The 53,941-nt window shown below is 66.2% G+C and carries 63 protein-coding genes and 1 tRNA gene (2 of these 64 running past the window's edge); 50 read left to right on the forward strand and 14 right to left on the reverse strand.

Annotation, left to right across the window (positions count from 1 at the left end; all coding sequences use genetic code 11):
• From rpoB to TSB10P1A_RS03325, 36 genes are all read left to right on the forward strand, one after another.
• On the forward strand, positions 1-922 hold the final stretch of the coding sequence (gene rpoB / locus TSB10P1A_RS03150; RefSeq protein ID WP_186386444.1) for a DNA-directed RNA polymerase subunit beta. The gene continues 3,221 nt to the left of window position 1, outside the view; 922 of the gene's 4,143 nt are visible here — the last part of the coding sequence; the start codon falls outside the window, past its left edge; the stop codon is at positions 920-922.
• A gap of 104 nt (positions 923-1,026) precedes the next feature.
• Positions 1,027-5,226, forward strand: coding sequence for a DNA-directed RNA polymerase subunit beta' (gene rpoC, locus TSB10P1A_RS03155; protein ID WP_186386445.1), 4,200 nt, complete (start codon positions 1,027-1,029; stop codon positions 5,224-5,226).
• Between the two features lie 119 nt (positions 5,227-5,345).
• A complete protein-coding gene (locus TSB10P1A_RS03160; RefSeq protein WP_186386446.1) occupies positions 5,346-5,645 on the forward strand; it encodes a regulator in 300 nt (99 codons plus the stop codon).
• A gap of 741 nt (positions 5,646-6,386) precedes the next feature.
• Entirely contained in the window at positions 6,387-6,857 is a 471-nt protein-coding gene (gene rpsG, locus TSB10P1A_RS03165) for a 30S ribosomal protein S7 (protein WP_186386447.1), read from the forward strand.
• 23 nt (positions 6,858-6,880) lie between these two features.
• The gene (fusA, locus tag TSB10P1A_RS03170) at positions 6,881-8,956 is read left to right on the forward strand and encodes an elongation factor G (RefSeq protein WP_186386448.1); all 2,076 of its coding nucleotides are present in this window, start codon (positions 6,881-6,883) and stop codon (positions 8,954-8,956) included.
• A 49-nt stretch (positions 8,957-9,005) separates the two neighbouring features.
• Positions 9,006-10,181, forward strand: a complete 1,176-nt coding sequence (tuf, locus tag TSB10P1A_RS03175) for an elongation factor Tu (RefSeq protein WP_186386438.1) — start codon at positions 9,006-9,008, stop codon at positions 10,179-10,181.
• Positions 10,182-10,234: 53 nt separating this feature from the next.
• Positions 10,235-10,543, forward strand: a complete 309-nt coding sequence (rpsJ, locus tag TSB10P1A_RS03180) for a 30S ribosomal protein S10 (protein WP_067216522.1) — start codon at positions 10,235-10,237, stop codon at positions 10,541-10,543.
• Positions 10,544-10,566: 23 nt separating this feature from the next.
• Positions 10,567-11,280 carry a 50S ribosomal protein L3 gene (gene rplC, locus TSB10P1A_RS03185; protein WP_186386449.1) on the forward strand — a complete coding sequence of 238 codons (714 nt, stop codon included), beginning with the start codon at positions 10,567-10,569 and terminating at the stop codon, positions 11,278-11,280.
• Complete coding sequence (gene rplD / locus TSB10P1A_RS03190) at positions 11,280-11,900, forward strand: 50S ribosomal protein L4 (RefSeq protein WP_186386450.1); 621 nt, start codon at positions 11,280-11,282, stop codon at positions 11,898-11,900. Before rplC ends, rplD begins: the two co-directional genes overlap by 1 nt.
• The gene (locus TSB10P1A_RS03195) at positions 11,897-12,190 is read left to right on the forward strand and encodes a 50S ribosomal protein L23 (protein ID WP_186386451.1); all 294 of its coding nucleotides are present in this window, start codon (positions 11,897-11,899) and stop codon (positions 12,188-12,190) included. The genes rplD and TSB10P1A_RS03195 overlap by 4 nt, the downstream gene beginning before the upstream one ends.
• A 16-nt stretch (positions 12,191-12,206) precedes the next feature.
• Positions 12,207-13,040: a 50S ribosomal protein L2 gene (gene rplB / locus TSB10P1A_RS03200; RefSeq protein WP_186386452.1), complete on the forward strand. Its 834-nt coding sequence runs from the start codon at positions 12,207-12,209 to the stop codon at positions 13,038-13,040.
• A 12-nt stretch (positions 13,041-13,052) separates the two neighbouring features.
• Complete coding sequence (gene rpsS, locus TSB10P1A_RS03205; RefSeq protein ID WP_067216510.1) at positions 13,053-13,331, forward strand: 30S ribosomal protein S19; 279 nt, start codon at positions 13,053-13,055, stop codon at positions 13,329-13,331.
• A 2-nt stretch (positions 13,332-13,333) separates the two neighbouring features.
• Entirely contained in the window at positions 13,334-13,714 is a 381-nt protein-coding gene (rplV, locus tag TSB10P1A_RS03210; RefSeq protein ID WP_186386453.1) for a 50S ribosomal protein L22, read from the forward strand.
• Complete coding sequence (gene rpsC, locus TSB10P1A_RS03215; protein ID WP_186386454.1) at positions 13,714-14,436, forward strand: 30S ribosomal protein S3; 723 nt, start codon at positions 13,714-13,716, stop codon at positions 14,434-14,436. Before rplV ends, rpsC begins: the two co-directional genes overlap by 1 nt.
• A 45-nt stretch (positions 14,437-14,481) precedes the next feature.
• Entirely contained in the window at positions 14,482-14,895 is a 414-nt protein-coding gene (rplP, locus tag TSB10P1A_RS03220) for a 50S ribosomal protein L16 (protein ID WP_067216503.1), read from the forward strand.
• A gap of 23 nt (positions 14,896-14,918) precedes the next feature.
• Complete coding sequence (gene rpmC, locus TSB10P1A_RS03225) at positions 14,919-15,119, forward strand: 50S ribosomal protein L29 (protein WP_067216501.1); 201 nt, start codon at positions 14,919-14,921, stop codon at positions 15,117-15,119.
• 10 nt (positions 15,120-15,129) lie between these two features.
• A complete protein-coding gene (gene rpsQ / locus TSB10P1A_RS03230) occupies positions 15,130-15,372 on the forward strand; it encodes a 30S ribosomal protein S17 (protein ID WP_067216498.1) in 243 nt (80 codons plus the stop codon).
• A 56-nt stretch (positions 15,373-15,428) separates the two neighbouring features.
• Complete coding sequence (gene rplN / locus TSB10P1A_RS03235) at positions 15,429-15,797, forward strand: 50S ribosomal protein L14 (RefSeq protein ID WP_067216497.1); 369 nt, start codon at positions 15,429-15,431, stop codon at positions 15,795-15,797.
• Positions 15,797-16,114 carry a 50S ribosomal protein L24 gene (gene rplX / locus TSB10P1A_RS03240; protein WP_067216494.1) on the forward strand — a complete coding sequence of 106 codons (318 nt, stop codon included), beginning with the start codon at positions 15,797-15,799 and terminating at the stop codon, positions 16,112-16,114. Before rplN ends, rplX begins: the two co-directional genes overlap by 1 nt.
• Positions 16,107-16,664: a 50S ribosomal protein L5 gene (gene rplE / locus TSB10P1A_RS03245; protein WP_186386455.1), complete on the forward strand. Its 558-nt coding sequence runs from the start codon at positions 16,107-16,109 to the stop codon at positions 16,662-16,664. The genes rplX and rplE overlap by 8 nt, the downstream gene beginning before the upstream one ends.
• A 23-nt stretch (positions 16,665-16,687) precedes the next feature.
• Positions 16,688-16,993 (forward strand): 30S ribosomal protein S14, encoded by a 306-nt coding sequence (gene rpsN, locus TSB10P1A_RS03250; RefSeq protein WP_186386456.1) that lies wholly within the window; start codon positions 16,688-16,690, stop codon positions 16,991-16,993.
• A 12-nt stretch (positions 16,994-17,005) separates the two neighbouring features.
• Positions 17,006-17,404, forward strand: a complete 399-nt coding sequence (gene rpsH / locus TSB10P1A_RS03255; RefSeq protein WP_186386457.1) for a 30S ribosomal protein S8 — start codon at positions 17,006-17,008, stop codon at positions 17,402-17,404.
• A gap of 44 nt (positions 17,405-17,448) precedes the next feature.
• Complete coding sequence (gene rplF, locus TSB10P1A_RS03260) at positions 17,449-17,982, forward strand: 50S ribosomal protein L6 (protein ID WP_186386458.1); 534 nt, start codon at positions 17,449-17,451, stop codon at positions 17,980-17,982.
• 11 nt (positions 17,983-17,993) lie between these two features.
• Positions 17,994-18,356 carry a 50S ribosomal protein L18 gene (rplR, locus tag TSB10P1A_RS03265; protein ID WP_186386459.1) on the forward strand — a complete coding sequence of 121 codons (363 nt, stop codon included), beginning with the start codon at positions 17,994-17,996 and terminating at the stop codon, positions 18,354-18,356.
• A gap of 40 nt (positions 18,357-18,396) precedes the next feature.
• Positions 18,397-18,969, forward strand: coding sequence for a 30S ribosomal protein S5 (gene rpsE / locus TSB10P1A_RS03270; protein WP_067216481.1), 573 nt, complete (start codon positions 18,397-18,399; stop codon positions 18,967-18,969).
• 42 nt (positions 18,970-19,011) lie between these two features.
• Positions 19,012-19,203, forward strand: coding sequence for a 50S ribosomal protein L30 (gene rpmD / locus TSB10P1A_RS03275; RefSeq protein ID WP_067216479.1), 192 nt, complete (start codon positions 19,012-19,014; stop codon positions 19,201-19,203).
• 20 nt (positions 19,204-19,223) lie between these two features.
• Positions 19,224-19,694 carry a 50S ribosomal protein L15 gene (gene rplO / locus TSB10P1A_RS03280; protein ID WP_186386460.1) on the forward strand — a complete coding sequence of 157 codons (471 nt, stop codon included), beginning with the start codon at positions 19,224-19,226 and terminating at the stop codon, positions 19,692-19,694.
• A gap of 49 nt (positions 19,695-19,743) precedes the next feature.
• Positions 19,744-21,078 (forward strand): preprotein translocase subunit SecY, encoded by a 1,335-nt coding sequence (secY, locus tag TSB10P1A_RS03285; RefSeq protein WP_186386461.1) that lies wholly within the window; start codon positions 19,744-19,746, stop codon positions 21,076-21,078.
• Positions 21,075-21,671: an adenylate kinase gene (locus TSB10P1A_RS03290; RefSeq protein ID WP_186386462.1), complete on the forward strand. Its 597-nt coding sequence runs from the start codon at positions 21,075-21,077 to the stop codon at positions 21,669-21,671. Before secY ends, TSB10P1A_RS03290 begins: the two co-directional genes overlap by 4 nt.
• A gap of 158 nt (positions 21,672-21,829) precedes the next feature.
• The gene (gene rpsM / locus TSB10P1A_RS03295) at positions 21,830-22,198 is read left to right on the forward strand and encodes a 30S ribosomal protein S13 (RefSeq protein WP_186386463.1); all 369 of its coding nucleotides are present in this window, start codon (positions 21,830-21,832) and stop codon (positions 22,196-22,198) included.
• 71 nt (positions 22,199-22,269) lie between these two features.
• On the forward strand, positions 22,270-22,659 hold the full coding sequence (gene rpsK, locus TSB10P1A_RS03300; protein WP_067216467.1) for a 30S ribosomal protein S11: 390 nt from the start codon (positions 22,270-22,272) through the stop codon (positions 22,657-22,659).
• A 79-nt stretch (positions 22,660-22,738) separates the two neighbouring features.
• The gene (locus TSB10P1A_RS03305; protein ID WP_186386464.1) at positions 22,739-23,761 is read left to right on the forward strand and encodes a DNA-directed RNA polymerase subunit alpha; all 1,023 of its coding nucleotides are present in this window, start codon (positions 22,739-22,741) and stop codon (positions 23,759-23,761) included.
• Positions 23,762-23,839: 78 nt separating this feature from the next.
• The gene (rplQ, locus tag TSB10P1A_RS03310) at positions 23,840-24,265 is read left to right on the forward strand and encodes a 50S ribosomal protein L17 (protein ID WP_186386465.1); all 426 of its coding nucleotides are present in this window, start codon (positions 23,840-23,842) and stop codon (positions 24,263-24,265) included.
• 148 nt (positions 24,266-24,413) lie between these two features.
• Positions 24,414-25,850: a DegQ family serine endoprotease gene (locus TSB10P1A_RS03315; RefSeq protein WP_186386466.1), complete on the forward strand. Its 1,437-nt coding sequence runs from the start codon at positions 24,414-24,416 to the stop codon at positions 25,848-25,850.
• Between the two features lie 27 nt (positions 25,851-25,877).
• Positions 25,878-27,191, forward strand: coding sequence for a replication-associated recombination protein A (locus TSB10P1A_RS03320; RefSeq protein WP_186386467.1), 1,314 nt, complete (start codon positions 25,878-25,880; stop codon positions 27,189-27,191).
• A 65-nt stretch (positions 27,192-27,256) separates the two neighbouring features.
• Positions 27,257-29,734: a patatin-like protein gene (locus TSB10P1A_RS03325; RefSeq protein WP_186386468.1), complete on the forward strand. Its 2,478-nt coding sequence runs from the start codon at positions 27,257-27,259 to the stop codon at positions 29,732-29,734.
• On the opposite strand, the gene folB is transcribed toward TSB10P1A_RS03325, so the two are convergent.
• Positions 29,709-30,077: a dihydroneopterin aldolase gene (gene folB, locus TSB10P1A_RS03330; RefSeq protein WP_186386469.1), complete on the reverse strand. Its 369-nt coding sequence runs from the start codon at positions 30,075-30,077 to the stop codon at positions 29,709-29,711. The genes TSB10P1A_RS03325 and folB overlap by 26 nt on opposite strands.
• 154 nt (positions 30,078-30,231) lie before the next feature.
• On the reverse strand, positions 30,232-30,942 hold the full coding sequence (lipB, locus tag TSB10P1A_RS03335) for a lipoyl(octanoyl) transferase LipB (protein ID WP_186386470.1): 711 nt from the start codon (positions 30,940-30,942) through the stop codon (positions 30,232-30,234).
• Positions 30,943-31,065: 123 nt separating this feature from the next.
• On the opposite strand from lipB, the gene TSB10P1A_RS03340 reads away from it, so the two are divergent.
• From TSB10P1A_RS03340 to TSB10P1A_RS03375, 8 genes are all read left to right on the forward strand, one after another.
• Positions 31,066-31,332: a FliM/FliN family flagellar motor switch protein gene (locus TSB10P1A_RS03340; RefSeq protein ID WP_186386471.1), complete on the forward strand. Its 267-nt coding sequence runs from the start codon at positions 31,066-31,068 to the stop codon at positions 31,330-31,332.
• A gap of 125 nt (positions 31,333-31,457) precedes the next feature.
• Positions 31,458-31,544: transfer RNA gene (locus TSB10P1A_RS03345), tRNA-Leu, on the forward strand.
• Positions 31,545-31,789: 245 nt separating this feature from the next.
• Positions 31,790-33,202, forward strand: a complete 1,413-nt coding sequence (mgtE, locus tag TSB10P1A_RS03350) for a magnesium transporter (RefSeq protein WP_186386472.1) — start codon at positions 31,790-31,792, stop codon at positions 33,200-33,202.
• A 38-nt stretch (positions 33,203-33,240) separates the two neighbouring features.
• Positions 33,241-33,669: a VOC family protein gene (locus TSB10P1A_RS03355; RefSeq protein WP_186386473.1), complete on the forward strand. Its 429-nt coding sequence runs from the start codon at positions 33,241-33,243 to the stop codon at positions 33,667-33,669.
• 273 nt (positions 33,670-33,942) lie between these two features.
• Positions 33,943-34,329: a fluoride efflux transporter CrcB gene (crcB, locus tag TSB10P1A_RS03360; protein WP_186386474.1), complete on the forward strand. Its 387-nt coding sequence runs from the start codon at positions 33,943-33,945 to the stop codon at positions 34,327-34,329.
• 162 nt (positions 34,330-34,491) lie between these two features.
• The gene (locus tag TSB10P1A_RS03365) at positions 34,492-35,502 is read left to right on the forward strand and encodes an RluA family pseudouridine synthase (RefSeq protein ID WP_186386475.1); all 1,011 of its coding nucleotides are present in this window, start codon (positions 34,492-34,494) and stop codon (positions 35,500-35,502) included.
• 3 nt (positions 35,503-35,505) lie between these two features.
• Complete coding sequence (locus TSB10P1A_RS03370) at positions 35,506-36,201, forward strand: HAD-IA family hydrolase (protein WP_186386523.1); 696 nt, start codon at positions 35,506-35,508, stop codon at positions 36,199-36,201.
• The gene (locus TSB10P1A_RS03375) at positions 36,201-36,995 is read left to right on the forward strand and encodes an ATP12 family chaperone protein (RefSeq protein WP_186386476.1); all 795 of its coding nucleotides are present in this window, start codon (positions 36,201-36,203) and stop codon (positions 36,993-36,995) included. Before TSB10P1A_RS03370 ends, TSB10P1A_RS03375 begins: the two co-directional genes overlap by 1 nt.
• A 90-nt stretch (positions 36,996-37,085) precedes the next feature.
• Here the strand turns inward: TSB10P1A_RS03375 and TSB10P1A_RS03380 are convergent, their stop codons facing one another.
• On the reverse strand, positions 37,086-37,481 hold the full coding sequence (locus TSB10P1A_RS03380; RefSeq protein WP_186386477.1) for a hypothetical protein: 396 nt from the start codon (positions 37,479-37,481) through the stop codon (positions 37,086-37,088).
• 73 nt (positions 37,482-37,554) lie between these two features.
• Positions 37,555-38,379 (reverse strand): hypothetical protein, encoded by an 825-nt coding sequence (locus TSB10P1A_RS03385; RefSeq protein ID WP_186386478.1) that lies wholly within the window; start codon positions 38,377-38,379, stop codon positions 37,555-37,557.
• A 252-nt stretch (positions 38,380-38,631) separates the two neighbouring features.
• Here TSB10P1A_RS03385 and TSB10P1A_RS03390 point away from each other — a divergent pair, with 252 nt between their 5' ends.
• Positions 38,632-39,549, forward strand: coding sequence for an endonuclease/exonuclease/phosphatase family protein (locus TSB10P1A_RS03390; RefSeq protein ID WP_186386479.1), 918 nt, complete (start codon positions 38,632-38,634; stop codon positions 39,547-39,549).
• Positions 39,550-39,561: 12 nt separating this feature from the next.
• Here TSB10P1A_RS03390 and TSB10P1A_RS03395 read toward each other — a convergent pair whose 3' ends face one another.
• Positions 39,562-40,218, reverse strand: coding sequence for a TetR/AcrR family transcriptional regulator (locus TSB10P1A_RS03395; RefSeq protein WP_186386480.1), 657 nt, complete (start codon positions 40,216-40,218; stop codon positions 39,562-39,564).
• Between the two features lie 61 nt (positions 40,219-40,279).
• Here TSB10P1A_RS03395 and TSB10P1A_RS03400 point away from each other — a divergent pair, with 61 nt between their 5' ends.
• From TSB10P1A_RS03400 to TSB10P1A_RS03410, 3 genes are read left to right on the forward strand one after another with little or no spacing between them, the layout of a single operon-like run.
• A complete protein-coding gene (locus TSB10P1A_RS03400) occupies positions 40,280-41,524 on the forward strand; it encodes an HlyD family efflux transporter periplasmic adaptor subunit (RefSeq protein ID WP_186386481.1) in 1,245 nt (414 codons plus the stop codon).
• A complete protein-coding gene (devC, locus tag TSB10P1A_RS03405; protein WP_208987001.1) occupies positions 41,521-42,708 on the forward strand; it encodes an ABC transporter permease DevC in 1,188 nt (395 codons plus the stop codon). Before TSB10P1A_RS03400 ends, devC begins: the two co-directional genes overlap by 4 nt.
• Before the next feature lie 2 nt (positions 42,709-42,710).
• On the forward strand, positions 42,711-43,409 hold the full coding sequence (locus tag TSB10P1A_RS03410) for an ATP-binding cassette domain-containing protein (protein WP_186386482.1): 699 nt from the start codon (positions 42,711-42,713) through the stop codon (positions 43,407-43,409).
• A gap of 11 nt (positions 43,410-43,420) precedes the next feature.
• Here TSB10P1A_RS03410 and TSB10P1A_RS03415 read toward each other — a convergent pair whose 3' ends face one another.
• The 5 genes from TSB10P1A_RS03415 to TSB10P1A_RS03435 all read right to left on the reverse strand — a co-directional run bounded on the left by TSB10P1A_RS03415 (position 43,421) and on the right by TSB10P1A_RS03435 (position 48,438).
• Positions 43,421-44,152: a proteasome-type protease gene (locus TSB10P1A_RS03415; RefSeq protein ID WP_186386483.1), complete on the reverse strand. Its 732-nt coding sequence runs from the start codon at positions 44,150-44,152 to the stop codon at positions 43,421-43,423.
• Between the two features lie 120 nt (positions 44,153-44,272).
• Positions 44,273-45,094, reverse strand: coding sequence for a transglutaminase family protein (locus tag TSB10P1A_RS03420; RefSeq protein ID WP_186386484.1), 822 nt, complete (start codon positions 45,092-45,094; stop codon positions 44,273-44,275).
• A 75-nt stretch (positions 45,095-45,169) separates the two neighbouring features.
• Positions 45,170-46,117, reverse strand: a complete 948-nt coding sequence (locus tag TSB10P1A_RS03425) for an alpha-E domain-containing protein (RefSeq protein WP_186386485.1) — start codon at positions 46,115-46,117, stop codon at positions 45,170-45,172.
• 6 nt (positions 46,118-46,123) lie between these two features.
• Complete coding sequence (locus TSB10P1A_RS03430) at positions 46,124-47,545, reverse strand: circularly permuted type 2 ATP-grasp protein (RefSeq protein WP_186386486.1); 1,422 nt, start codon at positions 47,543-47,545, stop codon at positions 46,124-46,126.
• 296 nt (positions 47,546-47,841) lie between these two features.
• Positions 47,842-48,438, reverse strand: coding sequence for a hypothetical protein (locus TSB10P1A_RS03435; protein ID WP_186386487.1), 597 nt, complete (start codon positions 48,436-48,438; stop codon positions 47,842-47,844).
• Positions 48,439-48,527: 89 nt separating this feature from the next.
• Between TSB10P1A_RS03435 and TSB10P1A_RS03440 the strand changes: the two genes are divergently transcribed.
• Complete coding sequence (locus TSB10P1A_RS03440; RefSeq protein WP_186386488.1) at positions 48,528-49,205, forward strand: YafY family protein; 678 nt, start codon at positions 48,528-48,530, stop codon at positions 49,203-49,205.
• On the opposite strand, the gene TSB10P1A_RS03445 is transcribed toward TSB10P1A_RS03440, so the two are convergent.
• From TSB10P1A_RS03445 to TSB10P1A_RS03455, 3 genes are all read right to left on the reverse strand, one after another.
• Positions 49,206-49,544 (reverse strand): hypothetical protein, encoded by a 339-nt coding sequence (locus tag TSB10P1A_RS03445; protein WP_244292944.1) that lies wholly within the window; start codon positions 49,542-49,544, stop codon positions 49,206-49,208.
• A gap of 135 nt (positions 49,545-49,679) precedes the next feature.
• Entirely contained in the window at positions 49,680-50,507 is an 828-nt protein-coding gene (locus tag TSB10P1A_RS03450) for an aldo/keto reductase (protein WP_186386489.1), read from the reverse strand.
• A 145-nt stretch (positions 50,508-50,652) separates the two neighbouring features.
• Entirely contained in the window at positions 50,653-51,270 is a 618-nt protein-coding gene (locus tag TSB10P1A_RS03455) for an ATP-dependent Clp protease proteolytic subunit (protein WP_186386490.1), read from the reverse strand.
• A 316-nt stretch (positions 51,271-51,586) separates the two neighbouring features.
• Here TSB10P1A_RS03455 and TSB10P1A_RS03460 point away from each other — a divergent pair, with 316 nt between their 5' ends.
• On the forward strand, positions 51,587-52,297 hold the full coding sequence (locus TSB10P1A_RS03460) for a DNA helicase (RefSeq protein WP_186386491.1): 711 nt from the start codon (positions 51,587-51,589) through the stop codon (positions 52,295-52,297).
• Between the two features lie 576 nt (positions 52,298-52,873).
• Here the strand turns inward: TSB10P1A_RS03460 and scpA are convergent.
• On the reverse strand, positions 52,874-53,941 hold the final stretch of the coding sequence (gene scpA / locus TSB10P1A_RS03465) for a methylmalonyl-CoA mutase (RefSeq protein ID WP_186386492.1). 1,077 nt of this gene lie beyond the right edge of the window; the window shows 1,068 of its 2,145 coding nt (coding positions 1,078-2,145); its start codon lies off the right edge, out of view; its stop codon occupies positions 52,874-52,876.

A 53,941-nucleotide genomic window follows, 5' to 3' on the forward strand; every position in this document is an offset into this window, starting at 1 on the left:
CGTCGCTGTGAAGCGCAAGATCCAGCCGGGCGACAAGATGGCCGGCCGTCACGGCAACAAGGGCGTGGTGTCGAAGATCAACCCGATCGAGGACATGCCGTTCCTGGCGAACGGCGACCATGTCGACATCGTGCTGAACCCGCTCGGCGTGCCGAGCCGCATGAATGTCGGTCAGATCCTCGAGACGCATCTCGGCTGGGCCTGCGCCGGCATGGGCAAGAAGATCGGCGACCTGTACGAGGAGTACAAGCGGTCGGGCAAGATCGAGGCGCTCAAGGGCGAGATCGTCGAGGTGTTCGGCGACAACCTGAAGGGCGAACCGGTCAAGGATTACGATGACGAGTCCGTCATCCGCCTGGCCGAGCAGCTCAAGACCGGCGTGCCGATCGCGACCCCGGTGTTCGACGGTGCGCGCGAGCCGGATATCGTCCGCATGCTGGAGCAGGCCGGCTACAAGGGGTCGGGCCAGTCGACCCTTTATGACGGCCGCACCGGCGAGGAGTTCGACCGCCAGGTCACGGTGGGCTACATCTATATGCTGAAGCTCCACCACCTGGTCGACGACAAGATCCATGCCCGTTCGATCGGCCCGTACTCGCTCGTGACCCAGCAGCCGCTGGGTGGCAAGGCGCAGTTCGGTGGCCAGCGCTTCGGCGAGATGGAGGTCTGGGCGCTGGAAGCTTACGGCGCCGCCTACACCCTGCAGGAGATGCTGACGGTCAAGTCGGACGACGTCGCCGGCCGTACCAAGGTCTACGAGGCGATCGTGCGCGGCGACGACACGTTCGAGGCAGGCATTCCGGAGAGCTTCAACGTTCTCGTGAAGGAAATGCGCTCGCTCGGACTGAACGTCGAGCTCAGGGAAGACAAGGTACAGTTGCCCGCCGATCCGGGCGTTCCGGCGGTCGATGCGGCGGAGTGATCTCCCGCGTATGACGACCACCGCAGACACACGATGCCGCATTGCCGGAGCGGGGAGCAGGGCACAGGCCCTGCTTCCCTTCCGTGCATTCGAGGAGAGAGCCCATGAATCATGAGGTCATGAACCTGTTCAACCAGCAGGCTCCCGCCCAGACCTTCGACCACATCAAGATCTCGATCGCTAGCCCCGAGAAGATCATGTCGTGGTCCTACGGCGAAATCAAAAAGCCGGAGACGATCAACTACCGCACGTTCAAGCCGGAGCGGGATGGCCTGTTCTGCGCCCGGGTGTTCGGTCCGATCAAGGACTATGAGTGCCTGTGCGGCAAGTACAAGCGGATGAAGTACAAGGGCGTCATCTGCGAGAAGTGCAACGTCGAGGTCACCCTGTCCCGCGTGCGCCGCGAGCGCATGGGCCATATCGAGCTGGCCGCTCCGGTCGCTCATATCTGGTTCCTGAAGTCGCTGCCCTCGCGCATCGGCCTGCTGCTCGACATGACGCTGAAGGATCTCGAGCGCGTCCTGTACTTCGAGTACTACGTGGTTCTGGAGCCGGGCCTGACGCCGCTGAAGCAGAACCAGCTTCTGTCGGAAGAGGACTTCCTGCGCGCCCAGGACGAGTATGGCGAGGACGCCTTCACGGCGATGATCGGCGCGGAAGCGATCCGCGAGATGCTGATGTCGCTCGACCTGGAGAAGGAGCGCGACCAGATCCGCAAGGAGATCGCCGAGGCGACCACCGAGCTGAAGCCGAAGAAGCTCGCCAAGCGTCTCAAGGTCGTGGAGGCCTTCATCGATTCCGGCAACCGTCCGGAGTGGATGATCCTCACCGTGATCCCGGTCATTCCGCCGGACCTGCGTCCCCTGGTGCCGCTGGATGGCGGCCGCTTCGCGACCTCCGACCTCAACGACCTGTACCGCCGCGTCATCAACCGCAACAATCGTCTGCGGCGTCTGATGGAGCTGCGTGCGCCGGACATCATCATCCGCAATGAGAAGCGCATGCTTCAGGAGTCGGTCGATGCGCTGTTCGACAACGGCCGTCGCGGCCGCGTCATCACCGGTGCCAACAAGCGCCCGCTGAAGTCGCTGTCCGACATGCTGAAGGGCAAGCAGGGCCGCTTCCGCCAGAACCTGCTCGGCAAGCGCGTCGACTATTCCGGCCGTTCGGTGATCACCGTCGGTCCGGAGCTGAAGCTCCACCAGTGCGGCCTGCCGAAGAAGATGGCGCTCGAGCTGTTCAAGCCCTTCATCTACTCGCGCCTCGACGCCAAGGGCTTCTCCTCCACGGTGAAGCAGGCGAAGAAGCTGGTGGAGAAGGAGCGTCCGGAAGTCTGGGATATCCTCGACGAGGTGATCCGCGAGCATCCGGTGCTGCTCAACCGCGCGCCGACCCTGCACCGTCTCGGCATCCAGGCCTTCGAGCCGACGCTGATCGAGGGCAAGGCCATCCAGTTGCATCCGCTCGTCTGCGCGGCGTTCAACGCCGACTTCGACGGTGACCAGATGGCCGTGCACGTGCCGCTTTCGCTGGAAGCCCAGCTCGAAGCGCGCACGCTGATGATGTCGACCAACAACATCCTGCACCCGGCCAACGGATCGCCGATCATCGTGCCGTCGCAGGACATCGTTCTCGGCCTCTACTACCTGTCGCTGATTGCCGACGGGGAGCCAGGCGAGGGCATGGTGTTCGGCAATATCGGCGAGCTGCATCATGCGCTCGAGACGAAGGCCGTGACGCTGCACGCGAAGATCCGCGGCCGCGTCCGCGCCGTCGACGCCGAAGGCAACCTGACCAACCGGATCGTGGAGACCACGCCCGGCCGCATGCTGATCGGCGAGCTCCTGCCGCTGCATCACGAGGTGCCCTACGACGTCTGCAACAAGCTGATGACCAAGAAGGACATCAGCCGCATGATCGACGCCGTGTACCGTGCCTGCGGCCAGAAGGAGACGGTGATCTTCTGCGACCGCATCATGGGTCTCGGCTTCAGCCATGCCTGCCGCGCCGGCATCTCGTTCGGCAAGGACGACATGGTCATTCCGGAGACGAAGGCCGGCCTGGTGGACGAGACCGCGGCGCTCGTGAAGGAATACGAGCAGCAGTACAATGACGGCCTGATCACCCAGGGCGAGAAGTACAACAAGGTCGTCGACGCCTGGGCCAAGTGCACCGACCGCGTCGCCGACGAGATGATGAAGCGCATTCAGGCGGTCCAGCGCGACGAAGAGACCGGGCGTCAGAAGCAGATCAATTCGATCTACATGATGTCCCACTCCGGCGCCCGTGGCAGCCCCGCGCAGATGAAGCAGCTTGCCGGCATGCGCGGCCTGATGGCCAAGCCGTCGGGCGAGATCATCGAGACGCCGATCATCTCGAACTTCAAGGAAGGCCTGTCGGTGCTGGAGTACTTCAACTCCACGCACGGTGCCCGTAAGGGTCTGGCCGACACCGCGCTGAAGACGGCGAACTCGGGTTACCTGACCCGTCGTCTCGTCGACGTGGCGCAGGACTCGATCATCCTGGAGACGGATTGCGGTTCGGAGAACGGCATCACCATCCAGGCGATCGTCGATGCCGGCCAGGTCATCGCCTCGCTCGGTCATCGCGTGCTCGGCCGTACCGCGGCCGAGGACGTGCTGAACCATGCGACCGGCGAGGTCATCGTCCCGCGCGGCACCTTGATCGAGGAGAAGGACGTCGAGGCCATCGAGGCCGCCAACGTCCAGATGATCAAGATCCGCTCGGTGCTGACCTGCGAGACCAAGCGCGGCGTCTGCGCGACCTGCTACGGCCGCGACCTGGCGCGTGGCACGCCGGTGAACATGGGCGAGGCTGTCGGCGTCATCGCGGCGCAGTCGATCGGCGAGCCGGGCACCCAGTTGACCATGCGTACCTTCCACATCGGTGGTACGGCGCAGGTGGTGGACCAGTCCTTCATCGAGTCCAACTTCGACGGCACGGTGAAGATCCGCAACCGCAGCGCGGTGCGCGATTCCGACGGAAACCTCGTCGCGATGGCGCGCAACATGGCGGTGGTGATCATCGACGCCGATGGCAACGAGCGTGCGGTGCATCGCATCACCTACGGCTCGAAGCTGCATGTCGACGAGGGCGACGCGGTCAAGCGCGGCCAGCGCATCGCCGAGTGGGATCCCTACACCCGTCCGATCCTTTCCGAGGTCGATGGCGTCGTCGACGCCGAGGACCTGGTCGAGGGCGTGTCGGTGCAGGAAACCACCGACGAGGCGACCGGCATCACCAAGCGCGTCGTCATGGACTGGCGCACATCGCAGCGCGGCAACGACCTGAAGCCGGCGATCGTCATCAAGGACTCCACCGGCTCGATCAAGAAGCTGCCGCGTGGTGGCGACGCCCGGTCGCTGCTGTCCGTCGATGCGATCCTGTCGGTGCAGATCGGCGCCGAGGTTCAGGCTGGTGACGTGCTGGCGCGTATCCCGATGGAGAGCGCCCGAACCAAGGACATCACCGGCGGTCTGCCGCGTGTGGCCGAACTGTTCGAGGCGCGTCGTCCGAAGGATCACGCGATCATCGCGGAACTGGACGGCACCATCCGCTTCGGTCGCGACTACAAGAACAAGCGGCGCATCATCATCGAGCCGCATGACGAGAGCCTGGAGCCGGTCGAGTACCTCATCCCGAAGGGCAAGCACTTCCATCTGCAGGAAGGCGACACCATCGAGAAGGGCGAATACATCCTCGACGGCAACCCGGCACCGCACGACATCCTGGCCATTCGTGGCGTGGAGGCGCTGGCCGCCTACCTCGTCAACGAGATCCAGGAGGTCTACCGGTTGCAGGGCGTGGTGATCAACGACAAGCACATCGAGGTGATCGTTCGCCAGATGCTGCAGAAGATCGAGATCAACGATCCGGGCGACACGGAACTGCTGGCCGGCGAGCATGTCGACCGTCTCGATCTCGACGACATCAACGAGCGGGCGATCGACGATGCGCGCAAGCCCGCCTCCGGCGTGCCGGTTCTGCTCGGCATCACCAAGGCGAGCCTGCAGACCCGCTCGTTCATCTCCGCCGCGTCCTTCCAGGAGACCACCCGCGTCCTCACCGAGGCGGCGGTCAACGGCAAGCAGGACGAGCTGGAGGGCCTGAAGGAGAACGTCATCGTCGGCCGTCTGATCCCGGCCGGCACCGGCGGCATGATGACCCGTATCCGCCAGATCGCGCAGCACCGCGACGATCTGATCCTGGAGGCGCGCAAGGCGTCGTCCACCGCGGATCAGGCGGACGCCATGCTGGAGGATCTGACGGGGGCGGGCGAGTAAGCTCCCTCCTCAGGGATCGACTGAAGGGAAGGGCCGCCATCGTGCGGCCCTTTTCCTTTGGCGATTGACAGAGACACGTGCCGGCAACAGGCCTGCGGACAGGTTCAAGGAGAGGCGAGATGGCGCCACACTATCGCGATCAGGCGGATGCCCCGGCCGTCTACATCATCCTCGGGCATGCGCGGGCGGCCGACATGGGCACGCCGGAAGCGGCAGTTCCCGTCAACATCCTATTGCGGGCGGCGGACGAGGACAGCGCCGTGCGCATCGCCCTGGAGGCGCTGAAGGGGGAGGGGTTCGTGGAGGCCACCCTCGACCAGATCGGCGTCATCCTTGATGAGCCGGATGACCCGACCTTCGAGCAGGCCTATGAGGATGCGCTCGCGGGCGAGGTTGCCGTCATCGCCTATCGAGGTTGAGGTCCGCCGGCGGCGCGGGAGAATCGCCACGGCTCCGCTGTCTCGCCCCCCGGTTCCGGGCGCGAATCCGAACCCTTGGCGACCTGGAGGGTTGAAAAAGGGTAAAGACAGGGTCGCCATGGCGGCGTCGGTCTGCCAGCGGACCTGTCGCTCGCCCGACCCTGGACCGCTGTGCATGAGCCCGGGGCGGCGTTTCGGTCATTTTATTTCGCTACGCGGCGAAATCGGTTTCTTATATGTCTCGATCTTGGGTGTTGGAGACAGGAAATGCGCGGCTGGCCGGGATTGTCCGGGCCTGGCAAATTCTTCCTCAGCGGACTTGACGCAGGGCGGGCCTGACTGTAGGTTCCGCGCATCCCGAAAGCAGGCGGTAAGCGGCTTTTCGTTCGATGCGACACGCGTTGGACACAGGCCGGCTTAAACGCTGCTGGGATTACGAGGCGAAAAAATATCGTAAGCATGACCGCCTGCGGGTGGTCCTCTCGATTGGCGGCGCCTTTCCCGTTCTGCAACGGGAACAGGCGCGATTCCGTATGTGCTACGGGATCTTCGAACGGTTGGACCCTCGGGGCCGGCCGGAGCGGTCGCCCCGCCTTTCCGTTCGCTCAGGCGGACGGGTGAGAAATTCGCGTTGCGCCGAAGGCGGAACGTAACGGAGTTGGGGCCGGAAACGGTTCCCGTAAGCGCAAGAAAGGCCAGCCCCGGGCTGGTTCTTTGAAAGTCAAGGTCTGAGGATCTGCCATGTCACGCCGTCACAAGGCTGAAAAGCGCGAAATCAATCCCGATCCGAAGTTCGGGGACACCGTTGTCACCAAGTTCATGAATTCGATCATGTACCACGGCAAGAAGTCGGCCGCCGAACGGATCGTCTACGGCGCTTTCGAGGTTATCGAGGGCAAGGTTCGTCAGAACCCGGTCGAGGTGTTCCATGCGGCTCTCGACAATGTCATGCCGCAGGTCGAGGTTCGCTCCCGCCGCGTCGGTGGCGCCACCTATCAGGTGCCGGTCGAGGTCCGTGCGGACCGTCGCCAGGCGCTTGCCATTCGCTGGCTGATCTCTGCAGCCCGCAACCGCAACGAGACGACGATGGTCGATCGTCTGTCCGGCGAGTTGCTGGATGCCGCGAACAACCGCGGTTCCGCCGTCAAGAAGCGCGAAGACACGCACCGCATGGCTGAGGCCAACCGCGCGTTCTCGCACTATCGCTGGTAATCCGGACCGGAGAGGCTGACATCATGTCGCGCACTCACAAGATCGAAGACTACCGCAATTTCGGCATCATGGCCCACATCGATGCGGGCAAGACCACGACGACCGAGCGGATTCTCTTCTACACCGGCAAGAGCCACAAGATCGGCGAAGTCCATGACGGCGCCGCCACGATGGACTGGATGGAGCAGGAGCAGGAGCGTGGCATCACGATCACGTCCGCTGCGACGACGGCCTTCTGGAACAACAAGCGGCTGAACATCATCGATACGCCGGGTCACGTCGACTTCACCATCGAGGTCGAGCGCTCCCTGCGTGTGCTCGACGGTGCGGTGGCGCTGCTTGATGCCAATGCCGGTGTCGAGCCGCAGACCGAGACCGTGTGGCGCCAGGCGGACAAGTATCACGTCCCGCGCATGATCTTCGTCAACAAGATGGACAAGCTTGGCGCGGACTTCTACCGCTGCGTCGAGATGATCAAGACGCGCCTTGGTGCCAAGCCGCTCGTCATGCAGCTCCCGGTGGGTGCCGAGAGCGAGTTTGCCGGCGTTGTCGACCTGATCAAGATGAAGGCCCTGATCTGGCGCGACGAGTCGCTCGGCGCCGCCTGGGACGAGATCGACATCCCCGCGGACCTCGCCGACAAGGCGCAGGAGTATCGCGATCTGATGATCGAGACCGCCGTCGAGGCCGACGAGGCCGCGATGGAAGCCTATCTCGAGGGCGAGGAGCCGACGGTCGAGGGTCTGAAGGCGCTCATCCGCAAGGGCACGGTGAACAGCGAGTTCGTTCCGGTGTTCTGCGGTTCGGCCTTCAAGAACAAGGGCGTGCAGCCGTTGCTCGACGGTGTCGTCGACTACCTGCCGAGCCCGGTCGACGTTCCGGCGATCAAGGGTATCGACCCGAAGACCGAGACCGAGACCAATCGCAAGTCGAGCGACGAAGAGCCGCTCTCCATGCTGGCCTTCAAGATCGCCAACGATCCGTTCGTCGGCTCGCTGACCTTCTGCCGCATCTACTCCGGCGTCCTGACCAAGGGCGTGTCTCTCCAGAACACCGTGAAGGAGAAGAAGGAGCGCGTCGGCCGCATGATGCAGATGCACGCGAATTCGCGTGAGGACATCGAGATCGCCTATGCGGGCGACATCGTCGCGATCGCCGGCCTGAAGGACACGACCACGGGCGACACGCTGTGCGACCCGCTGAAGCCGGTCATCCTGGAGCGCATGGAGTTCCCGGATCCGGTCATCGAGATCGCCGTCGAGCCGAAGACCAAGGGCGACCAGGAGAAGATGGGCCTGGCGCTCAACCGTCTGGCCGCCGAGGATCCGTCCTTCCGCGTCAAGACCGACGAGGAGTCCGGCCAGACGATCATCGCCGGCATGGGCGAGCTTCACCTCGACATCATCGTCGATCGCATGAAGCGCGAGTTCAAGGTCGAGGCCAATATCGGCGCGCCGCAGGTGGCCTATCGCGAGACGATCACCCGCCAGGCGGAGATCGACTACACCCACAAGAAGCAGACCGGCGGTACGGGCCAGTTCGCCCGCATCAAGCTGGTGATCGAGCCGAACGAGCCGGGTGCCGGCTACGCGTTCCAGAGCACGATCGTGGGTGGTTCGGTCCCGAAGGAGTACATCCCGGGCGTCACCAAGGGTATCGAGAGCGTCATGTCCTCGGGCCCGCTGGCCGGCTTCCCGATGGTCGACATCAAGGCCACCCTCATCGACGGTGCCTACCATGACGTCGACTCCTCGGTCCTGGCGTTCGAGATCGCGGCGCGTGCCGGTTTCCGTGAGGCCATTCAGAAGGCCGCTCCGAAGCTGCTCGAGCCGATCATGAAGGTCGAGGTGGTGACGCCTGAAGACTATATGGGCGATGTCATCGGCGATCTGAACTCCCGTCGTGGCCAGATCACCGGCACCGAGAATCGCGGTGTCGTCACCGCGGTGAACGCCATGGTGCCGCTGGCCAACATGTTCGGTTACGTCAACAACCTGCGCTCGATGTCGCAGGGACGTGCCCAGTACTCGATGGTGTTCGACCACTACGAGCAGGTTCCGCAGGCTGTCGCGCAGGAAGTTCAGGCCAAGTACGCCTGATTGCCGTCACCGCCACATCAACTGAATAAACAAGGTACGGAGAAATCCGATGGCGAAAGCAAAGTTTGAGCGGACGAAGCCGCACGTGAACATTGGCACGATCGGCCACGTCGACCATGGCAAGACGACGCTGACGGCGGCGATCACGAAGTTTTTCGGCGAGTTCAAGGCGTATGACCAGATCGACGCGGCGCCGGAAGAGCGGGCCCGCGGCATCACGATCTCGACGGCGCATGTCGAGTACGAGACGGAAGCGCGTCACTACGCTCACGTGGACTGCCCGGGTCACGCCGACTACGTGAAGAACATGATCACGGGTGCGGCGCAGATGGACGGCGCGATCCTGGTCTGCTCGGCGGCCGACGGCCCGATGCCGCAGACCCGCGAGCACATCCTGCTGGCCCGTCAGGTCGGCGTTCCGGCTCTGGTCGTGTTCCTGAACAAGGTCGACCAGGTGGACGATGCCGAGCTGCTCGAGCTGGTCGAGATGGAAGTGCGCGAGCTGCTTTCGTCCTACGAGTTCCCGGGCGACGACATTCCGATCGTTGCCGGTTCGGCGCTTGCGGCTCTCGAGGGTCGCGACGAGGCGATCGGCGAGACGAAGATCCGCGAGCTGATGGCTGCGGTCGACGACTACATCCCGACGCCGGAGCGTCCGGTTGACATGCCGTTCCTGATGCCGATCGAGGACGTGTTCTCGATCTCGGGCCGCGGCACGGTTGTGACGGGTCGCGTCGAGCGCGGCATCGTGAAGGTTGGCGAGGAAGTCGAGATCGTCGGCATCCGCGACACCCGGAAGACGACGGTGACGGGCGTCGAGATGTTCCGCAAGCTTCTGGACCAGGGCCAGGCCGGCGACAACATCGGCGCGCTGATCCGCGGCGTTGGCCGTGAGGACGTGGAGCGTGGTCAGGTTCTGTGCAAGCCGGGTTCGGTGACGCCGCACACGAAGTTCAAGGCCGAGGCCTACATCCTGACGAAGGAAGAGGGTGGCCGTCACACGCCGTTCTTCACCAACTACCGTCCGCAGTTCTACTTCCGCACGACGGACGTGACGGGTGTGGTGTCGCTGCCGGAAGGCACGGAGATGGTGATGCCGGGGGACAACGTGTCGGTCGAGGTCGAGCTGATCGTGCCGATCGCGATGGAAGAGGGCCTGCGCTTCGCGATCCGCGAAGGCGGCCGTACCGTCGGCGCCGGCGTCGTCGCCTCCATCATCAAGTAACCAACAAGGCGGAACGGATACCCCGTTCCGCCGTCCCGCTCGGGGATTGAGAGATGAACGGTCAGAACATTCGGATCCGTCTCAAGGCGTTCGACCATCGAGTTCTCGATGCGTCGACCCGCGAGATCGTCAACACGGCGAAGCGGACCGGTGCACAAGTTCGCGGCCCGGTGCCGCTGCCCACGCGGATCGAGAAGTACACCGTGCTTCGTGGTCCGCATATCGACAAGAAAAGCCGTGATCAGTTCGAGATGCGCACTCACAAGCGCCTCCTCGACATCGTTGATCCGACGCCGCAGACCGTGGACGCGCTGATGAAGCTCGACCTCGCGGCCGGTGTCGACGTCGAGATCAAGCTGTAAGGCGCTCACAAGGGGACACGCCGATGCGTTCTGGAGTGATCGCACAGAAGGTGGGTATGACGCGCATCTATAACGATGCGGGTGAGCATGTGCCGGTGACGGTGCTGAAGCTCGAAAACTGTCAGGTCGTTGCCCACCGGACGGAAGAGAAGAATGGCTATGTCGCGCTGCAGGTCGGCGCCGGTCTGGCCAAGGTGAAGAATACGTCGAAGGCCATGCGCGGTCATTTCGCCGTTGCCAGCGTCGAGCCGAAGCGCAAGCTCGCCGAGTTCCGCGTCTCCCAGGAGAACGTGATCGAGGTGGGTGCGGAGATCACGGCCGACCATTTCGTCGAGGGCCAGTTCGTGGACGTCACGGGCACCTCGATCGGCAAGGGCTTCGCCGGTGCCATGAAGCGTCACAACTTCGGTGGTCTGCGCGCCTCGCACGGCGTGTCGATCTCGCACCGTTCGCATGGTTCCGTCGGCCAGTGCCAGGACCCGGGCAAGATCTTCAAGGGTAAGAAGATGGCCGGTCACATGGGCGCCGAGCAGGTGACGACGCAGAACCTGAAGATCGTCCGCACCGATCCGGAGCGCGGCCTGATCATGATCCAGGGCGCGGTCCCGGGTTCGAAGGGCGGCTGGATCGTCGTTCGCGACGCCGTCAAGAAGGCCCTGCCGGATGGCGTGCCGACGCCGGGCGCGTTCCGTGCGTCCGCCGCTGCCGCTGCTGCGGTCGAGAAGGAGAGCGAGTGATGGAACTTGAGGTGAAGACCCTCGACGGGGCCGCCGCCGGTTCGATCACGGTGTCGGACGAGATCTTCGGTCTCGACCCGCGCACCGACCTGATCCACCGCGTCGTGCGCTGGCAGCTTGCCAAGCGCCAGGCCGGTACCCACAAGGCGAAGCAGCGCTCGGAAGTCACTGGCTCGACGAAGAAGTTCGTCCGCCAGAAGGGCTCCGGCGGCGCCCGCCACGGCAACAAGAAGGCTCCGCAGTTCCGCGGTGGCGGCAAGGCGCACGGCCCGGTCGTGCGCAGCCACGCCCACGATCTGCCGAAGAAGATCCGCGCGCTCGGCCTGCGCCATGCCCTGTCCGCGAAGGTGAAGGCCGAAGGCCTGATCATCGTGGAGGCGGCGGCGATCGACGAGGCGAAGACGAAGGCGCTTGTCGCTCGCTTCGCCAAGCTGGGCCTGACCAACGCGCTGTTCATCGACGGCAGCGAGCTGGATCGGAATTTCGGCCTGGCGTCGCGCAACATTCCCGCGATCGACGTGCTGCCGGTCGAGGGCATCAATGTCTACGACATCCTGCGTCGTGAGACGCTGGTGCTGACCAAGTCGGCGGTGACGGCTCTCGAGGAGCGGTTCAAATGACCAACCTGAAGCACTATGACACGGTCGTTTCCCCGGTGATCACCGAGAAGGCGACCTTCGCTTCGGAGCAGAACAAGGTCGTGTTCAACGTCTCTTCGACGGCGACCAAGCCCGAGATCAAGGCAGCCGTCGAGGCGCTGTTCGGCGTCAAGGTCACGGCAGTGAACACCCTCGTCCGCAAGGGCAAGGTGAAGCGCTTCCGCGGTCGTATCGGCCAGCAGTCCGACGTCAAGAAGGCGGTCGTGACGCTTGCCGATGGCCAGTCCATCGACGTCACCACCGGACTCTGAGGGCGGAGAAGGAAAGATGGCACTCAAGACCTTTAATCCGACGTCGCCCGGCCGCCGCCAGTTGGTGATGGTCGACCGCTCGACCCTCTACAAGGGCAAGCCGGTCAAGACGCTCACGGAAGGCCTGTCGAAGACGGGCGGCCGCAACAACATGGGCCGCACGACCTCTCCGAACCGGGGTGGTGGACACAAGCGCCGCTACCGTCTGATCGACTTCAAGCGCACGAAGGCGGACATGTTCGCGACCGTCGAGCGCATCGAGTACGATCCGAACCGGACCGCGTTCATCGCCCTCATCAAGTATGAGGACGGCGAGCTGGCCTACATCCTGGCGCCGCAGCGCCTGGCCGTTGGCGACAAGGTCGTCTCGGGCAAGCTGGTCGACGTGAAGCCGGGCAACGCGATGCCGCTGGCGTCGATCCCGGTCGGCACCATCGTGCACAATGTCGAGATGAAGCCGGGCAAGGGCGGTCAGATCGCCCGCTCCGCCGGCGCCTACGCTCAGATCGTCGGCCGCGACCAAGGTTACACCACGGTCCGCCTGCAGTCGGGCGAGCAGCGCCGCATCCTCGGCACCTGCATGGCCTCGATCGGTGCCGTGTCCAACCCGGATCACGGCAACATCAACCTCGGCAAGGCCGGTCGGTCGCGCTGGATGGGTCGTCGTCCGCATGTGCGCGGTGTCGCCATGAACCCGGTCGATCACCCGCATGGTGGTGGCGAGGGCCGCACCTCGGGTGGCCGTCATCCGGTCACCCCGTGGGGCAAGCCGACCAAGGGCAAGCGCACGCGTCGCAACAAGGCCACGGACAAGTTCATCGTCCGCAGCCGCCACGCGCGCAAGAAGTAAGAGGGGCCTGGAATGGCACGTTCTGTTTGGAAAGGCCCGTTCGTCGACGGCTTTCTGCTGAAGAAGGCAGAGAAGGTCCGCGCCTCGGGTCGCAACGAAGTCATCAAGATGTGGAGCCGGCGCTCGACCATCCTGCCGCAGTTCGTCGGTCTGACCTTCGGCGTCTACAATGGTCAGAAGCACGTTCCGGTTCTGGTGTCCGAGGACATGATCGGTCACAAGTTCGGCGAGTTCTCGCCGACCCGGACCTATTACGGCCACGGCGCTGACAAGAAGGCGAAGAGGAAGTAACGATGGGCAAGCCGAAGGGCGGGCGCGCGCTCGCCGATAACGAGGCGAAGGCGGTCGCCCGGATGCTGCGGGTCTCGCCGCGCAAGCTCAACCTCGTCGCGGCCTCGATCCGCGGCAAGAAGGTTGAAAAGGCGCTCGCCGACCTCACCTTCTCCCGCAAGCGGATCTCCGACGACGTCAAGAAGACGCTGATGTCGGCGATCGCCAATGCCGAGAACAATCACGATCTCGACGTCGACAGCCTTGTCGTCGCCGAGGCCCATGTGGGCAAGGCTTTCGTGATCAAGCGGTTCCAGGCGCGTGCTCGCGGCCGCGTCGGTCGGATCGAGAAGCCGTTTTCGAACCTGACCATCGTCGTCCGCGAAATCGAGGAGACTGTCTGATGGGACAGAAAGTTAATCCGATCGGCCTGCGGCTCGGCATCAACCGCACCTGGGATTCGCGCTGGTACGCGGACAAGGGCGAGTACGGCAAGCTGCTGCACGAGGATTTCCGCATTCGCGAGTATATCCTCAAGGCCCTGAAGCAGGCGGCGGTCTCCAAGGTCGTCGTCGAGCGCCCGCACCGCAAGTGCCGCGTCACGGTCCATTCGGGCCGCCCTGGCGTGATCATCGGCAAGAAGGGCGCCGACATCGAGAAGCTGCGCAAGGCGCTGTCCGAGATGACCTCGTCGGACGTGCACATCAACATCGTTGAGGTGCGCAAGCCCGAGATCGACGCCCAGTTGGTCGCCGACTCGATCTCGCAGCAGCTCGAGCGCCGCGTCGCGTTCCGCCGCGCCATGAAGCGCGCCGTTCAGTCGGCGATGCGCATGGGCGCCCAGGGCATCCGCATCAACTGCGGCGGCCGTCTGGGTGGCGCGGAGATCGCGCGGACCGAGTGGTATCGCGAGGGCCGGGTGCCGCTGCACACGCTGCGCGCGGACATCGACTATGGTGTTTCGACGGCGCATACGGCCTACGGCACCTGCGGCGTCAAGGTCTGGATCTTCAAGGGCGAGATCCTTGAGCACGATCCGATGGCCTCCGAGCGCCGCGCGGTCGAGGGCGACGGGACCAATCAGGGCGGCGGACGCCGCGAGCGCGAGCGCGGCCGCGCCGCCTAACGGCGCCGGTCGGGTCTTGGACAGAAGCAAAGAGCGAGAGAAGAGATGCTGCAACCGAAGCGAACGAAGTTCCGCAAGCAGCACAAGGGCCGGATCCACGGCACCGCCAAGGGCGGTACGGATCTCAACTTCGGCGCCTTCGGCCTCAAGGCCGTCGAGCCGGAGCGGGTGACCGCGCGCCAGATCGAGGCGGCCCGTCGTGCCATGACCCGTCACATGAAGCGTGCGGGCCGTGTTTGGATCAGGATCTTCCCGGACGTGCCGGTTTCGTCGAAGCCGACCGAAGTCCGCATGGGTAAGGGTAAGGGTTCGCCGGACTATTGGGCCTGCAAGGTCAAGCCCGGTCGGATCATGTTCGAAATCGACGGCGTGCCGGAAGATACGGCGCGCGAGGCGATGCGCCTTGCGGCAGCGAAGCTGCCGATCAAGTGCCGCTTCGTCCAGCGTATCGCCGACTGAGGCGCGACCAGGAGACTAGTGCCATGAAGGCGACAGACGTTCGGGCAAAGACCATGGACGAGCTGGGAACGGAGCTCGAGAGCCTGAAGAAGGAGCAGTTCAACCTGCGCTTTCAGCGGGCCACCGGCCAGCTTGAGAACACGGCGCGGGTTCGCCAGGTGCGCCGCGACATCGCCCGCATCCAGACTATCATGCGCGAGAAGCGCGTGGCGACAAGCGCGTAAGGAGATCGAAATGCCGAAACGCGTTCTGCAGGGCGTCGTGGTCAGCGACGCCAACGAAAAGACGGTGACGGTTCGTGTGGAGCGCCGCTTCACGCATCCGCTCTACAAGAAGACCGTTCGTCGCTCGAAGAAGTATCGGGCGCATGACGAGACCAACGCGCACAAGGTCGGGGACACCGTCCTCATCCAGGAATGCGCGCCGATCTCGAAGACCAAAACCTGGACCGTTGTCGAAGGGTCGACCGCGGACTGACGTGACTTCCGGCGTCCGGTGTCGGGCGCGGTGAAAGAAGAATAAGGCGGCCAGTCATGATTCAGATGCAAACAAACCTCGACGTGGCGGACAATTCCGGCGCCCGTCGTGTCATGTGCATCAAGGTGCTCGGCGGCTCGAAGCGGAAATATGCCAGCGTCGGCGACATCATCGTCGTCAGCGTCAAGGAGGCCAATCCGCGCGGCCGCGTCAAGAAGGGCGACGTGATGAAAGCGGTCGTTGTGCGCACGGCGAAGGATATCCGCCGGCCCGACGGCTCCGTGATCCGGTTCGACCGCAATGCGGCCGTGCTGGTCAACAACAACAAGGAACCGATCGGGACCCGTATCTTCGGCCCGGTTCCGCGTGAACTGCGTGCGAAGAACCACATGAAGGTGATCTCGCTCGCGCCGGAGGTTTTGTAATGGCCGCCAAGATCAAGAAGGGCGACACTGTCGTCGTGCTCACCGGCCGTGACAAGGGCAAGACCGGTGAAATTGTCCGCATGCTGCCGGATGAGAACAAGGCTGTGGTGCGTGGCGTGAATGTGGTTCGTCGCCACCAGCGCCAGACCGCCCAGTCGGAAGGTGGCATCGTTTCGAAGGAGCTGCCGGTTCACGTGTCGAACCTGGCGCTTGCCGACCCCAAGGATGGCAAGCCGACGCGCGTCGGGTTCCAGATCAAGGAAGACGGCACCAAGGTGCGCGTGGCCAAGCGTTCGGGGGATCTGATCGATGGCTGAGACCAAGACCGCTCCGCGGCTGAAGACGGAATATCTGGAAAAGATCCGTCCGGCCCTGCAGGAGAAGTTCAACTACAAGAACCCGATGCAGATCCCGACGCTTGAGAAGATCGTTCTCAACATGGGCGTGGGCGAAGCCGTCGCGGACAGCAAGAAGGCGAAGATCGCCGCCGAGGACCTGGCGATGATCGCCGGTCAGAAGCCGGTGATCACCCGCGCTCGCAAGTCCATCGCCACCTTCAAGGTGCGCGAGGGCATGCCGCTCGGCGCCAAGGTCACGCTGCGCGGCGAGCGCATGTACGAGTTCCTGGACCGCCTGATCACCATCGCGCTGCCGCGCGTTCGTGACTTCCGCGGCCTGAACGCGAAGAGCTTCGACGGGCGTGGCAACTATGCCATGGGCATCAAGGAGCACATCGTGTTCCCGGAGATCAATTACGACAAGGTTGACCAGATCTGGGGCCTTGACGTGATCGTGTGCACGTCTGCGGACAATGATGACGAGGCGCGCGAGCTTCTGCGCGCGTTCAACTTCCCGTTCCGTAAGTAAACGGGAAAGAACGAGGACAGACGATGGCGAAGAAGAGCGCGATCGAGAAGAACAAGCGGCGCGAGCGGCTCGTTAAAAAGTATGCCGAGAAGCGCGCGGCGCTGAAGGCTGTGGCGAAGGACGAGAGCCTGTCGCTTGAGGAGCGTTATACGGCGCGCCTCAAGCTGTCGAAGCTCCCGCGCAACTCCGCGGAAATCCGCCTGCGCAACCGGTGTGAAGTCACCGGCCGCCCGCGCGGCTATTACCGCAAGCTGAAGATGTCGCGCGTTGCGCTTCGCGAGCTGGGCTCCAAGGGTTTGGTCCCGGGCCTCGTGAAGTCGAGCTGGTAAGGAGACGGTCCGATGGCGATTTCCGATCCCTTGGGCGATATGCTCACCCGGATCCGCAACGCTCAGATGCGGCGCAAGAGCAAGGTCTCGACGCCCGCTTCGAAGCTGCGCGAACATGTGCTCGACGTTTTGGTCGCGGAAGGGTATATCCGCGGCTATTCGACGGTCGAGTTCGAGGGCGGCAAGTCCGAGCTCGAGATCGAGCTGAAGTATTTCGACGGCGAGCCCGTGATCCGCTCCATCGAGCGTGTCTCCAAGCCGGGCCGGCGGGTGTATTCCTCGGTGAAGAATATCCCGCGCGTCGCGAACGGTCTGGGTGTTTCGATCCTCTCCACGCCGCGTGGCGTGATGGCGGATCACGATGCCCGTGAACAGAATGTGGGTGGCGAGGTTCTCTGCCGCATCTTCTGATGCGGCAGTCTCTGCCCGGCAAGTGAACTGGACAGGTTGGTCATATGTCTCGAATTGGCAAGAAGCCAGTCCCCGTGCCTAGCGGGGTAACGGCAACGATCAACGGTCAGACGGTTGAGGTCAAGGGCCCGAAGGGAGAGCTTTCCTTCGTGCTCAACAGCCTCGTTCTGGCCGAAATGAGTGACGACGGCATCTCGGTGAAGATGCGCGAGGACAGCAAGCCTGCGCGCGCCATGTGGGGCATGTCCCGCACGATGATCGAGAACCTGGTGACGGGCGTCAGCAAGGGGTTCGAGCGGAAGCTCGAGATCACCGGCGTCGGTTACCGTGCCCAGGTGCAGGGCAAGAACCTGCAGCTCGCGCTCGGGTTCTCCCATGACGTGGTCTACGCGATGCCCGAGGGCATCGAGGCCGTTTGCCCGAAGCCGACGGAGATCGTCATCACAGGCATCGACAAGCAGCGCGTTGGCCAGGTTGCGGCGGAAATCCGCAAGTACAGGCCGCCGGAGCCCTACAAGGGCAAGGGCATTCGCTTTGCGGGCGAGTATATCGTCCGTAAGGAAGGCAAGAAGAAGTAACGGACCGGATCATGGCGAAGACAAACAATGGCTTCGAACGTCGCCGCGACCGCGTCCGTCGTTCGATCAAGAAGGTTATGAACGGCCGTCCGCGTCTGTCGGTGCACCGTTCGTCCAAGCAGATCTATGCTCAGATCATCGACGACGTGCAGGGTCACACCCTGGCGTCCGCCTCGACGGTCGAGAAGGATCTTCGTGGCACGCTGAAGACCGGCGGCAACATCTCGGCTGCGGCCGAGGTCGGCAAGCTCATCGCGGAGCGGGCCAAGGCTGCTGGCGTCACCCAGGTCGTGTTCGACCGTGGCGGCTACATGTACCACGGGCGGGTCAAGGCTCTGGCCGAGGCCGCGCGCGAGGGCGGACTGGAATTCTGATCGTCGTCAAGACGCTCACAGACAAACGGAAGCGAATATTATGGCGAGACAGGATACACGGGAGCGCGGTGGCGATCGCGCCGAGCGCGACAGCGAGTTTGTCGACAAGCTCGTGCACATCAACCGCGTCGCCAAGGTCGTGAAGGGCGGACGCCGCTTCGGATTTGCCGCACTCGTCGTGGTCGGCGACCAGAAGGGCCGCGTCGGCTTCGGTCACGGCAAGGCGCGTGAGGTGCCGGAGGCGATCCGCAAGGCGACCGAGGCCGCCAAGCGCTCGATGATCCGCGTGGCTCTGCGCGAAGGCCGCACTCTGCATCATGACGTCAATGGCCGTCATGGTGCCGGCAAGGTCGTGCTGCGTGCGGCTCCGGCCGGTACCGGCATCATCGCCGGCGGTCCGATGCGCGCCGTGTTCGAGACGCTCGGCGTCCAGGACGTGGTGGCGAAGTCGCTCGGCTCGGCGAACCCCTACAACATGGTGCGCGCCACCTTCGAGGCCCTGAAGCAGGAGGACAGCCCGCGCTCGGTCGCTGCCCGCCGCGGCCTCAAGGTTTCGCAGATCCAGTCGCGTCGCCGCGACATCGACGACAGCGTTCCGGCCGCCGAGGCTTGAACCCGGCGATTGCCGACCCCAGCTTGAGAAAGGCTTGGTTCCATGGCGAACGAAAAGACCGTCACGGTCGAGCAGGTGGGTAGCCCGATCCGGCGCCCGAAGGACCAGCGGGCGACGCTCGTCGGTCTTGGTCTGAACAAGATGCACCGCCGCTCGACGCTGAAGGATACCCCGGAAGTGCGCGGCATGATCCGGAAGGTTCAGCACCTCGTGCGCGTCGTCGAAGACGCGTAAGGGATGCGGGGAGACATACGATGAAACTGAATGAACTCCGGGACAATCCGGGTGCCACGAAGGACCGCATGCGCGTCGGTCGTGGTATCGGTTCGGGCAAGGGCAAGACCGGTGGCCGTGGCGTCAAGGGTCAGAAGTCCCGCTCGGGCGTTGCCATCAAGGGCTTCGAGGGCGGCCAGATGCCGCTGCATCGTCGCCTGCCGAAGCGCGGCTTCACCAACATCTTCGCCAAGTCGTTCAACGCGGTCTCGCTTGCCCGCGTCCAGACCGCGATCGATGCCGGCAAGCTCGATGCTTCCCAGACCGTGACGGCCGAGGCCCTCAAGGCCGCCGGCGTCATCCGCCGCGTCAAGGACGGTGTCCGCCTGCTCGCCGATGGCGAGCTGAAGGCGGGAGTGACCTTCGAGGTCGCCGGTGCCTCCAAGAACGCGCTTGCCGCGGTCGAGAAGGCCGGCGGCAAGGTCACGATTATCGGAGCCCAGGCTGAATAAGCCTGGGTTTTCCCACGTCAGATTGCTCGAGAATTGACCGGAGCCCGGAATGGCATCTGCTGCCGAACAGCTAGCGGCTAATCTGAATTTTTCAGCTTTCGCCAAAGCCGAGGAATTGAAGAAGCGTATCTGGTTCACACTGGGTGCGCTTCTTGTGTATCGGTTCGGCACTTACGTGCCGCTTCCGGGAATCAACCCGGAGGCGTTCGCGCAGGCCTTCGGCCAGGCGCAGCAGGGCATCGTCGGACTGTTCAATATGTTTTCCGGTGGTGCCGTGGAGCGCATGGCGATCCTCGCGCTCGGCATCATGCCCTACATTTCCGCCTCGATCATCATTCAGCTTCTGACCTCCGTCGTGCCGACGCTGGAGCAGTTGAAGAAGGAAGGCGAGCAGGGACGCAAGGTCATCAACCAGTACACCCGTTACGGCACGGTGCTGCTGGCGACCTTCCAGGCCTATGGCATCGCCATCGGCCTTGAGAGCGCCACCAATGTGGTGGTGGATCCGGGCTGGTTCTTCCGTGCCTCGGCGGTCATCACCCTGGTCGGCGGCACCATGTTCCTGATGTGGCTCGGCGAGCAGATCACTGCGCGCGGCATCGGCAACGGCATTTCGCTGATCATCTTCGCGGGCATTGTCGCGGGTCTTCCCTCGGCGGTCGCCTCGACGCTCGAACTCGGCCGCCAGGGCGCGCTCGCGACCCCGATCATCATCGGCATCATCCTGCTGTCGATCGTCGTGATCGCGCTGATCGTGTTCATGGAGCGGGCGCAGCGCCGGCTCTTGATCCAGTACCCGAAGCGCAATGTCGGCAACCGGATGTTCGAGGGCAACACCTCGTTCCTGCCGCTGAAGCTGAACACCGCCGGCGTCATTCCGCCGATCTTCGCCTCGTCGCTGCTGCTGGTTCCCGCGACCCTGTCGGGCCTTGGCACCACTGGCGACGCGGAGAGCTGGCTGACCTGGATTACCGCGCTGCTCGGCCATGGCCAGCCGCTCTACATGCTGCTCTATGCGGCGCTGATCGTGTTCTTCTGCTTCTTCTACACCGCGATCGTGTTCAACCCGTCCGACACGGCCGACAATCTGAAGAAGCATGGCGGCTTCATTCCGGGCTTCCGTCCGGGCGAGCGGACGGCCCAGTACATCGACTATGTGCTCACTCGCATCACCGTGGTCGGCGCCATCTACATTGTCCTGGTCTGTCTATTACCCGAATTCCTCATTTCCGCGACCGGCGTTCCGTTCTACTTCGGAGGCACCTCGCTGCTGATCATCGTCAGCGTGACCATGGATACGGTTTCCCAGATCCAGGGCCATCTGCTCGCGCATCAGTACGAAGGCCTTGTCAAGAAGGCGAAACTCAGGGGGAAGCGCAGATGAGGTTGATTTTTCTCGGGCCGCCGGGTGCCGGCAAGGGAACGCAGGCCGCACGGCTGGTCGAGAAGTACGGAATTCCGCAGCTCTCCACCGGCGACATGCTGAGGGCGGCGGTTGCCGCCGGCACGCCGGTCGGGCTGCAGGCCAAGGCGGTGATGGATGCCGGCGGTCTGGTCTCCGACGAGATCGTCATCGGCATCGTCGCCGACCGGATCGAGGAAGCCGACGCGCAGAAGGGGTTCATCCTCGACGGGTTTCCGCGCACGGTCGCCCAGGCCGAGGCGCTGGACCAGATGCTGGCCGGCAAGGGGCTGAAGCTCGACATGGTGCTGGAGCTCGAGGTCGACCAGTCGATCCTCGTCGACCGCATCATGAAGCGCGCGGACGATGCACGGGCCGCCGGACAGCCGGTGCGCAAGGACGACGATCCGGACGTCTTCAAGCAGCGGCTCGAGGCGTACAACCGCGACACCGCGGTGGTGGCTCCCTACTATCGCGGCCGCGGGCAACTTGTGGCCATCGACGGCATGAAGCCGATCGAAGACGTCTCGGCGCAGATCGATTCCGCGCTTGACGCCGTGGCGGCGGCGGGCTAAGGCTCGCGGCTCCAGCCAAACGCTTGCATCCGCGCCGCGTGACACACGCGGCACGGATGCGTTTGTGCATTTCCCCCGCAAGGGCCGGGCTCCACCGGACGCGGGGACAACCCGGCGCCGTTCCAGGGATGGGACGCGCCATTAACATGGAGACGGCAGTGGCCCGTATCGCAGGTGTAAACATCCCGACCAACAAGCGCGTCGTCATCGCGCTTCAGTACATTCACGGCATCGGCTCGAAGTTCGCGCAGGAGATCATCGAGAAGGTGAACATCGCGCCCGAGCGTCGCGTCAACGAGCTGTCGGACGCCGACGTGCTCGCGATCCGCGAGACGATCGACCGCGACTACATCGTCGAGGGCGACCTGCGCCGCGAGACGGCCATGAACATCAAGCGTCTGATGGACCTCGGCTGCTATCGCGGCCTGCGCCATCGTCGCGGTCTTCCGGTGCGCGGCCAGCGTACCCATACGAACGCCCGTACCCGCAAGGGTCCGGCGAAGCCGATTGCCGGTAAGAAGAAGTAATCTCACTGGCAATCAGGCCCGGTGGAGCCGCCGAACTACGGCGGTGACGAGATCGACCAAAGGACAAAGACATGGCTAAAGACACCACGCGCGTCCGCCGCCGCGAGCGAAAGAACATTTCCTCCGGCGTGGCGCATGTGAACTCCACGTTCAACAACACGATGATCACCATCACCGACGCACAGGGCAATGCGATCTCCTGGTCGTCCGCCGGTGCGATGGGCTTCAAGGGCTCGCGCAAGTCGACCCCGTACGCGGCCCAGGTCGCGGCCGAGGACGCTGCCCGCAAGGCGGCCGAGCACGGCATGCGCACCCTTGAGGTCGAGGTTCGCGGTCCCGGTTCGGGGCGCGAGTCCGCGCTGCGTGCCCTGCAGGCCGCCGGCTTCATGGTGACGTCGATCCGCGACGTGACGCCGATCCCGCACAACGGGTGCCGTCCGCGCAAGCGCCGCCGCGTCTGACGCTCAGCCGCACATCGTTCATTCCCATGGCACAGCATGGCCGGCCCTCAAGGCCGGCGGGACAGCCGGAGGAAAAGACTTGAGCATTCACAAAAACTGGCAGGAACTGATCAAGCCGAACAAGCTCGAGGTGAAGCCTGGCCACGACCCGCGTGTCGTCGGCACGGTCGTCGCCGAGCCGCTTGAGCGTGGCTTCGGTCTGACGCTGGGCAATGCCCTGCGCCGCGTGCTGCTGTCCTCGCTCCAGGGCGCGGCGGTGACGGCGGTGCAGATCGACGGCGTTCTGCACGAGTTCTCGTCCATTCCGGGCGTGCGGGAGGATGTCACCGACATCGTCCTCAACATCAAGGAAATCGCGCTGCGCATGCAGGGCGAGGGCCCCAAGCGCATGGTCGTGCGCAAGCAGGGTCCGGGCGTGGTGACGGCTGGCGACATCCAGACGGTCGGCGACATCGAGGTTCTCAACCCCGATCTCGTCCTTTGCACCCTCGACGAGGGCGCGGAGATCCGCATGGAGTTCACGGTCAACACCGGCAAGGGCTACGTGCCGGCGGAGCGCAACCGTCCGGAAGACGCGCCGATCGGGCTCATCCCGGTCGACAGCCTCTATTCCCCGGTCAAGAAGGTCTCCTACAAGGTCGAGAACACCCGCGAGGGCCAGGTTCTCGACTATGACAAGCTGACCTTGACCGTGGAGACCGACGGCTCGGTGTCTCCGGAGGATTCCGTCGCATTCGCAGCGCGCATCCTGCAGGACCAGCTCTCGATCTTCGTCAACTTCGAGGAGCCGCGTCGCGAGGTGAAGGAGGACATCGTCCCCGAACTCGCGTTCAACCCGGCGCTTCTGAAGAAGGTGGACGAGCTGGAGCTGTCGGTGCGTTCGGCCAACTGCCTGAAGAACGACAATATCGTGTATATTGGCGATCTCATTCAGAAGACCGAGGCGGAGATGCTGCGCACGCCGAACTTCGGCCGCAAGTCGCTCAACGAGATCAAGGAAGTTCTCGCCCAGATGGGTCTCCATCTCGGCATGGACGTGGCCAACTGGCCGCCGGAGAACATCGACGAGCTCGCCAAGCGCTACGAGGATCATCAGTACTGATCGCGCGCAAGCGCGGTCTTCCAAGGGACCGGCGGCGGCACGCAAGAGACGTGACCGCCAGAGAAAAAGGAGAGAGCCATGCGCCACGGCAATCGCGGCCGCAAGCTCAACCGGACATCCAGCCATCGCAAGGCGATGTTTGCCAACATGTCCGCATCGCTGATTGAGCATGAGCAGATCGTGACGACCCTCCCGAAGGCCAAGGAACTGCGGCCGATCGTGGAAAAGCTCGTCACCCTGGGCAAGCGCGGCGACCTGCATGCCCGCCGTCAGGCGATCGCGCAGATCCGTGACGTCGCCCTCGTTCGCAAGCTGTTCGACACGCTTGCCGAGCGCTACAAGGGCCGCAATGGCGGCTACACCCGCGTGCTGAAGGCCGGTTTCCGCTATGGCGACAACGCGCCGATGGCGGTGATCGAGTTCGTCGATCGCGACGTGGATGCCAAGGGCGCGGTCGACCGGGCGCGCACCGAGGCCGCCGAGGGCGCCGAAGCCGCGGCTTGATTTCGCGAGCGAACCTTCGCGTTCGCACACGAGACGGAAAGGCGGCCTTCGGGTCGCCTTTTTTGTTAGGTTTGGCTCGACAGTCTCCGGCGGGGCGTGAGTCGCTTTGGCCATGCCCGGCGCCGCCCAATCGGTGAGGATACCTGGGATGTCCGTCTCCACCCTTGCAGGCCGTGTGTCCGCCGTGCTTGCCACCGTTGTCTTCGTCGCCGCTTCCGGCCTGTCGGCGCCGCTCGCGCAGGAGCGCGTCGCCCCGCGCGATGCGGCCGAACTGCGGCTGTCCTTCGCGCCGGTGGTGCGCGAGGCCGCGCCCGCGGTCGTCAACGTCTATGCCAGCCGCACGGTGCAGAGCCGCCCGGTCTCTCCGTTCTTCGACGATCCGTTCTTCCGCCGCTTCTTCGGCGATCCGGGGCAGGATCTCGGGCGCCCGCGCGAGCGGGTGCAGTCCTCGCTCGGCTCCGGCGTCATCGTCTCCGCCGACGGCATCATCGTCACCAACAACCACGTGATCGCCGAAGCGGACGCGGTGCGGGTGGCGCTGTCCGACCGGCGCGAGTTCGATGCCGAGATCGTGCTCAAGGACGAGCGCACCGACCTTGCGATCCTGCGGGTGAGGGATGCCTCGCAGAGCTTCCCGCATATCGAGTTCGCCGATTCCGACACGCTGGAAGTTGGCGACGTGGTGCTGGCCATCGGCAATCCCTTCGGTGTCGGCCAGACCGTTACCCAGGGCATCGTCTCGGCGCTCGCGCGCACGCGGGTGGGCATCACCGACTACCAGTTCTTCATCCAGACGGATGCGGCGATCAATCCGGGCAATTCCGGCGGCGCGCTGGTCGACATGCAGGGGCGGCTCGTCGGCATCAATACGGCGATCTTCTCCCGCTCCGGCGGGTCCAACGGCATCGGCTTCGCCATTCCCTCCAACATGGTGCGGTTCGTCGTGCAGGCGGCGGAAAGCGACGGTCAGGTGCGGCGTCCCTGGCTCGGGGCGAGCCTGCAGAGCGTCAGCGCGGAGATCGCCGAGGCGCTTGGCCTCGACCGGCCGAGCGGCGTGCTGGTCACTGTCGTCGGCGCGGGGAGCCCGGCCGAGCGCGCAGGGCTGAAGGTCGGCGACCTGATCACCCATGTGGGCGAGGCCGAGGTGACGGACCCGGACAGTTTCGGCTACCGCTTCGCCACCCGGGCGCTCGGGACGAAGACCACGTTCACGGTGCTGCGGCCGCGCGGCAGGGTGACGCTGGAGGTGATGTTGGAGGCAGCGCCCGAGACCGTCCCGCGCGATGAACGCGAGATTTCGGATTACTCGCCCTTCGCCGGCGCGACGGTGATGAACCTGTCGCCGGCGGTGGCGGAGGAGCTGCGGCTCGACGGCTTCGACACCGGCGTCGTCATCTCGAAGGTCGCGCCGGGGTCGCCGGCGGCCCGTGTCGGCCTGCAGATCGGGGACGTGATCCAGACGATCAACGGCCGGGAGATCGACTCCAGCCGCACGCTGCAGCGCATCGCCGGCAGCGATCCGGGCGTGTGGCGCCTGGAGATCCGGCGCGGCGGCCGGGTGCTCAGGATAGCGCTCAGGGGCTGAGGCGAAAGGCGAAGGCAGAGCACTGCGATGAGCGATCTTTTCCAGTCCGCGGGACTTGGCGCGCAGACCCGGCGGCCGCTTGCCGATCGGCTGCGGCCGGCGCAGCTTTCCGACGTGGTCGGGCAGGATCACCTGCTCGGCCCGGACGGCGTGCTGACTCGCATGCTGGAGACCGGCACGCTCGGTTCGCTGATCTTCTGGGGACCGCCCGGCACCGGCAAGACCACGGTGGCGCGGCTGCTGGCGGCGGCGACGGACCTGCGCTTCGAGCAGATCTCGGCGATCTTCAGCGGCGTTGCCGAGTTGAAGAAAGTGTTCGAGGCGGCGCGCGCCGCGCGGCTGACGGGCAAGGCGACGCTGCTCTTCGTCGACGAGATCCACCGCTTCAACCGCGCCCAGCAAGACAGTTTCCTGCCCGTCATGGAGGACGGAACGGTGACGCTGGTCGGCGCCACCACCGAAAATCCGAGCTTCGAGCTCAACGCCGCGTTGCTGTCGCGGGCGCATGTGCTCACTTTCCGCACGCTCGATGCCGAGGCGCTGGAGAAGCTGCTCGCCCGTGCCGAGGCGGAGGAGGGGCGCCCGCTGCCGCTCGACGAGGGCGCACGCGCCGCGCTGCTGCGCATGGCCGATGGCGACGGGCGAGCGGCGCTGACGCTGGCCGAGGATGTCTGGCGCGCCGCGCGCGGCGGGGAGGTTTTCGATGCCACGCGGCTGCAGGAACTCGTGCAGCGTCGCGCGCCGGTCTACGACAAGTCGCGCGACGGCCACTACAATCTGATCTCGGCGCTGCATAAATCCGTGCGCGGCTCCGATCCCGATGCCGCGCTCTACTGGTTCTGCCGCATGCTGGACGGCGGCGAGGATCCGATGTTCCTGGCCCGGCGGCTGATCCGCATGGCGGTGGAGGATATCGGCCTTGCCGACCCCCATGCGCTGATCCAGGCCAATGCGGCGCGCGATGCCTATCATATGCTGGGCTCGCCGGAGGGCGAACTGGCGCTGGCGCAGGCGGTTGTCTATCTGGCGACGGCGCCGAAGTCGAACGGCGCCTATGTCGCCTACAAGGCGGCGATGCGCGCGGCCAAGCAGCATGGCTCGCTGCCGCCACCCAAGCACATCCTCAACGCGCCGACCAAGCTGATGAAGTCGGAAGGCTATGGCGAGGGCTATGCCTATGACCACGACCAGCAGGACGCTTTCTCGGGACAGGACTATTTTCCCGAGGCGATGGGACGCCAGCGCTTCTACGATCCGCCGGAGCGGGGCTTCGAGCGCGAGATCCGCAAGCGCCTCGACTATTGGGACAAGCTGAGGCGGGAGCGCGGCGGGCGCTCCTGAGGTTGCCCATTGCGCTTTGCGGCGAACGGGCGGAGCATGGAAGCGGGGTCTGTCCGGGACGGTCCATGAAACAGATCGAGTTGCGTCTGGCGCTGGTGCTCTATGGCGGGGTTTCCCTCGCCGTTTACATGCATGGCATTACGCGGGAATTCTTGAACCTGGTGCGGGCCTCACGCCGCCTGGAGGCGCGGGGCGGCGTGCCCGCGCCGCCGTCGGTGGACGGGCAGGGCGGCAGCGCGCAGGCCTATGAGCGGTTTCTGGCGCTGTTCGCGCCGGCGCTGGACCTGCGCATCGTCGTCGATGTCATCGCTGGTGCGTCGGCCGGCGGCGTCAACGGCGTGATGCTGGCGCGGGCGCTCGCCCACAACCTGTCGCTCGACAGCCACCGCGATCTGTGGCTGGAAAATGCCGATGTGATGCGGCTGTCGAACGAGCCGGTCGGCCTCAGCCGCTATCTCAAGGGCTCCATCGCCCCCGTGCTCGACCGGCTGGTCAGCATGGCGCTGAAATCCGAGCTCGGCGATCCGGAGACGCGCACCAAGCTGCGCCAGTTCATGCAGGCACGCTGGTTCACCCCGCCCTTTTCCGGCGAGCGCTATGTCGGCTGGATGCTGGATGCCGCGAAGGGGATGCGCCCCGATACGTCAGCCGGTGCCGCGCCGACCTTGATCCCGCAGGGGCAGTCGCTCGACCTGTTCGTCACCGTCACGGATTTCCATGGCGCCCGCCGCCGCTTCGCCATCGACGATCCGGTGGAGGTGGAGGAGACGGAGCACCGGCTGATCCTGCGCTATTCCGCCAGCAGCCGGGGCAACGGCAATCTCGTTTCCGACTTCACCGACGCGCGCATTCCCGATCTCGTGTTCTCGGCCCGCGCCACCTCCGCCTTTCCCGGAGCCTTTCCGCCGATGACGGTCGGTGAGATGGACCGGGTCCTGAAGGCGCGCGGCGAGACCTGGCCGCTGCGCGGCATCTTCCTGCACCGGGCCTTCGGCAAGGGGCAGGGGGCTCCCGAGAGCCGCATTCTGGTCGATGGCAGCGTGGTGATGAACAAGCCGTTCCAGCCGGTGATCGAGGCGATCGCCGGGCGGCCGGCGGCGCGCGAGGTGGTGCGGCGCATCGTCTATGTCGATCCGCTGGCCAATGTGCTTGGCCGGCGCGAGGAGGTTGATGCGGCAGCGAACGGCCAGGGTGGTGAGGTGGCGGCCGAGGAGGGCTCGCTCCCCGGCTTCTTCCGGGTCATCCTTGCCTCGCTCGCCCATATTCCCCGCAACGAGCCGATCGGCGACGCGCTGGAGCAGGTGCAGGACTACAATCGCGACGTCCGCCAGGTGAGCGAAGTGATCGCGGCCGCCGAGCCGGTCGTCGAGCGGGAGGTCGGCTCGATCCTGCGGACCGATCTCGACCGGCCGATGACGGTTCCCGAACTCACCCGCTGCCGGATGCTGGCGAACCAGCGCGCCCATGCCTCGGCCGGCTATGCCTATCACGGCTATCAGCGGCTGAAGCTTGCGGGCGTCGTCGCGCGGATCTCCGACCTTCTGGCGCAACTGGCGACGGCGCGGGCCGGCACCGTCGGCGGTACGGTGGTCAGCCCGCGCGACTGCGAGACCCGGATCGAGGCCTGGCTTGCCAGCCAGCATGCCGAGGCGGGGCTGGGGCACGAGGGGGTGGAAGGTCCGACGCCGCAGCCGATCATCCGCTTCCTGCGCGGCCTCGATGTGGATTACCGCGTCCGCCGCCTGCGCTTCGTGATCCGCCGGCTCAACCGGCTCTATCGCGCCGCCGGGGCGGAAATGGAGCTGCGTCCGGCAGAGATGGACGAGCTCAAGAGCACGCTCTACGAGCAGCTCGATCATCTCGGCCAGCGCTGCCTTGTCAGCTTCTATGGCGCCGAGACGGCGGAGGCGGCCGCCCGGCTCGCCGCATCCGATCCGGGCGACATCGAGACGGTCGGCCAGGTGCTGGAGGATCTTGCGAGCCGCATGGGTCTTGCCGATCTCGACCGGCTTTGCGACGACGCCTTCTCGGTGATGGCTTACAGCTACCTGCCGCCGCCGCTGCGCCTGCCGCTTGTCGCCGCCTATATCGGTTTCGCCTTCTACGACCTGGTGACGCTGCCGGTGCTGCGCCGGCTCGCCAGCACGGAGTACAACGAGATCCTGATCGACCGGATCAGCCCGTCGGACCCGCATTCGTTGCGCCCCGAGGGGGTGAAGCTCAAGGGCAACAACCTCAATGCCTTCGGCGCCTTCTTCAATCGGCGCTGGCGCGAGCACGACTATCTGTGGGGCCGGCTGTCCGCTGCCGACCGGCTGATGACCATGGCGACCCGCGCCGCCGCGCCGATCACCAGCGTCGACCCGCAGGCGCTTGCCGCTGTTCGGCGGGAGGTGTTCCTGGCGATCCTGCGCGAGGAAGACGGGCGGCTGCTGGCCGATCCCAAGCTGGTGCCGGACCTGCTGGCGGAGGTGGAGAAGGCGCTGAAGGAGGGAGAGACCGTCGCTGCGGAGAATGTCAGCCCGCTGTCCGCGTCCGTGTGATCTCGACGCTGACGCGGCCGGCGGCGATCGGCAGCGGCGCGCCGGGCTTGTGCACCCGCACGCTGACCTCCCGGATCCGCTCGTCCGCCGCAAGCACGGCCTCGGCAATGGCGCCGGCCAGCCGCTCGATCAGCTTGAAGCGGGACCCGGTCACCACCTTCTCGATGGTGCGGGTCAGCGTCGCGTAGCAGACCGTCTCCTCGTAGCGGTCGCTGAGCGAGGGCGCGGTGAGGTCGAGCCGGCAGGTCAGGTCGACGACGAAACGCTGGCCGAGCCGCGCCTCCTCCTCGTGCAGCCCGTGAAAGGCATAGAAGGCAAGATCCTGGAGGTGGATGGCGTCCATGGCGGGCTCGCTGGTCTGAGGCGACCCGAGCGGGCCACCGGGGAGTGTCGCCGGCATCGGTAGGCCAGCCGGCCGGCAAGCGCAATCGCCGAAACGGCGCGGCGCGGTACCAATGCGTCGTGCCTGACGCGGCCGCGCGGCACGGGCGGTTCGATCAGGGGGCGGGAACCGTCACCGTCGGACCGAACCGCTCCTCGAAACAGCGCCGCAGGACGATGTCGACATCTTCGAGCGTCACCGGCAGGCCAAGATCGACGAGGCTCGTCACGCCGTGTTCGGTCACGCCGCAAGGCACGATGCCGGAGAAATGCTCCAGGTCCGGCTCGACATTGAGCGACAGGCCGTGAAAGCTCACCCACTTGCGCATGCGGATGCCGATGGCGGCGATCTTGTCCTCGCGGGTGGCGCCCTTGTCGGGGCGCCGCACCCATACGCCGACCCGGTCCTCGCGCCGTTCGCCGCGCACATGATGCTCCCACAAGGTGCCGATCACCCAGTCCTCCATGGCGGCGACGAAGGCGCGCACGTCCGGCCGGCGGCGCTTGAGGTCGAGCATCACATAGGCGACCCGCTGGCCCGGACCGTGATAGGTGAACTGGCCGCCGCGCCCGGTCTTGTGGACGGGGAAGCGGTCGGGGGCGATCAGGTCCTGCGGCTTGGCGCTGGTGCCGGCGGTGTAGAGGGCGGGGTGTTCCAGCAGCCAGACCCGCTCGGCCAGCGTGCCCTCGGCGATGCCGGCGACCCGTCGTTCCATCTCCTCCAGGGCAGCCTCATAGGCGATCGGAGCATCGCTCACCGCCCATTCGACGGGCGGCGAGCCGGCAGGGGACAGGAAGGAACCGGCGAGGTCCGCGCGCTCTGTCATTTTGCAAGTCCGTTAGGGGTTTGTTAACCAGACGCCGGCCAAGGTCAGCCTTGGGGGGTTCGGTTCGGGCCCGTATAGAATGAAGCTGACGGGATTGCCAAGCGTCATCGGTCCGGTGGTCATATGGGTACGTTCGATAATATTTCCATCGAGATCTCCGTGGTTCTCGGCAAGGCCGAGATGCCGATCCACCAGTTGCTGCGGATGGGCCGCGGCGCGGTGATCGAGCTGATGTCTCGTGAGGAGGACGATGTCCAGATCCTCGCCAACAACATTCCCATCGCCCGCGGACAGGTCGTGCTGCAGGGCGAGCGAGTGGGCGTTTCCATCACCGAGGTCCTGATGCGCCCGCCCGAGGCGCGCCCTGCCAGGATGACCGGGGCGCTCTGATTTCTCTCGCCGGCGCCGACGTATCTTTCCTTTGTGAATATCCCTTCGCAAAGCGCTTGCGCGGGAAAAACCTATTTGCTAGACGAGGGCTCCGCCGGGCCGATGGAGCGTGGCGGGAACGACAAGCGGTCGTGGCGGAATTGGTAGACGCGCAGCGTTGAGGTCGCTGTGGGGTAAAACCCGTGGAAGTTCGAGTCTTCTCGACCGCACCAAAAAAAGAACCCGGCAACCTGCCGGGTTTTTTTGTGTCTATTTTTGCTCGGAAATGCATACGGACAGACAAGCCCTGCCTGATTTTTGCCGTCTGTGGCTGCGAATTCTGCTGTTGCGGCGCAGCGGCGCGGCGTTTCCCATGTTAGGACTGTCTGGCACGCCGTTCCTTCGGGAAAGGTGAGGAGTTTCATTCTGCCGGCGGCCAGGGCGCAGCACGCGGCAGGGCGAGAAGGGGGGCACTGACATGACCGAGAGCGACCATGTCGACAATCCCGAGACCGTCGAGATCCCTCCCGTGCGTGACGAGGACGGGCGCATCAATGCCGATTTCCTGGCGCTGATCGAAGCCGGTATCGCCGCCCAGGACGCGCCGGCGCTGATCGGCCTTGCCGGCGACCTGCACGAGGCGGATGTCGCCGACCTCATCGAATCGCTGCCGGCCGACCAGCGGGTGCCATTGGTGCGCCTGCTTGGCGACGAGTTCGATTATGCCACCTTGACCGAGCTGGACGAGGCCGTCCGCCTCGGCATCCTCGAGGGACTGCCCAACGACACGCTGGCGGAAGGCATCGGCGAGCTCGATTCGGACGATGCGGTCTACATCCTGGAAGACCTCGACGCCGAGGACCAGGCGGCGATTCTCGACCAGCTTCCCTATTCCGACCGCATCCAGTTGCAGCGCTCGCTCGATTATCCCGAGGAGTCTGCCGGCCGTCTGATGCAGACGGATTTCATTGCGGTGCCGGCGTTCTGGAGCGTCGGCCAGACGATCGATCACATGCGCGAGACGGAGGATCTGCCGGACACGTTCTACGAGATCTTCGTGGTCGACCCCGGGTTCCGCCTGATCGGCTCGGTACCGCTCGACAAGATCCTGCGCACCAAGCGCGAGACGAAGATCTCCGACATCATGACGGAGGAGCCGCAGACCTTCCGCGCCACCGACGACCGGGAGGAGGTGGCGCGTGCCTTCGAGCGCTACAACCTCGTCTCGGCGCCGGCTGTCGACGATGCCGGGCGGCTGGTCGGCATGCTGATGATCGACGACATCGTCGACGTCATCCAGGAAGAGGCCGAGGAGGATCTGCGCGGCCTCGCCGGTCTCGGCGACGAGGAGATCTCGGACACCGTCATCGTGACGTCGCGCTCGCGCCTGACCTGGCTGCTCGTCAACCTGTGCACGGCCGCCCTCGCGGCCTCGGTGATCTCGCTCTTCGAGGGACCGATCGAGGCGATGGTGGCGCTCGCCGTGCTGATGCCGATCGTCGCCTCGATGGGCGGCAATGCCGGCACCCAGGCGATGACCGTGGCGGTGCGCGCCATCGCCACCCGCGAGCTGACCGAACGCAACATGCTGCGGGTGCTGCGCCGCGAGGTGCTCGTCGCCCTGCTCAACGGCATGACGCTCGCCGTTTTGCTGGGCTCCGGCGCGGCGTTCTGGTCGGGCAACAGCGGCCTCGGCCTCGTCATCGCCATGGCGATCATTATCAACATGTTTTTCGCCGGCCTGGCCGGGTTGCTCATTCCCGTGGTGCTGGAGAAGCTCGGGGTCGATCCGGCCATCGCCTCCAGCGTGTTCGTCACCACCGTGACCGACGTGGTCGGCTTCTTCGCCTTTCTCGGCATCGCCGCGCTCTGGTTCGGCTTGCCGCTTTGAGGCAAGGTGCGGCGGCATAAGACTGAAAGGGAATCGTCATGCCGACACCGCCGCCGCTACAGGGCATTCTGGAAACCGCCGTCTATGTCGACGATCTCGAAAAGGCGCATGCCTTCTATGCCGGCGTCGTCGGTCTGGAGCGCATGCTGGAGACCGACCGGCTCTATGCCTATGACACCGGTCCCGGAGAGACGTTGCTGGTCTTCGCGCGCGGGCAGACCGCGGAGGATACCGTGACCGACGGCGGCGTCATTCCCGGCCATCACAGCGAGGGACCGGGCCACTTCGCCTTCCGCATCGCCGCCGACCAGCTTGGTCCGTGGCGGTCGCATCTTGCCGCCTGCGGCGTTGCCCTTCGCAGCGAGGTGACCTGGCCGGCGGGCGGCACCAGCCTTTATGTCGACGACCCGGACGGCAATGTGGTGGAGTTCGCCGCGCCGCCGCTCTGGGCGAATTTCATGGGGTAGAGCCCTTTCGGCCAATTCGGAGCCATTCTGACGGAGCGATTTTGTGACAAGGTCAAGCAAAGACACGCAGGCCGTATCTGGATACGGACAAGGGGCTTTGCGCCGGAATTGGGGCAAAATCGCCCGTCCCGCAGGGCTTCCGATTGGCGGGCGCCCTACGCCGATCCGATCTTGCCCGATGCTACGGCATCGCGCGGCGACCGTTTCGACGCCGGATCGCCGCTCCAATCGAGAAGCAGAATTGACTGCGAATTGGTCGAAAGGGCTCTAGGAATGTTTCACCTCTTCCTGGTGGCACTGGGCGGCGGGCTGGGAGCCGCCGGCCGTCACCTCGTCAATCTCGCGGCGCTCAGGACCTTCGGTCCCGGCTTTCCCGCCGGCACGCTGGCGGTCAATGTTCTCGGCTCGCTGGCGATGGGGCTGCTGGTGGGGTGGCTGGCAGCCCGGCCGGAAGGGAGCAGCAATGCGCTTCGTCTCTTCCTGGCGACCGGCGTTCTCGGCGGGTTCACCACCTTCTCCGCCTTTTCGCTCGACGCCGTCAGCCTGTGGGAGCGCGGCGAGGCGGCGACGGCGCTGCTGTATGGCGGGCTTTCCGTGGCGCTGTCGATCGCCGGCCTCGTCGCCGGCCTCTTGGCGATGAGGACGCTGATGGCCGGCTGACTGTGCCGCGCTCCGCCCGGTGGATGGGACGGGCGTTGAGAGCGGGGCGACCTTCATGCTTCGCTTGCCCTCAGGCAGCGTCGGGATTAGGTAGGGCGCTTGAAAAGGGGCGGGGCGAGCGGCTGCGAACGCTGCGCGGCCCGTCCCGCAACGGGAAACGACATGTCCGGCATCGAACAGAAGACCGTCACCTCGGACGAGGCCGGCATGCGGCTCGACCGCTGGTTCAAGACCCACTATCCGGGCCTCGGCCACGGCCATCTGCAGAAGCTGCTGCGCACCGGCCAGGTGCGGGTCGACGGCAAGCGGGCCGAAACCTCCACCCGCGTCGGCACCGGCCAGGTGGTGCGCATTCCGCCGCTCACCGTCGATGCCCATGTGGCGGCGAAGGACAGCGCCAACGCCAAGCCGAATCCGCGCAAGCTGGTGGCCGGCGACCGCGAAGCGGTGGAGGCAATGATCCTCTACGAGGACCGCGAGGTGATGGTGCTGAACAAGCCGGCCGGCCTCGCCGTGCAGGGCGGTTCCGGCCTGACCCGTCATCTCGACGGCATGCTCGAGGCGTTCCGCGACGCAAAGGGCGAAAAGCCCCGCCTCGTCCACCGGCTCGACCGCGAGACCTCCGGCATCCTCCTGCTCGCCAAGACGCGCAAGGCGGCCTCGGAGATGGCCAAGTCCTTCCGCGCCCGCCAGACCCGCAAGATCTACTGGGCGCTGGTCGCCGGCGTGCCGAAGCCGCGCCAGGGCCGCGTCTCCACCTATCTGGCGCGTGACGAGGGCGAGGAGCGCATGCGCGTTGCCCGCCACGGCGAGGACGAGGCGCAGCATTCCGTCTCGCTCTATTCGGTGGTGGAGAATGCCGGGCCGAAAGTCTCCTGGGTGTCGCTGCGGCCGATCACCGGGCGCACGCACCAGCTCCGCGCCCACACCGCCCATATCCATCACCCGATCCTTGGTGATCCGAAATACTTCAACATCGAGAACTGGGAGTTTCCCGGCGGCATCCAGAACAAGCTGCATCTGCATGCCCGCCGCATCGTCATTCCGCACCCGTCCGGGCGCGGCACCATCGACGTCTCGGCGCCGCTGCCCCCGCACATGCAGCAGAGCTGGAACCTGCTCGGCTTCGATGCGGCGCAATACGATCCCGAGACCAACGATCCGGAGGAATAGGCCCTGTATCTGGTGATCTTCGATTGCGACGGCACGCTGGTCGACAGCCAGGAGACTATCCTGCATGGCCTTGCCGTCGGCTTCGAGGCCGTCGGTCTCGCGCCGCCCTCGCGCGAGGCGGGCCTGTCCATCGTCGGCCTGTCGCTGGAGGTGGCGTTCCGCCAGCTCGCCGAGCCGGGACACCATCACCTGGTGCCGGCGATGGCGGAGGCCTATCGCCAGTCCAAGGTGGCGCGCCGGCTCGCCGGGCTCGACCACGACCCGCTCTATCCCGGCGCGCGCGAGGCGCTCGACACGCTTTCGGCCCGCGACGACGTGCTGCTCGGCATCGCCACCGGCAAGGCCCTGCGCGGCGTCCGCCACATGCAGCAGAGCCACGGGCTGGAGGGGCGGTTCGTCACCATCCAGACGGCCGATACGGCACCCTCCAAGCCGCATCCGGGCATGATCCTGCAGGCGATGGCGGAGACCGGGGCGGAGCCTGCGCGCACCGTGATGATCGGCGATACCGGCTTCGACATGGAGATGGCGCGCGCTGCCGGCGTTGCCGGGCTCGGCGTCGGGTGGGGCTATCATCCGCGCGCCCGGCTGGCGGCGGCGGGTGCGGCGCGTATTCTCGACCGCTTCGACGAGCTCGTGCCGGCGCTGGGCGAGATGCTCGGCTGGGCCGGCATCGCGGAACAAAGGGAGCTTGCCTGATGCGCGACCTGTTGAGCGATATCGAGGCCGGCGGCACCACCGATCCGGTCGAGCGCGCCAGGACCCTGTCGCGGCGCGAATTGCCGAAGCGCTTCTACAAGGAGGTCGGCATCGTCCGGCAGGAGGACGGCCTGCATGCCGTCCATCTCGACGGCCGAACGGTCAAGACGACGGGGCGCAATCTCCTTGCGCTTGCCGAGGAAGAGATCGCCCGCCGCATCGCCGCCGAATGGGCCGCGCAGGGCAAGGAGATCGACCCGGCCACCATGCCGCTGACCCGCATTGCCAATGCCGCGATCGATGCGGTGCCGGCCCGGGCGGGGGAAGTCGCCGACGACGTCACCGCCTATGTCGGCAACGACCTGCTGTTCTACCGGGCGGACAGCCCGCAAACGCTAATCGAACGGCAGAACGCCGCCTGGGGGCCGGTGATCGGCTGGGCAGAAGCGCGGTTCGGCGGGCGGTTCGTTCTGGCGGAGGGAGTGATGCCGGTGCGCCAGGACGCGGCGCTGCTCGCCCGCATCCGGCAGGCGCTGTCGCCGCTTGCTCCCCTGCCGCTGGCGGCGCTGCATGTGGCGACGACCTTGAGCGGCTCGGCGCTGCTCGCGCTGGCGCTGATGGAGGGCGAGATGACGGCCGATGCAGCCTGGGGCGCCGCCTTCATCGACGAGGACTGGAACATCGAGCAATGGGGCCAGGACCCGGAAGCGGCAGCACTGCGAGCCTCGCGCCGCCGCGATTTCAGCGCGGCGGCGGTCATTCTCGACGTCTGCGCCGGGCGCGCCGCCGGCTGACCGGCCGCGCGAATGCAGAAAATCGAAAGGCCCGCCGGAGCGATCCGGCGGGCCGTCTTGCATTTGGGCGCCGTGTCGGGCGACAGCCGCTCAGGTGAGCTGGGTGGTGATGGTCCACACGGTGCTGGCCGCGCCGTCGCTGGAGCCGGTCGTCGCCACCGCGGTGGCGACATAGTTCGCGGCTGTTACAGTGTCTTGCGAGGCGGCCGTGCAGGGGCAGGCGCCGAACTTATTCGAGGCCGTGAAGGCGTAGTTCAGCGTCAGCGAGTAGCTGCCGTTGGCAGTGGTGATGGTCACGTAGCCCGAGCAGTTGCCGTTCGTTCCACCGCTCGAATAGGCGGTGCCGCTGGCGCTGCTCTGGTTGGCGATGCTGGTGCCGTTGTCGAGGTCGTGCAGGTTGCCGACCACGCCGTCCGAGGCGGTGACGGTGAAGTCGGTGCCGGAGTTGTTCACGATCTTGACGAGGCTGGAATCGCAGCAGCTCATGTTTGCAATCCTTGCTTGAGAAGACGGGAGAGGGCCTGCAAGCTCCGCAAAGCTGCGGTCCGCTGGCAGTCGCTCACCCCATTCTGACCGGGATCTTGCGGATCATGACCTCCGAAGGAACCACAGGGGTGATGAGGTCGGAGATATTGTAGCTCTTGACGATGATCGGGTTCAGTCCGCTGACGATCGAGGCCAGCGGCTGATAGCTGGGCGAGAAGATCGTGATCACGTCCGTCATCTGCCAGCGCAGGACGACAAGGTCGTCGTCGCCGGAATTGGTCACCGTGTCGGACATGTAGGACGTGGTCTGCTCGTTGACCGTGACCTGCTGGAAGGTGGTGGATTCCGCATTCAGGCTTGCTGAAATGCCAGCCGAGATCGGTCCCCAGCCCGCATGGGCATCGACGCCGATGCTGGCGCCGACCGTGTCCTGCGTCGAGGAGGTGGTCTGGCGCCCCGCGACAATGGTGTAGCTGACGGTCCGGCTCTCGCCGACCGCCAGGCTATAGCTGTCGCCCTGCAGGTTCCAGAACTGCTCGCGGGTGATGTAGTTGGTGGTCGATCCGTCTGGCGAGATGGTGGAGATCGCGACCATCACCAGCGGCGAGTTGACCGGGACCAGGATATTGGAGGTCGGTTCGGGGATCGAGCCGATGTCGTTCGGCGCGGTCAGCACCGAATTGTCGACCGTGTAGCTCGTCTCGCTCGTGGTCAGGGCATAGGCGCTGATGAAGCTGCCGCTCATCGCCGAGGCGATCACCAGATAGTCGCCGTCCGTTCCCGTCACAGCCGCATTGGAGGCCGGCTCGATATGGCCCAGAAGCTGGCGCATCCCGGTGTTGGTTGAGTTGTAGATCGCGATTTTCACGGGCAGGTTGTTGTAGACCTGGATGGCCACGGCAGTGTCAGTCTCGGTCGCATAAAGCTGACCATTCAATGCTTTAGCGTAAAGTTCTTTCATCGGAATATACCTTCTGTCGGAAAGACGCGGCAACCCTATCAAGGGTCAATATGCCTTTCAATACTAAAAATTGTAAATTTTGTCATTGCCATCTTTGGGGGTGTCTGCCTACGATAGGCCGTCTTGCGACCGGGGTTTCCCTACGGTTCGCCCAGCTATTTTCATTTCGTATTGTGGAGTGAGCGCGGGATGCCGAAACGCGGCGTAGATTTTCTTACCGTCGGGTTCTGGAACATCGAGAAGAAGAACCAGATCCACCCGAACGACAACGTCCCCTATCGCTACGAGATGAGCACCGCCGTGCAGTTCGTCGTGGACACGGTGGTGCAGTGGTACCAGACGTATCATGTCGACCTGATCGTCCTGGCGGAGGTCACGGACGGCAGCGGCATGGGAAACACTTTCATCAACTATCTCGCCTCGCGCCTGAATGTCATTGGCCATCCCAAGCCGGCCTTTCAGGGCGATTTCCGCTGGTCGCCGACGAGGGCGGGCACGAAGAGCGTCTGCAATTTCGGCTTCCTCTGGAACGAGCGGCTGCCGGTTCTGCAGGGATTGGGCGAGAGGGTGGACTGGTATTGGGAGCCCGACCACGTCCGGCCGACCTTGATCCTGCCGACCGGTCTTGCAACGATCGGCGCCATCCACGCCAAGGCGGTCATTCGCGAGCAGGCGATGAAGGAGATCTACGAAGCGGCGCTGCACATCAACCGAAGCAAACGCCCGGCGCTGCTGATCGGCGACATGAACGTTCCGTTCGACAGCGTCCCCTGGGATGCGAAAGCCTATATGACCCAGGCCGGCTGGGGGCAGGTTCCGCCCAGGGTCGCGCCGACCCATGTGACTCGCGGCTTCGACGAGTTCGGCTATTTCGAGGGCAAGCGCGAGGCCGTGCTCGACTATGCCTGGCGGAATGGCGGTCTTGCCCAGTGCATCGCGGAGAACCCCCACCCCGGCTATAATCTGTGGGAGTACATCGATCACGCGCCGATCATGTATCATCTCGCCTCGACAGCGGAGGAGCTGCCGATCATCATCGACGTGGCAAGCCCATCCGCGTCCCAATCCGCCGTCCGAGTCCCCCGCCGGGCGCCCGTCCCGGCCTGAGGCTGCCTCCGGCTAGGACTTCGTCTTGTCGTCCTTCGCCAGCAGTCCCTCCAGCACCATGTCGATATGGGCGGCGAGAAACCGCCGGGCCTCGATGGGCTCGAACCGGTCGAAGGTCATCTTCCAGACGATGGTCATCACCGCCGGTGCGACGATCACGATCGGCAGGTCGGTGAGCGCGCTGCGGCGGAACTCGCCGCGCTCCACGCCCCGGCGCACGAGGGCGGCGAGCACCTCCTGGCCGCGGCTGATGACGCGGCGGTGGTACTGCTCGGCAATCGTCGGAAAGCGTCCGCCTTCCGTGATGATGATGCGCATCAAGACGTGCAGCCCGTCCTCGAACAGCGCCTTGTAGATGCGGGGCAGGGCGGTGCGCACCAGGTCCTCCGACGAGCCGGGATAGGCCGCAACCAGTCCCGCCACGTCGTCGAAGAACGGCGTGATGCGCGAGGAGAGCGCCGCCTCGAACAGCTCCTCCTTGCTGGCGAAATAGCGGTAGATCGTGCCTTTCACGACGCCCGCGCGCCTTGCGACGTCCTCCAGCCGCGTCGCCGCGAAGCCGTTCTCGGCAAACTCCTGCAGCCCCGCATCGATGATCTCGCCAGGGCGCGCCTCCTTGCGCCGGCGCCGGGGCTTCGGTGTTTCCGCTGCGGAATCGCTCTGTGTCATCGTCCTTGCACTTCCTGTCGCGCGCTGTTAATGACTTTTTGGTCATTAACAGGATCGTGTCATGTCCTCAATCCCCGGCCCCGGCCCCCGACCTGGCCTCGTCGAGACCACCGGGCCGCTAGCCGCCAAGGCAGCCGGCGCGGCGCCCGCCCTGCCGTTGCAGGCGGTGCGGCGCGAGTCGTCGCATCCCGGTTCGGGCCGCTCGCGACTATGGCCGATCCTCTCCCGGCTGCGTAGCCTTGCGCTCGGTCTCGCTCTCGTGGGCGCCGGCCTTGCCGCTGGCATTGTCCTGCAGGCGCGCGGGGTTCTGCCCTGGCAGGCCGCCGAAACGGGCGCTCCGGCGGCGCCTCTGCCTGCCGCAAGCGACGAGGAAACCGCCGCCGTCTTCGGCCTTGGCCGGCTGCTGCCGGACGGGTTCGTCGTCACCGTCGCGCCGCCCTTCGGAGCGGGCGATGCCCGTGTCGCGCGGCTGCTGGTTGCGGAAGGCGCGCTCGTCGAGGCGGGCCAGCCGTTGGCCGAGCTCGACAACCGGCCGCAGCTTCTGGCGGCGCTGGCCTCGGCGGAGGCGACGGTCCGCCTGCGCGAGGCCGAGCTTGCCCGCCAGCGGGTCTTTGTCGCTGCCAGCCGGACGGAATCGCGCGCCGCGCTGGAGCGCGCCGAGGTTGCCGCCGCCACGGCCCGGCGCGAGCTGGAGCGCTCCCGCGAGCTGCTCGCCCGCGGCCATGTCACCCGCGCCACCCATGACGATGCGCTCGCCCGGTCGGAGGCGGCGGAGCGCGAGGTCGAGAGCGCGCGGGCAACGCTCGGGCGCTATACCGCCGACACGCCGGATGGCCAGGCGGATATCGCCGTCGCCTTGCGCAATCTCGATGCCGCGCAGGCTTCCCTTGCCCTGGCGCAGGCCGATCTTGCGCGCTCCCTGGTGCCGGCGCCGGCCGGCGGCGTCGTGCTTGATATCCATGTGCGGCCCGGCGAGCGGCCGGGCGAGCGCGGCATTCTCGACATGGGCGACATCGACAAGATGATGGCGGAGATCGAGGTCTATCAGTCGCGCATCGGTGCCATCGAGACCGGCGCTCCCGTCGAGATCACTGGCGAGGCGTTCGAGGGGGCCATCTGGGGCAAGGTCGAGCGGATCGGCTGGGATGTCGGCCGCCAGACCGCGACGGGCGCGGACCCGGCCGCGCGCACCGATGCGCGCGTGATCAAGGTCTATGTCGCCATCGATCCGGCCGACATTGCCCGCGTGCGCCGCTTCACCAACCTGCAGGTCACCGCCCGCATCAAGACGGGAGAGGGGATGTGACGGGCCCGCTCACCCCCATGCTCACCGCGCTTCTCGGCCGGCTGCCCATCGGCTGGCTGCAGCTCGTGCACAACAAGGGGAGGCTGGCCGCTGCGGTCTCGGGCGTTGCCTTCGCCAATGTGCTGATCTTCATGCAGCTCGGCTTTCTCGGTGCGCTGGTGGAGAGCATCCGCCTGCCCTACACGGCGCTGAACGGCGACATTCTCGTCTCCGCCTCCGATGCCAATACCCTGTTCGACGGCAGCCCGCTGCCGCGCAGCCGGCTCTATCAGGCGCTTGCCGTGGAGGGTGTCGCCTCCGCCACCGGCTTCTACTACGGGCGCATCGACTGGAAGCAGCCGGACGGCACCATCCGCGCCATGGACCTGTTCGGCGTAGACCCGACCGGCGCACCCTTCCGCGAGCCGGCCCTTGCCCGCCAGGTCGAGAGCCTGACGCTGCCCGACACCGCGCTGATCGACAGCCTGACCCGCAATGTGCCGGCCGGCCTCTTCGCGGCCGTGGAGGCGGGCGAGCCCTATCGCTTCGAGACGCGCGGGCGGGAGATCACGGTGACGGGAGTGTTCGAGATCGGCGGCGGCTTTTCCGCCGACGGCTATCTCGTCGTCTCCGACCAGACCTTCCTGCGCCTGTTCCCCGCCCGCCTGCCGGGCGCGCCGAACTATGTGCTGGTGCGCCTTGCGCCGGGCGCCGAGCCGGCGGCCGTGCTGGCGCGCCTGCGCGCCGCGCTGCCGGCCTCCGACACCGCGGTGTGGACGCTGGGCGAGGCGGCGGCCCGCGACCAGCGCTTTCAGACGACGCAAAAGCCCGTCGGCGTCGTCTTCGGCTTCGGCGTCGTCATCGGGGTGCTTGTCGGCGTCATCATCGTCTATCAGGTGCTCTCGACCGACGTTGCCGACCACATCCGCGAATACGCCACCTTCAAGGCGATGGGTTATCCGCAGCGCTTCTTCCTGGGCATCGTCTTCGAGGAGGCTTTCATCCTCGCCCTGTTCGGCTTCGTGCCCGGCGTTCTCGTGGCGCTCGGCCTTTATGCGGCGGTGGCCGCCGGCACCGGCCTGCCGATCTTCATGCCGGCGGAGCGGCCGCTCCTCGTCTTCCTCGGCACGCTCGCCATGTGCGCGCTGTCGGGCGCCATCGCAACGCGGCGGCTGGCGCGGGCCAATCCGGCGGAACTGTTCTGACCATGGCCGGCGATCTCATCTCCGCATCCGCGGCCATCGTCGTGCGCGGGCTCAGTCACTGGTTCGGCAGCGGCGAGGCGCGCAAGCAGGTGCTGTTCGACGTCGATCTCGAGGTTCGGCGCGGCGAACTGGTGGTGCTGATGGGCGCGTCCGGTTCCGGCAAGACGACGCTGCTCACCCTGATCGGTTGCCTGCGGCAGGTCGAGGCGGGCTCGGTGGACTTGCTCGGCCGCGAGCTCAAGGGCGCCAGCGAGGCGGAGCTCGTCGCGTGCCGGCGGCAGCTCGGCTTCATCTTCCAGGCGCACAATCTGCACGAAAGCCTGACGGCCCTGCAGAACGTCCATATGGGGCTCGCCGTCCACGGGGATCGCGTCACCGGAGACGGGCGAGCGGCCGCGCGCCACGTGCTCGATCTCGTCGGCTTGTCGGAGCGGGTGGACTATCTGCCGGGCAACTTGTCGGGCGGACAGAAGCAGCGCGTTGCCGTCGCCCGGGCGCTGGTCGGCAATCCGCCGGTGGTGCTGGCCGACGAGCCGACCGCCGCGCTCGACAGGGAAAGCGGGATGGCGGTGGTGGAGATGCTGCGCCGGCTTGGCCGCGAACGCGGCACGACGACGCTGATGGTCACCCATGACAACCGCATCCTCGAGCTGGCCGACCGCATCGTGCGGATGGAGGACGGCCGCATCGTCGAGGGCTGAGACGCGCCGCCTCAGATCTCGAAGTCGGGAATTTCGGCGACTGCGTCGCGCAGCTTTTCCGACCACATGCGGGAGAGGTCCGCGAAATAGGGGTCGTTTTCGCGGATGCGGGTCTGGCGGTGGGCGGAGAAACTGTCGGTGTTGTAGAGCAGCATGTCGATCGGCATGCCGACCGACAGGTTGGAACGCAGGGTCGAGTTGAACGACAGCAGCACCAGCTTCGCCGCCTGGCCGAGGCGCATGTCCGCCCGGGTCACCCGGTCGAGGATCGGCTTGCCGTATTTGTGCTCGCCGATCTGCAGGAACGGCGTGTCGGCGGAGGCCTCGATGAAATTGCCGGCGGAATAGATCTGGAAGAGGCGCGGCGCCTCGCCCTTGATCTGGCCGCCGAGCAGGAAGGTGACGCTGAAGCTCTCGGAATTGGCGGCCAGCGCTTCGCCGTCGATGGCGCGCACGTCGCGCACCGCGCTGCCGACCAGCCGCGCCGCCTGGAACATGGTGTCGACCGAATGCAGGGTCGGCCGGCCAGGCTCCTCGCTCTTCAGCCGCTCGCTCAAGAGGCTCACCACCGACTGGGTGACGGCGAGGTTTCCGGCGGCCAGCATGCAGATCACCCGGTCGCCGGGCTTTTCCCACACATGCAGCTTCTTGAAGGTTGCGACATTGTCGAGCCCGGCATTGGTGCGCGTATCGGCGGCCATCACCAGGCCGCGATCGAGCTTCAGACCGACACAATAGGTCATGACCAGACAGTCTCCGAAAACGGGGAGGGCTTGCGCCCGGCCGGAAGGATCCGGCGACGATTCGCACGGGGCACCGGACCCGGCTGATTTGACAGGTTCGCGGCCGTCCGGGCAACGGCGCTATTGCTGAGATTGCTGCGATTCCTGTGAAACCGCCACTTCCACATCCATGTTCTCGTCGGACCCGCCGATGCGAATGCCGCGGATCGGCGCGGCGGAGCGCGAGTCGAGGCCGCAGGTGAGGCGGATGTAGCGATCCGTCGGGCACATGCCGTTCGACACGTCGAAGCCGACCCAGCCGAGCGTCGGCAGCAGCACCTCGGCCCAGGCATGGTGCGCCTCGGACTCCTGCCCGCCGTCCATCAGCATGTAGCCGGAGACATAGCGGGCCGGCACGCCGATGGCGCGGGCGGCGGCGATGAAGATATGCGCGTGGTCCTGGCACACGCCTTCTCCGGCCGCCAGCGCGTCGACGGCCGAGGTATGCACCTCGGTGACGCCGGTGCGATAGGCGACCTTGTCGCGGATCGCCTGCATCAGGTCGTGGAAGCCGGCGACCGATTGCGCCCCGTCGCGCTCGGCGACCGCCGCCAGCCGGCGGATCGCCGGATTGGCGCGGGTCAGCGGCGTGAAGCGGAGGAAGACGTTGTCCGGCGTCGGGCTCCTCGGATGGCCGATCACGCCGGCCCGGTCCTCCGTCTCGACGGTCCCCTCGACCGCGATGGTCAGTTCCGTCATGGCCTCGCGGTGGCTGACGATGTCGACCGGATTGCCGAAGGCGTCGATGTAGCGGGCCGCGCCGTCGTAGCCCGGCACGTCGATCCTCCAGGACAGCACTTTCTGCCCCGCCAGCGTCGGCGGGGTCAGGCGCAGTTGCTGCACGGTATGGGCCAGCGGCCGGTCGTACCGGTAGCGGGTTACATGTTTGACGGTGAGGCGCATGGCTCTCCGGCTTCCTCGTCTGTGTCCGGCTTCGCGCTCGGCCGCCGGCGTCTTGTCGTTCGGGCCGCTCGGGCTTCAGGCAAAGTGATAGTCCGCGGCGAGCTGGGCGCCCAGCCCGTTGTTTCTGGCGATCATGTCGCCGAGGAACTCGTGCAGGCCCCCCTGGAAGATCTGCCGCATGGTTCCCTTGTCCAGCAACTCGTATGTGCGCCGGGCCATGTCGTAGCTCATCGGCCGTTCGCCATAGCGGGCGGTCAGCGCGTCCATGCTCTCGGCGATCCAGTCGTAGCAATAGGCCAGCGAGCGCGGCATCTCCTTCCGCAGGATCAGGAACTCGGCGATGTTGAAGGGGCGGATCTGCGCGTCGCGATAGGCGTGGCGGTAGCTGCGATGGGCCGAGACCGAGCGCAGGATCGTCGACCACTGATAGCGGTCGAGGTCGCCGCCGACCACCTCGTTGTCCGGCAGCAGGATCCAGTATTTCACGTCGAGAATGCGCGAGGTGTTGTCGGCCCGTTCGATGAAGCAGCCGAATTGCGAGAAGTGGTAGCCCTCGTCGCGCATCAAGGTGCCGAGCATGGCGCCGCGAAACAGCATAGAGCGCTGCTTGATCCAGGTCAGGAAGCCCGGCAGCTTGTCGTCGGTCATGTGCTGCGGGCGCACTTCCATGAACTCGATATAGGTCGTGTTCAGGCTCTCCCACATCTCGCCGGTGATGGCGGTGCGCACCGAGCGGGCATTGTTGCGGGCGGCCTCGATGCAGGAGCGCACCGAGGAGGGATTGTCCGCGTCGAACAGCATGTGCGAGACCACGGTGCGCTTGGTCGGCTCCTCATGCTTCTTGAAGAAGCCCTGGTCGCAGCCGGCGCTGACCAGGGTCGAGCGCCAGTCGTCGGCGGCGTCCTGGCCGAGGCGCGGCGTCATGGCGATGCGGTATCCCACCTCCAGCAGGCGGGCCATGTTCTCCGCCCGCTCGTTGTAGCGCGAGGTCCAGAACAGGGATGCGGCGGTACGGCCGAGCATGGTTCGTCAGTCCTCCAGAACCCAGGTGTCCTTGGTGCCGCCGCCCTGGCTGGAATTCACCACCAGCGAGCCTTTCTTCAGCGCCACGCGGGTCAGGCCGCCGGGCGTGATGCGCACCTTGTCGCCGACCAGCACATAGGGCCTGAGGTCGACATGGCGGGGCGCCAGCCCCGATTGCACATGGGTCGGGCAGGCCGACAGCGCCAGGGTCGGCTGGGCGATATAGTTGCCGGGATTGGCCTGCAGCCGCTTGGCGAAGTCGGCGATCTCGCGCTTCGACGAGGTCGGGCCGATCAGCATGCCGTAGCCGCCCGAGCCGTGCACCTCCTTCACCACCAGCTCCGGCAGCCGGTCGAGCACATAGGCGAGATCGTCGGGCTTGGCGCAGTTCCAGGTCGGCACGTTCTTCAGGATCGGCTTCTGGCCGGTATAGAACTCGATGATGTCCGGCACATAGGCATAGATCGCCTTGTCGTCGGCAATGCCGGTGCCCGGCGCATTGCAGATCGTCACGTTGCCGGCCCGGTAGGCGTCGAACAGGCCCGGCACGCCGAGCATGCTGTCGGGGCGGAAGGTCAGCGGATCGAGGAAGGCGTCGTCGATGCGCCGGTAGATCACGTCGACCCGCTGCGGCGACTGCGTCGTGCGCATCCACACCTTGCCGTCCTCGACATAGAGGTCGCGCGCCTCGCACAGTTCCACACCCATCGTGTCGGCAAGGAAGGCATGCTCGAAATAGGCGGAGTTGTAGATGCCCGGCGTCAGGATGCAGACCGTCGGGTCGCCGTCGCAGTTCTCCGGCGCGACGCTTTCCAGCGTCTCGCGCAGCATGTCCGGATAGTGCTCGATCGGCGCCACCCGGTTCTGCTGGAACAGCTCGGGGAACATCCGCATCATCGTCTCGCGGTTCTCCAGCATGTAGGAGACGCCGGACGGGGTGCGGGTGTTGTCCTCCAGCACGTAGAAATCGTCCTCGCCGACCCGCACGAGGTCGGTGCCTATAATATGGGCATAGACCCGGCGCGCCGGGGCGAAGCCGATCATCTCCGGCAGGAACGCCTCGTTCTGCAGGATCAGCTCCGCCGGCACGCGGCCGGCCCGGACGATCTCCTGGCGGTGGTAGATGTCATGCAGGAAGGCGTTGAGCGCGCGCACCCGCTGGTCGATGCCGGCCGACAGGCGCCGCCACTCGGACGCCGACAGCACGCGCGGGACGATGTCGAAGGGGATCAGCCGTTCGGTGGCCTCGGAGGTGCCGTAGACGGCGAAGGTGATGCCAAGGCGGCGGAAAATCGTCTCCGCCTCGCGCGATTTCTTGCGCATCTCCGCAGGGGACAGGGTGTCGAACCATTCGGCGAGCCGCCGGTAGGGCGCGCGGGGCTTGCCGTCGGCGGTCAGCATCTCGTTGAAAATGGCGCTCTCCCCCATGCGTGTCTCTAACCCCTCGCACTCGGCCCGTCTTGTTGTTTTGCCGCGCGGGCCGCTTCGGCGATCCGCCGGCAGGACCCATGTTCGCAAACCGGGCAGCCGCCTTCCAAGTCCGAAATTGCGCCAGCCAAACACCCGTTCTGCATTTCCGGCAGGCAGGGTCATCGCGAGAGAACCTTGCGGCAACAAGCTTAACCTGCCGGCGGGGGACGTCAAACCGGGAGACGGCGGCGACGCAAAACGGCGCATCCCGGCTGTGGAATGCGCCGTCCTGCCGGGCTCGGAGGCCTTTCGGATCACACCACCTCGCCGAACTCCATGCTCTCGGCCTCGATCAGGGCCAGGAAGGCCTCGCAATCGGCAGTGCCCGTCCAGCTCTCGCAGATGGCGATGGCCCGTGTCCGGCTGTCGGCGACGGCAAGATCCAGGAAGACGCCATGGTCGAGCCGCAGGAGCCGCTGGCCGCGCCAGCCGGGCTGGCGGGAGAGATGGCGCTCCACCATGCGGGCATGGGCGGCGCGCATCTGCGCTTCCGTCACGCCCGGCTTCAGGCGGAAGCGGCCGATCTCCAGTCCGTCCCCGGCGAGGAGGCCGACCGGAGCCGGCTGGTTCGCCGCATAGTGGCCCATGCTGGCAACGCCGCTGATCGTGGCGCGGAAGCCGGCAAACTCAGCCGCCTCGCCGACCTCGCGCGCGGCCGAGAGCGCTGCGTCCTCGCTTTTCCAGGCGACGAGGTCGACGCGCCGGGCGGCATCGCCGGTTCCCGTGAGCTGCGTCCAGGCGATGAAGCCTGGCAGCGCTCTCGCCTTGTCGAGTGCGAGCCTGCGTTCATGGTCGGCGCGGGCCGGATCTTCAACCTCATAGGCGACGACTTCGAGACAATATCCCTGCATGGAATGCTCCTGTGCTGCGTGATGCAGTGCGGGAGATACGCGGTGGCTCCTGACACCTTCTGTCAGGGGCCTGCGCTACGGATGGCGCCATGAAGGTCTTTCGTCTGTTTGCCTTGCTCGACCGCCTGCGGGAGGCGAGTGCGCCGGTCTCCGCCGAGGCGCTCGCCCATGCGCTCGAGGTGTCGCCGCGCACGATCTATCGCGACATGGCCACCCTGCAGGCGATGGGTGCGCCGGTGCGCGGCGAGGCCGGGCTCGGCTACCAGATGGAGCGCGGCTATTTTCTGCCGCCGCTGCGCTTCGACGCGGAGGAACTGGAGGCGATCGCACTCGGCATGCGGCTGGTGGCGGCGCGCGGCGACGACGGCTTGCGCGCGGCGGCGGCGCGGGTTTCCGGCAAGATCGGCGCGGCATCGGGGGAGGGGGCCGGCAAGGTCACCGACCGCTTGCCGCTGCGCGCGGTAACGCGGGAGCACCCGCAGGCCGGTGTCGTCGATCGCTGGCTGCCGGAGCTGCGCCGGGTGATCCGCGAGCGGCGGATCGTGACGCTCGGCTATGTCGACCTCAGCCGGCGGGAGACCCGCAGGCGTGTCCGCCCGCTCGGCCTCACCGTGTTCGACGAGGTGTGGCTGCTGACCGGCTGGTGCGAGGCGCGGGAGGACTTCCGCAACTTTCGTGTGGACCGCATCGCCACCATCGAGGACACCGGCGAGCGCGCGCCGAACGAGCGCGGCCGGCGTTTCGAGGACTATCTCGCCACGCTGTGATTAGCGCCAGCTTCCCCAGGGCGAGAACAGCGGCGTCTCGCAGAGATAGCCGACGATGCAGCTATTGCTGTCGCGGGTGCGGACCTGGGCCGGGCGCACCGTCTCCCAGTGATCGCACCAGCGCGGGCCGGCGACGAAGCGGTCATAGGTGTGGGGGCCGGTGGTCATCACCACCGCGCCGCGCCGGGCGACCAGGTTCTGCGCCTGGGCGCAGGTCATCTGCCGAAGGTCCGGGCGCTGGGCGAAGGCGGGCGGCGGGGCGAGGGTCATCAGCAGCAGCGCGGAAAGGGCCGCCACGGCCAAGCCGGTTCCTGCAGTCTTCAGATGGTCGATACGCATGCCGGGTCTCCCCCTGTTGTCGCGCCCGGCCTTGCGTGCCGCCGGGTCGCCCCATCGTCACTGTCGTCCGCCATCGCGGCAAAGCGATGGCAGGCCGGTCCCTTGCGGCAACGGCCTCGCGGCAGGCGGCGAGGGCTATTCCTCGTCCCAGTCGGGCGCCCAGTCCGGGTCGATGCCGCGTCCCTTCGGGCTGCCGAGGGCGGAAATCGCCGCCATCTCGGCCGCGTCGAGCTCGAAGTCGAAGACGGCGGCGTTTTCGGCGAGCCGTGCCGGCGTGCCGGTCTTCGGGATGGCGATGACATCGCCCTGCTGCAGCAGCCAGCGCAGCGTCACCTGCACCTCGCTCTTGCCGTGCCGCTTGCCGATGTCGCGGATCGTCTCGTTGCCGATCACCCGGCCCTTGGCGATCGGCGAATAGGCGATCAGCGCCATGCCGGCGGCCTCCAGCTCCGCGCGCAGGCGGGTCTGCGTCAGGAAGGGATGATACTCCACCTGGTTGGCGACGAGCTGTCCTTTGGCGAGGTCCTGCGCCTCGCGCAGCATCGCGGCGGTGAAGTTGGAGACGCCGATGGCCCGCGTCCAGCCGCGCTGGCGCAGCTCCAGCAGCGCCTCGATCTGCTCGTTCAGCGGCACGCGCGGGTTCGGCCAGTGGATCAGGAACAGGTCGACATGCTCCAGCCCCAGCCGGTCGAGACTGTCCTCGCAGGAGCGCAGGATCTTCTCCGGGTCGAGGCTGTCATGCCAGACCTTGGTGGTCACATGGTAGCCGTCGCGGGCGCGGCCGGAGGCGCGCAGGCCCGCGCCCACCGCCTTCTCGTTGGCATACATCGCCGCCGTGTCGACATGGTCCCAGCCGCTTTCCAGCGCGGCGCGGACGATGTCGCGGCAGGGTTCGTCCTTCAGCGGCCAGGTCCCGAGCCCGAGCGCGGGAATGTCGATGCCGCCGACGGTGAGTTGCTTCATGTGGGTCTCCTGCGCCAGCCGCGCGAACCTGCAAACGAAACGGCCCGGCAGGCGGCCGGCACCCCTTGCGTGGAGGGGCGGGCGCCGGCCGGGCCGGAGTTCGGTCCGGCGCCACCTCTCTTCTCAAGGGGGCGCCGGCGGGTCGTCAGTCGAGGTCGTTGACCGAGGCCGCGACCTTGCCGACCAGGCCGTAGCCGATCGCCTCTTCCGGGCCCATCCAGTAGTCGCGGTCGGTGTCCTTCTCGATCCGCTCCATCGGCTGGCCGGTGGCGGCGGCGAAGAGCTTGTTCAGGCGGTCGCGCATCTTGAGGATCTCGCGCGCCTGGATCTCGATATCGGAGGCCTGGCCGCCGGCGCCGCCGGACGGTTGGTGCAGCAGGAAGCGGGTGTTCGGGGTGCAGTAGCGGCGCTCCCTGGGCACCGAGATGTAGATCAGCGCGCCGGCGCTCGCCACCCAGCCCATGCCGAGGATGCGCACTTCCGGGGCGATGAACTTGATCGTGTCGTGGATCATGTCGCCCGATTCCACGTGGCCGCCGGGCGAGGACACGATCACGGTGATCGGATCGTTGGAGACCTGCGCCATCGCCAGCAGCCGGGCGCAGACGTCGCGCGCCAGTTCCTGGTTGATCGGGCCGGTGATCAGCACCGTGCGCGCGTCGAACAGATGCTTGTCGACCTGGATGGACGGTGGCGTCTTGGTCTTCTCGTCGCCGTCCTCGTCGTCGAGGCGGCTCGGCACATCGTTCGGCTTGATGGTCATGTGCAAGATCAGCTCCTTCATGAAGACGGAATCAGGCCCGCCGGGCCCGGTTTCGTTCCCCATACTTAGGCGATGGATGTCCGCGCGGCAAAGGGGTTCTCGCAAGAAGGTTGCCGCGACTGCCGCAGGCGACAGCCACGGCGATTTCCCGGCGGCGGGACATCGGCTAAAATGCGAGTCGGGTGCCGCCCGCGCCTCCCCCCTCCGCTTCGGGAAAGCATGTGCCATGCCGGGCTTTTCGCATCACCGGACCCACCCGTTCGGGCGCCGCATGAGGAGGGATTGCGCCTATCGCCCGCAGACGGAGACATCCGGCATGCAGCTTTCCGCACCCCTTTATCGCCTCAAGCGCGAGGCGCGCCTGCTCTCCCGCGAGGCGGGCATTCCCCTTGCCGCCGCGCTCGACCGCATCGCCGCCCGCGAGGGCCATGCCCGCTGGAGCCTGTTGGCGCGGCGCGCCGCCGAGCGCTCGCCGGCGGCGCTGATCTATCCCCGCCTTCGCCCCGGCGAGATGATCCTCGTTGCCGCCCGCCCTGGTCAGGGCAAGACGCTGCTGGCGCTTGAACTCGGGCTCGAGGCGATGAAGGCCGGCAACCGCGCCGCCGTCTTCACGCTGGAATATGTCGAGCGCGAGGTGGAGGCACGGCTCGAGCGGCTCGGCGCGCGGGGGCCGCTCAAGGATCTCCTGGCGCTCGACTGCTCCGACGGGATCTGCTCTGCCCGCATCATGGAGCGGCTGCAGGGCTGCGCCCCCGGCACGCTCGCGGTTATCGACTATCTGCAGATCCTCGACCAGCGGCGCGACACGCCGGACCTTGAGACGCAGGTCGCGCAGCTTGCCGCCTTCGCCCGGAACTCCGGCGCGGTGCTGGTCTTCGTCTCGCAGGTCGACCGCAGCTACGACCCGGCCGTGAAACCCTTGCCGGACCTTGCCGACCTGCGCCTGCCCAACCCTCTCGACCTCTCCCTGTTCAGCAGGGCCGTGTTCCTGCAGGCGGGCGAGATGCGCGTCGCGGATCTCGGCTAGGGGCGGGCTTTCCTCCCGCCGGCAAGCGCGTCGTTGCAGGCGCTGCTTCTTTGCGTTGACGTCCCTTTCGTCCTCCCGGACGGCGCTGGCGCGCCTAGCCGGGAAGACGCGGAGAGAGGTTGGGGTGAAGAGCACAGCAGAGACTGGGGCCGGCGCCCTTCCACCCCACGCGGGCTGAAGGCGCCAATGGTTCCCGGCTCTGCGCTTGCGCGCGGCCGGGATGACGTCCTGAGAATAAGGCAGGGCCTTGCCATCCTTCTCGGCCGTCACCCCTCCCTCGGCCGTCACCCCGGCCGCAGGCGAAGCCGGAGAGCCGGGGCCCATTGGTTCCCAGAGCGGCGGAATGGGCGCTTCGCCCTGGCGTTTCGCCTCCCGGACGCAGGCCTCTCCCCGCGTCCTCCTCCCGGACGCGAGCCTCTCTTTCCTCCTCCCGGACGCGGGCTTCTCTTTCGTCGTCCCCGGATCTCCGTCCTCTCTTTGCGTCCTCCCGGACGGCGCGCCAGCGCCGAGCCGGGATCGGAGAGCCCAAAGCCCCTCCGCAACGCCCCGGAGCCACACAACCGCCGTGCCTTGAGCTTACGCCACGTTGCGGCGGCGGCCGGCGATGAGATCCAGCACCGAGCGGGCGGCGTCGAGCACGTTGGAGCCGGGGCCGAAGATCGCCGAAACGCCGGCGTCCTTGAGGAACTGGTAGTCCTGGCGCGGGATCACGCCGCCGACGACGACGATGATGTCGGAGGCGCCGCGCGCCTTCAGCGCCTCGACCAGTTGCGGGGCCAGCGTCTTGTGGCCGGCGGCCAGAGACGACATGCCCACCACATGCACCTTGTTCTTCACGGCAAGGTCGGCCGCCTCTTCCGGCGTCTGGAACAGCGGGCCGGCGATCACGTCGAAGCCGATATCGCCGAAGGCCGAGGCGATCACCTTGGCGCCGCGGTCGTGGCCGTCCTGGCCGAGCTTGGCGACGAGCACGCGCGGCGTCTCGCCCAGCGAGGCGGCAAAGTCGGAGAGCCGCTGCACCAGCGTCTCGTATTCCGGCTCGCCCTCATAGGCCGGGCCGTAGACCTGGCGCACCACCTTGGGCTCCGCCGCGTGGTCGCCGAAGGCCTCGCGCAGCGCATCGGAAATCTCGCCGAGCGTGGCGCGGGCGCGGGCCGCTTCCACGGCCGCTTCCAGGATATTGCCCTCGCCGGTGCGGGCGACCTCGCGCAGCGCGTCGAGGGTCTCCTGCGCGCGCTGGGGATCGCGCTGGCGCCGGGTGCGCTCGATGCGGGCGATCTGCGACTCGCGGACCGCCTTGTTGTCGATGTCGAGGATCTCGATCTCGTCCTCGTTCTCCAGGCGGAACTTGTTGACGCCGACGATCACCTCGTCGCCGCGGTCGACGGCGGCCTGGCGCCGGGTGGCGGCCTCCTCGATCATCCGCTTCGGCAGGCCCTTGTCGACGGCCGCCGTCATGCCGCCCTCGGCCTCGATGCGCTCGATGATCTCCCAGGCGCGGGTGGCGAGCTCATGGGTCAGGCTCTCCACGTAATAGGAGCCGGCGAGCGGGTCGACGACCTTGGTGACGCCCGTCTCGTGCTGCAGGATGAGCTGGGTGTTGCGGGCGATGCGGGCGGAAAACTCGGTCGGCAGGGCGATGGC

This window comes from Stappia sp. TSB10P1A (assembly GCF_900185725.1).
Taxonomy (GTDB): Bacteria; Pseudomonadota; Alphaproteobacteria; order Rhizobiales; family Stappiaceae; genus Stappia.

Excerpts from the sequence above, each read along its gene's own strand:
- TSB10P1A_RS03435 (WP_186386487.1), bottom strand. The coding sequence starts at position 48,438 with ATGCAGGGATATTGTCTCGAAGTCGTCGCCTATGAGGTTGAAGATCCG.
- rplN (WP_067216497.1), top strand. The coding sequence starts at position 15,429 with ATGATTCAGATGCAAACAAACCTCGACGTGGCGGACAATTCCGGCGCC.
- rplX (WP_067216494.1), top strand. The coding sequence starts at position 15,797 with ATGGCCGCCAAGATCAAGAAGGGCGACACTGTCGTCGTGCTCACCGGC.
- tuf (WP_186386438.1), top strand. The coding sequence starts at position 9,006 with ATGGCGAAAGCAAAGTTTGAGCGGACGAAGCCGCACGTGAACATTGGC.
- TSB10P1A_RS03450 (WP_186386489.1), bottom strand. The coding sequence starts at position 50,507 with ATGAAGCAACTCACCGTCGGCGGCATCGACATTCCCGCGCTCGGGCTC.
- TSB10P1A_RS03195 (WP_186386451.1), top strand. The coding sequence starts at position 11,897 with ATGACCAACCTGAAGCACTATGACACGGTCGTTTCCCCGGTGATCACC.
- fusA (WP_186386448.1), top strand. The coding sequence starts at position 6,881 with ATGTCGCGCACTCACAAGATCGAAGACTACCGCAATTTCGGCATCATG.
- rpsC (WP_186386454.1), top strand. The coding sequence starts at position 13,714 with ATGGGACAGAAAGTTAATCCGATCGGCCTGCGGCTCGGCATCAACCGC.
- TSB10P1A_RS03445 (WP_244292944.1), bottom strand. The coding sequence starts at position 49,544 with ATGCGTATCGACCATCTGAAGACTGCAGGAACCGGCTTGGCCGTGGCG.
- TSB10P1A_RS03390 (WP_186386479.1), top strand. The coding sequence starts at position 38,632 with ATGCCGAAACGCGGCGTAGATTTTCTTACCGTCGGGTTCTGGAACATC.
- rpsQ (WP_067216498.1), top strand. The coding sequence starts at position 15,130 with ATGCCGAAACGCGTTCTGCAGGGCGTCGTGGTCAGCGACGCCAACGAA.
- rplF (WP_186386458.1), top strand. The coding sequence starts at position 17,449 with ATGTCTCGAATTGGCAAGAAGCCAGTCCCCGTGCCTAGCGGGGTAACG.
- rplB (WP_186386452.1), top strand. The coding sequence starts at position 12,207 with ATGGCACTCAAGACCTTTAATCCGACGTCGCCCGGCCGCCGCCAGTTG.
- TSB10P1A_RS03460 (WP_186386491.1), top strand. The coding sequence starts at position 51,587 with ATGCAGCTTTCCGCACCCCTTTATCGCCTCAAGCGCGAGGCGCGCCTG.
- rpsJ (WP_067216522.1), top strand. The coding sequence starts at position 10,235 with ATGAACGGTCAGAACATTCGGATCCGTCTCAAGGCGTTCGACCATCGA.
- TSB10P1A_RS03290 (WP_186386462.1), top strand. The coding sequence starts at position 21,075 with ATGAGGTTGATTTTTCTCGGGCCGCCGGGTGCCGGCAAGGGAACGCAG.
- TSB10P1A_RS03420 (WP_186386484.1), bottom strand. The coding sequence starts at position 45,094 with ATGCGCCTCACCGTCAAACATGTAACCCGCTACCGGTACGACCGGCCG.
- TSB10P1A_RS03365 (WP_186386475.1), top strand. The coding sequence starts at position 34,492 with ATGTCCGGCATCGAACAGAAGACCGTCACCTCGGACGAGGCCGGCATG.
- rplR (WP_186386459.1), top strand. The coding sequence starts at position 17,994 with ATGGCGAAGACAAACAATGGCTTCGAACGTCGCCGCGACCGCGTCCGT.
- TSB10P1A_RS03410 (WP_186386482.1), top strand. The coding sequence starts at position 42,711 with ATGGCCGGCGATCTCATCTCCGCATCCGCGGCCATCGTCGTGCGCGGG.
- rpsH (WP_186386457.1), top strand. The coding sequence starts at position 17,006 with ATGGCGATTTCCGATCCCTTGGGCGATATGCTCACCCGGATCCGCAAC.
- rpoC (WP_186386445.1), top strand. The coding sequence starts at position 1,027 with ATGAATCATGAGGTCATGAACCTGTTCAACCAGCAGGCTCCCGCCCAG.
- TSB10P1A_RS03425 (WP_186386485.1), bottom strand. The coding sequence starts at position 46,117 with ATGCTCGGCCGTACCGCCGCATCCCTGTTCTGGACCTCGCGCTACAAC.
- mgtE (WP_186386472.1), top strand. The coding sequence starts at position 31,790 with ATGACCGAGAGCGACCATGTCGACAATCCCGAGACCGTCGAGATCCCT.
- TSB10P1A_RS03440 (WP_186386488.1), top strand. The coding sequence starts at position 48,528 with ATGAAGGTCTTTCGTCTGTTTGCCTTGCTCGACCGCCTGCGGGAGGCG.
- TSB10P1A_RS03415 (WP_186386483.1), bottom strand. The coding sequence starts at position 44,152 with ATGACCTATTGTGTCGGTCTGAAGCTCGATCGCGGCCTGGTGATGGCC.
- crcB (WP_186386474.1), top strand. The coding sequence starts at position 33,943 with ATGTTTCACCTCTTCCTGGTGGCACTGGGCGGCGGGCTGGGAGCCGCC.
- secY (WP_186386461.1), top strand. The coding sequence starts at position 19,744 with ATGGCATCTGCTGCCGAACAGCTAGCGGCTAATCTGAATTTTTCAGCT.
- rplC (WP_186386449.1), top strand. The coding sequence starts at position 10,567 with ATGCGTTCTGGAGTGATCGCACAGAAGGTGGGTATGACGCGCATCTAT.
- rpmC (WP_067216501.1), top strand. The coding sequence starts at position 14,919 with ATGAAGGCGACAGACGTTCGGGCAAAGACCATGGACGAGCTGGGAACG.
- rplP (WP_067216503.1), top strand. The coding sequence starts at position 14,482 with ATGCTGCAACCGAAGCGAACGAAGTTCCGCAAGCAGCACAAGGGCCGG.
- rplO (WP_186386460.1), top strand. The coding sequence starts at position 19,224 with ATGAAACTGAATGAACTCCGGGACAATCCGGGTGCCACGAAGGACCGC.
- TSB10P1A_RS03400 (WP_186386481.1), top strand. The coding sequence starts at position 40,280 with ATGTCCTCAATCCCCGGCCCCGGCCCCCGACCTGGCCTCGTCGAGACC.
- TSB10P1A_RS03455 (WP_186386490.1), bottom strand. The coding sequence starts at position 51,270 with ATGACCATCAAGCCGAACGATGTGCCGAGCCGCCTCGACGACGAGGAC.
- TSB10P1A_RS03375 (WP_186386476.1), top strand. The coding sequence starts at position 36,201 with ATGCGCGACCTGTTGAGCGATATCGAGGCCGGCGGCACCACCGATCCG.
- TSB10P1A_RS03315 (WP_186386466.1), top strand. The coding sequence starts at position 24,414 with ATGTCCGTCTCCACCCTTGCAGGCCGTGTGTCCGCCGTGCTTGCCACC.
- rpsG (WP_186386447.1), top strand. The coding sequence starts at position 6,387 with ATGTCACGCCGTCACAAGGCTGAAAAGCGCGAAATCAATCCCGATCCG.
- lipB (WP_186386470.1), bottom strand. The coding sequence starts at position 30,942 with ATGACAGAGCGCGCGGACCTCGCCGGTTCCTTCCTGTCCCCTGCCGGC.
- rplE (WP_186386455.1), top strand. The coding sequence starts at position 16,107 with ATGGCTGAGACCAAGACCGCTCCGCGGCTGAAGACGGAATATCTGGAA.
- rplD (WP_186386450.1), top strand. The coding sequence starts at position 11,280 with ATGGAACTTGAGGTGAAGACCCTCGACGGGGCCGCCGCCGGTTCGATC.
- rpsS (WP_067216510.1), top strand. The coding sequence starts at position 13,053 with ATGGCACGTTCTGTTTGGAAAGGCCCGTTCGTCGACGGCTTTCTGCTG.
- TSB10P1A_RS03320 (WP_186386467.1), top strand. The coding sequence starts at position 25,878 with ATGAGCGATCTTTTCCAGTCCGCGGGACTTGGCGCGCAGACCCGGCGG.
- TSB10P1A_RS03395 (WP_186386480.1), bottom strand. The coding sequence starts at position 40,218 with ATGACACAGAGCGATTCCGCAGCGGAAACACCGAAGCCCCGGCGCCGG.
- TSB10P1A_RS03325 (WP_186386468.1), top strand. The coding sequence starts at position 27,257 with ATGAAACAGATCGAGTTGCGTCTGGCGCTGGTGCTCTATGGCGGGGTT.
- TSB10P1A_RS03380 (WP_186386477.1), bottom strand. The coding sequence starts at position 37,481 with ATGAGCTGCTGCGATTCCAGCCTCGTCAAGATCGTGAACAACTCCGGC.
- TSB10P1A_RS03340 (WP_186386471.1), top strand. The coding sequence starts at position 31,066 with ATGGGTACGTTCGATAATATTTCCATCGAGATCTCCGTGGTTCTCGGC.
- folB (WP_186386469.1), bottom strand. The coding sequence starts at position 30,077 with ATGGACGCCATCCACCTCCAGGATCTTGCCTTCTATGCCTTTCACGGG.
- rpmD (WP_067216479.1), top strand. The coding sequence starts at position 19,012 with ATGGCGAACGAAAAGACCGTCACGGTCGAGCAGGTGGGTAGCCCGATC.
- TSB10P1A_RS03355 (WP_186386473.1), top strand. The coding sequence starts at position 33,241 with ATGCCGACACCGCCGCCGCTACAGGGCATTCTGGAAACCGCCGTCTAT.
- rplQ (WP_186386465.1), top strand. The coding sequence starts at position 23,840 with ATGCGCCACGGCAATCGCGGCCGCAAGCTCAACCGGACATCCAGCCAT.
- rpsK (WP_067216467.1), top strand. The coding sequence starts at position 22,270 with ATGGCTAAAGACACCACGCGCGTCCGCCGCCGCGAGCGAAAGAACATT.
- rplV (WP_186386453.1), top strand. The coding sequence starts at position 13,334 with ATGGGCAAGCCGAAGGGCGGGCGCGCGCTCGCCGATAACGAGGCGAAG.
- rpsN (WP_186386456.1), top strand. The coding sequence starts at position 16,688 with ATGGCGAAGAAGAGCGCGATCGAGAAGAACAAGCGGCGCGAGCGGCTC.
- TSB10P1A_RS03160 (WP_186386446.1), top strand. The coding sequence starts at position 5,346 with ATGGCGCCACACTATCGCGATCAGGCGGATGCCCCGGCCGTCTACATC.
- TSB10P1A_RS03430 (WP_186386486.1), bottom strand. The coding sequence starts at position 47,545 with ATGGGGGAGAGCGCCATTTTCAACGAGATGCTGACCGCCGACGGCAAG.
- rpsE (WP_067216481.1), top strand. The coding sequence starts at position 18,397 with ATGGCGAGACAGGATACACGGGAGCGCGGTGGCGATCGCGCCGAGCGC.